Origin of the sequence: Vibrio maritimus (assembly GCF_021441885.1) — a bacterium.
Classification (GTDB): Bacteria; Pseudomonadota; Gammaproteobacteria; order Enterobacterales; family Vibrionaceae; genus Vibrio; species Vibrio maritimus_B.
Genome location: NZ_CP090439.1, coordinates 1,557,130 through 1,614,800, shown reverse-complemented (window position 1 = coordinate 1,614,800; position 57,671 = coordinate 1,557,130). Strand labels below are relative to the sequence as shown.

General features: G+C 45.5%; 56 protein-coding genes (1 of these 56 running past the window's edge). 25 read left to right on the top strand and 31 right to left on the bottom strand.

Features of this window, described 5'->3' with window-relative positions:
• Positions 1–2: 2 nt before the first annotated feature.
• Entirely contained in the window at positions 3–1,295 is a 1,293-nt protein-coding gene (locus LY387_RS23655; RefSeq protein ID WP_234496616.1) for a DEAD/DEAH box helicase, read from the bottom strand.
• Between the two features lie 80 nt (positions 1,296–1,375).
• Positions 1,376–1,957, bottom strand: a complete 582-nt coding sequence (locus tag LY387_RS23650) for an ACP phosphodiesterase (protein ID WP_234496615.1) — start codon at positions 1,955–1,957, stop codon at positions 1,376–1,378.
• A 360-nt stretch (positions 1,958–2,317) separates the two neighbouring features.
• On the opposite strand from LY387_RS23650, the gene LY387_RS23645 reads away from it, so the two are divergent.
• The 3 genes from LY387_RS23645 (at position 2,318) to LY387_RS23635 (ending at position 5,473) form a co-directional block, all read left to right on the top strand.
• Positions 2,318–3,847 carry a hypothetical protein gene (locus LY387_RS23645; RefSeq protein ID WP_042470296.1) on the top strand — a complete coding sequence of 510 codons (1,530 nt, stop codon included), beginning with the start codon at positions 2,318–2,320 and terminating at the stop codon, positions 3,845–3,847.
• A 111-nt stretch (positions 3,848–3,958) separates the two neighbouring features.
• Positions 3,959–4,702, top strand: a complete 744-nt coding sequence (locus LY387_RS23640) for a hypothetical protein (protein WP_234497840.1) — start codon at positions 3,959–3,961, stop codon at positions 4,700–4,702.
• A gap of 162 nt (positions 4,703–4,864) precedes the next feature.
• The gene (locus tag LY387_RS23635; protein ID WP_234496614.1) at positions 4,865–5,473 is read left to right on the top strand and encodes a YitT family protein; all 609 of its coding nucleotides are present in this window, start codon (positions 4,865–4,867) and stop codon (positions 5,471–5,473) included.
• 21 nt (positions 5,474–5,494) lie between these two features.
• On the opposite strand, the gene LY387_RS23630 is transcribed toward LY387_RS23635, so the two are convergent.
• Positions 5,495–6,067 carry a protocatechuate 3,4-dioxygenase gene (locus LY387_RS23630; protein ID WP_234496613.1) on the bottom strand — a complete coding sequence of 191 codons (573 nt, stop codon included), beginning with the start codon at positions 6,065–6,067 and terminating at the stop codon, positions 5,495–5,497.
• A gap of 272 nt (positions 6,068–6,339) precedes the next feature.
• Between LY387_RS23630 and LY387_RS23625 the strand changes: the two genes are divergently transcribed.
• Together LY387_RS23625 and LY387_RS23620 are read left to right on the top strand one after the other, a co-directional pair.
• On the top strand, positions 6,340–6,714 hold the full coding sequence (locus LY387_RS23625) for a hypothetical protein (protein WP_234497839.1): 375 nt from the start codon (positions 6,340–6,342) through the stop codon (positions 6,712–6,714).
• Between the two features lie 163 nt (positions 6,715–6,877).
• On the top strand, positions 6,878–8,866 hold the full coding sequence (locus tag LY387_RS23620; protein WP_234496612.1) for a U32 family peptidase: 1,989 nt from the start codon (positions 6,878–6,880) through the stop codon (positions 8,864–8,866).
• A 43-nt stretch (positions 8,867–8,909) separates the two neighbouring features.
• Here the strand turns inward: LY387_RS23620 and LY387_RS23615 are convergent, their stop codons facing one another.
• Entirely contained in the window at positions 8,910–9,089 is a 180-nt protein-coding gene (locus LY387_RS23615) for a DUF6435 family protein (protein ID WP_234496611.1), read from the bottom strand.
• 242 nt (positions 9,090–9,331) lie between these two features.
• On the opposite strand from LY387_RS23615, the gene LY387_RS23610 reads away from it, so the two are divergent.
• The 3 genes from LY387_RS23610 (at position 9,332) to LY387_RS23600 (ending at position 12,754) form a co-directional block, all read left to right on the top strand.
• Complete coding sequence (locus LY387_RS23610) at positions 9,332–9,961, top strand: DUF1349 domain-containing protein (RefSeq protein WP_234496610.1); 630 nt, start codon at positions 9,332–9,334, stop codon at positions 9,959–9,961.
• A 64-nt stretch (positions 9,962–10,025) separates the two neighbouring features.
• Positions 10,026–11,411 (top strand): TldD/PmbA family protein, encoded by a 1,386-nt coding sequence (locus LY387_RS23605; protein WP_234496609.1) that lies wholly within the window; start codon positions 10,026–10,028, stop codon positions 11,409–11,411.
• A complete protein-coding gene (locus LY387_RS23600) occupies positions 11,411–12,754 on the top strand; it encodes a TldD/PmbA family protein (protein WP_234496608.1) in 1,344 nt (447 codons plus the stop codon). The genes LY387_RS23605 and LY387_RS23600 overlap by 1 nt, the downstream gene beginning before the upstream one ends.
• 62 nt (positions 12,755–12,816) lie before the next feature.
• Here LY387_RS23600 and LY387_RS23595 read toward each other — a convergent pair whose 3' ends face one another.
• Positions 12,817–13,287, bottom strand: a complete 471-nt coding sequence (locus LY387_RS23595; RefSeq protein WP_234496607.1) for a TetR/AcrR family transcriptional regulator — start codon at positions 13,285–13,287, stop codon at positions 12,817–12,819.
• 202 nt (positions 13,288–13,489) lie between these two features.
• Here LY387_RS23595 and LY387_RS23590 point away from each other — a divergent pair, with 202 nt between their 5' ends.
• Positions 13,490–14,929 carry a hypothetical protein gene (locus tag LY387_RS23590; RefSeq protein WP_234496606.1) on the top strand — a complete coding sequence of 480 codons (1,440 nt, stop codon included), beginning with the start codon at positions 13,490–13,492 and terminating at the stop codon, positions 14,927–14,929.
• An 87-nt stretch (positions 14,930–15,016) separates the two neighbouring features.
• On the opposite strand, the gene LY387_RS23585 is transcribed toward LY387_RS23590, so the two are convergent.
• On the bottom strand, positions 15,017–16,720 hold the full coding sequence (locus tag LY387_RS23585) for a protein adenylyltransferase SelO (protein WP_234496605.1): 1,704 nt from the start codon (positions 16,718–16,720) through the stop codon (positions 15,017–15,019).
• 166 nt (positions 16,721–16,886) lie between these two features.
• On the opposite strand from LY387_RS23585, the gene LY387_RS23580 reads away from it, so the two are divergent.
• Positions 16,887–18,065, top strand: coding sequence for a multidrug effflux MFS transporter (locus tag LY387_RS23580; protein ID WP_234496604.1), 1,179 nt, complete (start codon positions 16,887–16,889; stop codon positions 18,063–18,065).
• A 19-nt stretch (positions 18,066–18,084) separates the two neighbouring features.
• Here the strand turns inward: LY387_RS23580 and LY387_RS23575 are convergent, their stop codons facing one another.
• From LY387_RS23575 to LY387_RS23530, 10 genes are all read right to left on the bottom strand, one after another.
• Positions 18,085–19,086, bottom strand: a complete 1,002-nt coding sequence (locus LY387_RS23575) for a substrate-binding domain-containing protein (protein WP_234496603.1) — start codon at positions 19,084–19,086, stop codon at positions 18,085–18,087.
• A 53-nt stretch (positions 19,087–19,139) separates the two neighbouring features.
• On the bottom strand, positions 19,140–20,060 hold the full coding sequence (rbsK, locus tag LY387_RS23570) for a ribokinase (RefSeq protein ID WP_234496602.1): 921 nt from the start codon (positions 20,058–20,060) through the stop codon (positions 19,140–19,142).
• Between the two features lie 436 nt (positions 20,061–20,496).
• Entirely contained in the window at positions 20,497–21,375 is an 879-nt protein-coding gene (gene rbsB, locus LY387_RS23565; RefSeq protein WP_042470265.1) for a ribose ABC transporter substrate-binding protein RbsB, read from the bottom strand.
• Positions 21,376–21,453: 78 nt separating this feature from the next.
• Positions 21,454–22,446, bottom strand: a complete 993-nt coding sequence (gene rbsC / locus LY387_RS23560) for a ribose ABC transporter permease (protein WP_042470263.1) — start codon at positions 22,444–22,446, stop codon at positions 21,454–21,456.
• Complete coding sequence (rbsA, locus tag LY387_RS23555) at positions 22,443–23,948, bottom strand: ribose ABC transporter ATP-binding protein RbsA (protein ID WP_234496601.1); 1,506 nt, start codon at positions 23,946–23,948, stop codon at positions 22,443–22,445. Before rbsA ends, rbsC begins: the two co-directional genes overlap by 4 nt.
• A gap of 49 nt (positions 23,949–23,997) precedes the next feature.
• Entirely contained in the window at positions 23,998–24,417 is a 420-nt protein-coding gene (gene rbsD, locus LY387_RS23550) for a D-ribose pyranase (RefSeq protein WP_234496600.1), read from the bottom strand.
• Between the two features lie 293 nt (positions 24,418–24,710).
• Positions 24,711–26,333: a putative bifunctional diguanylate cyclase/phosphodiesterase gene (locus tag LY387_RS23545; protein ID WP_234496599.1), complete on the bottom strand. Its 1,623-nt coding sequence runs from the start codon at positions 26,331–26,333 to the stop codon at positions 24,711–24,713.
• Positions 26,334–26,576: 243 nt separating this feature from the next.
• Positions 26,577–27,146, bottom strand: a complete 570-nt coding sequence (locus LY387_RS23540) for a sugar O-acetyltransferase (protein ID WP_042470253.1) — start codon at positions 27,144–27,146, stop codon at positions 26,577–26,579.
• A gap of 130 nt (positions 27,147–27,276) precedes the next feature.
• Positions 27,277–27,948, bottom strand: coding sequence for a type 1 glutamine amidotransferase domain-containing protein (locus LY387_RS23535; RefSeq protein WP_234497838.1), 672 nt, complete (start codon positions 27,946–27,948; stop codon positions 27,277–27,279).
• Positions 27,949–28,074: 126 nt separating this feature from the next.
• Positions 28,075–28,692 (bottom strand): glutathione binding-like protein, encoded by a 618-nt coding sequence (locus LY387_RS23530; protein ID WP_234496598.1) that lies wholly within the window; start codon positions 28,690–28,692, stop codon positions 28,075–28,077.
• Between the two features lie 154 nt (positions 28,693–28,846).
• On the opposite strand from LY387_RS23530, the gene LY387_RS23525 reads away from it, so the two are divergent.
• Positions 28,847–29,425 (top strand): TetR/AcrR family transcriptional regulator, encoded by a 579-nt coding sequence (locus tag LY387_RS23525; RefSeq protein ID WP_234496597.1) that lies wholly within the window; start codon positions 28,847–28,849, stop codon positions 29,423–29,425.
• Positions 29,426–29,474: 49 nt separating this feature from the next.
• Here LY387_RS23525 and gltS read toward each other — a convergent pair whose 3' ends face one another.
• The 3 genes from gltS to LY387_RS23510 all read right to left on the bottom strand — a co-directional run bounded on the left by gltS (position 29,475) and on the right by LY387_RS23510 (position 33,173).
• Complete coding sequence (gene gltS, locus LY387_RS23520; protein ID WP_234496596.1) at positions 29,475–30,701, bottom strand: sodium/glutamate symporter; 1,227 nt, start codon at positions 30,699–30,701, stop codon at positions 29,475–29,477.
• 117 nt (positions 30,702–30,818) lie between these two features.
• Positions 30,819–31,838: a tetratricopeptide repeat protein gene (locus tag LY387_RS23515; RefSeq protein WP_234496595.1), complete on the bottom strand. Its 1,020-nt coding sequence runs from the start codon at positions 31,836–31,838 to the stop codon at positions 30,819–30,821.
• Between the two features lie 9 nt (positions 31,839–31,847).
• A complete protein-coding gene (locus LY387_RS23510; protein ID WP_234497837.1) occupies positions 31,848–33,173 on the bottom strand; it encodes an anaerobic sulfatase maturase in 1,326 nt (441 codons plus the stop codon).
• A gap of 215 nt (positions 33,174–33,388) precedes the next feature.
• On the opposite strand from LY387_RS23510, the gene LY387_RS23505 reads away from it, so the two are divergent.
• The 6 genes from LY387_RS23505 to LY387_RS23480 all read left to right on the top strand — a co-directional run bounded on the left by LY387_RS23505 (position 33,389) and on the right by LY387_RS23480 (position 40,621).
• Positions 33,389–34,198: a formylglycine-generating enzyme family protein gene (locus LY387_RS23505; protein WP_234496594.1), complete on the top strand. Its 810-nt coding sequence runs from the start codon at positions 33,389–33,391 to the stop codon at positions 34,196–34,198.
• Positions 34,199–34,320: 122 nt separating this feature from the next.
• Positions 34,321–35,967 (top strand): alkaline phosphatase family protein, encoded by a 1,647-nt coding sequence (locus LY387_RS23500; RefSeq protein ID WP_234497836.1) that lies wholly within the window; start codon positions 34,321–34,323, stop codon positions 35,965–35,967.
• 135 nt (positions 35,968–36,102) lie between these two features.
• On the top strand, positions 36,103–37,050 hold the full coding sequence (locus tag LY387_RS23495; RefSeq protein WP_234496593.1) for a LysR family transcriptional regulator: 948 nt from the start codon (positions 36,103–36,105) through the stop codon (positions 37,048–37,050).
• 434 nt (positions 37,051–37,484) lie between these two features.
• Positions 37,485–38,951, top strand: a complete 1,467-nt coding sequence (locus LY387_RS23490) for a methyl-accepting chemotaxis protein (protein ID WP_234497835.1) — start codon at positions 37,485–37,487, stop codon at positions 38,949–38,951.
• A gap of 107 nt (positions 38,952–39,058) precedes the next feature.
• The gene (locus LY387_RS23485; protein WP_234496592.1) at positions 39,059–40,201 is read left to right on the top strand and encodes a porin; all 1,143 of its coding nucleotides are present in this window, start codon (positions 39,059–39,061) and stop codon (positions 40,199–40,201) included.
• Between the two features lie 9 nt (positions 40,202–40,210).
• Entirely contained in the window at positions 40,211–40,621 is a 411-nt protein-coding gene (locus LY387_RS23480) for a phosphate ABC transporter substrate-binding protein (RefSeq protein WP_234496591.1), read from the top strand.
• 58 nt (positions 40,622–40,679) lie between these two features.
• On the opposite strand, the gene LY387_RS23475 is transcribed toward LY387_RS23480, so the two are convergent.
• The 3 genes from LY387_RS23475 to LY387_RS23465 are packed head-to-tail and all read right to left on the bottom strand — an operon-like array spanning position 40,680 to position 44,291.
• Positions 40,680–41,420, bottom strand: coding sequence for a type 1 glutamine amidotransferase (locus tag LY387_RS23475; RefSeq protein WP_234496590.1), 741 nt, complete (start codon positions 41,418–41,420; stop codon positions 40,680–40,682).
• Between the two features lie 7 nt (positions 41,421–41,427).
• A complete protein-coding gene (locus tag LY387_RS23470; RefSeq protein ID WP_234496589.1) occupies positions 41,428–42,924 on the bottom strand; it encodes a CoA-acylating methylmalonate-semialdehyde dehydrogenase in 1,497 nt (498 codons plus the stop codon).
• A gap of 5 nt (positions 42,925–42,929) precedes the next feature.
• Positions 42,930–44,291 (bottom strand): aspartate aminotransferase family protein, encoded by a 1,362-nt coding sequence (locus LY387_RS23465; RefSeq protein WP_234496588.1) that lies wholly within the window; start codon positions 44,289–44,291, stop codon positions 42,930–42,932.
• Between the two features lie 271 nt (positions 44,292–44,562).
• On the opposite strand from LY387_RS23465, the gene LY387_RS23460 reads away from it, so the two are divergent.
• Both LY387_RS23460 and LY387_RS23455 read left to right on the top strand, forming a co-directional pair.
• The gene (locus LY387_RS23460) at positions 44,563–45,105 is read left to right on the top strand and encodes a cupin domain-containing protein (protein WP_326492011.1); all 543 of its coding nucleotides are present in this window, start codon (positions 44,563–44,565) and stop codon (positions 45,103–45,105) included.
• Positions 45,106–45,119: 14 nt separating this feature from the next.
• Positions 45,120–46,607 carry an aldehyde dehydrogenase gene (locus LY387_RS23455; protein ID WP_234496586.1) on the top strand — a complete coding sequence of 496 codons (1,488 nt, stop codon included), beginning with the start codon at positions 45,120–45,122 and terminating at the stop codon, positions 46,605–46,607.
• Positions 46,608–46,706: 99 nt separating this feature from the next.
• Here the strand turns inward: LY387_RS23455 and LY387_RS23450 are convergent, their stop codons facing one another.
• From LY387_RS23450 to LY387_RS23420, 7 genes are all read right to left on the bottom strand, one after another.
• Entirely contained in the window at positions 46,707–47,381 is a 675-nt protein-coding gene (locus LY387_RS23450; RefSeq protein WP_234496585.1) for a M15 family metallopeptidase, read from the bottom strand.
• Between the two features lie 48 nt (positions 47,382–47,429).
• Positions 47,430–47,921, bottom strand: coding sequence for an AAA family ATPase (locus LY387_RS23445; protein WP_234496584.1), 492 nt, complete (start codon positions 47,919–47,921; stop codon positions 47,430–47,432).
• A 115-nt stretch (positions 47,922–48,036) separates the two neighbouring features.
• A complete protein-coding gene (locus LY387_RS23440) occupies positions 48,037–48,513 on the bottom strand; it encodes a GNAT family N-acetyltransferase (protein WP_234496583.1) in 477 nt (158 codons plus the stop codon).
• Positions 48,514–48,527: 14 nt separating this feature from the next.
• The gene (locus LY387_RS23435) at positions 48,528–48,806 is read right to left on the bottom strand and encodes a hypothetical protein (RefSeq protein ID WP_042470228.1); all 279 of its coding nucleotides are present in this window, start codon (positions 48,804–48,806) and stop codon (positions 48,528–48,530) included.
• A gap of 618 nt (positions 48,807–49,424) precedes the next feature.
• Positions 49,425–49,640, bottom strand: coding sequence for a DUF3820 family protein (locus tag LY387_RS23430; protein ID WP_234496582.1), 216 nt, complete (start codon positions 49,638–49,640; stop codon positions 49,425–49,427).
• 10 nt (positions 49,641–49,650) lie between these two features.
• Positions 49,651–50,319: a DUF3313 domain-containing protein gene (locus tag LY387_RS23425; protein ID WP_234496581.1), complete on the bottom strand. Its 669-nt coding sequence runs from the start codon at positions 50,317–50,319 to the stop codon at positions 49,651–49,653.
• A gap of 6 nt (positions 50,320–50,325) precedes the next feature.
• Positions 50,326–50,643 carry a cupin domain-containing protein gene (locus LY387_RS23420; RefSeq protein ID WP_234496580.1) on the bottom strand — a complete coding sequence of 106 codons (318 nt, stop codon included), beginning with the start codon at positions 50,641–50,643 and terminating at the stop codon, positions 50,326–50,328.
• Between the two features lie 299 nt (positions 50,644–50,942).
• Between LY387_RS23420 and LY387_RS23415 the strand changes: the two genes are divergently transcribed.
• Positions 50,943–51,560 carry a TfoX/Sxy family DNA transformation protein gene (locus LY387_RS23415; RefSeq protein ID WP_234496579.1) on the top strand — a complete coding sequence of 206 codons (618 nt, stop codon included), beginning with the start codon at positions 50,943–50,945 and terminating at the stop codon, positions 51,558–51,560.
• A gap of 463 nt (positions 51,561–52,023) precedes the next feature.
• Positions 52,024–52,530, top strand: a complete 507-nt coding sequence (locus LY387_RS23410) for a hypothetical protein (RefSeq protein ID WP_234496578.1) — start codon at positions 52,024–52,026, stop codon at positions 52,528–52,530.
• A 72-nt stretch (positions 52,531–52,602) separates the two neighbouring features.
• Here the strand turns inward: LY387_RS23410 and LY387_RS23405 are convergent, their stop codons facing one another.
• Both LY387_RS23405 and amrS read right to left on the bottom strand, forming a co-directional pair.
• Entirely contained in the window at positions 52,603–52,752 is a 150-nt protein-coding gene (locus LY387_RS23405; RefSeq protein ID WP_234496577.1) for a hypothetical protein, read from the bottom strand.
• 137 nt (positions 52,753–52,889) lie between these two features.
• Complete coding sequence (gene amrS / locus LY387_RS23400; RefSeq protein ID WP_234496576.1) at positions 52,890–53,972, bottom strand: AmmeMemoRadiSam system radical SAM enzyme; 1,083 nt, start codon at positions 53,970–53,972, stop codon at positions 52,890–52,892.
• 69 nt (positions 53,973–54,041) lie between these two features.
• On the opposite strand from amrS, the gene amrB reads away from it, so the two are divergent.
• From amrB to glgC, 4 genes are all read left to right on the top strand, one after another.
• Positions 54,042–54,836 (top strand): AmmeMemoRadiSam system protein B, encoded by a 795-nt coding sequence (amrB, locus tag LY387_RS23395; RefSeq protein WP_234496575.1) that lies wholly within the window; start codon positions 54,042–54,044, stop codon positions 54,834–54,836.
• On the top strand, positions 54,811–55,410 hold the full coding sequence (amrA, locus tag LY387_RS23390) for an AmmeMemoRadiSam system protein A (protein WP_234496574.1): 600 nt from the start codon (positions 54,811–54,813) through the stop codon (positions 55,408–55,410). Before amrB ends, amrA begins: the two co-directional genes overlap by 26 nt.
• Positions 55,411–55,562: 152 nt before the next feature.
• Positions 55,563–56,102: an isopentenyl-diphosphate Delta-isomerase gene (idi, locus tag LY387_RS23385; RefSeq protein ID WP_234496573.1), complete on the top strand. Its 540-nt coding sequence runs from the start codon at positions 55,563–55,565 to the stop codon at positions 56,100–56,102.
• 386 nt (positions 56,103–56,488) lie between these two features.
• Positions 56,489–57,671 carry the 5' portion of a glucose-1-phosphate adenylyltransferase gene (gene glgC / locus LY387_RS23380; RefSeq protein WP_234496572.1) on the top strand. 35 nt of this gene lie beyond the right edge of the window, so the window shows 1,183 of its 1,218 coding nt (coding positions 1–1,183); its start codon is at positions 56,489–56,491; its stop codon lies off the right edge, out of view.

Genomic DNA, 57,671 nt, shown 5'->3' with positions numbered 1-57,671 from the left:
TTTTAGCGTTTCTTACCGCGATTAGCGTGTATCTTTAGTTTCGCCTTCATCTTGCGCTTATCTGCACCTCGGCCTTTTCGGCGTGGTGCTCTATCAGGATCTATTTCTGATTCTGGGCTTGGTTCAAACCCTGCCAGCCATTCTTGAGGTAAGCGATTGTCGAGCAAACGCTCTATCGCCTCTAACAAGTATTGCTCATCGTGGCTCATCAGCGAAACGGCAAGACCTGCCTGCCCTGCGCGTCCTGTACGACCGATGCGGTGAATGTAGTCTTCCGCTTTATACGGTAAGTCGTAGTTCACCACTTGCTCTAGCTGTTGGATATCCAAACCACGCGCTGCAACATCGGTCGCGATCAATGCTCTCACTGCGCCCGACTTAAAGTCGTCTAGCGCTTTTTGACGTGCTCCTTGGCTCTTATCGCCATTAATGGACACCGCTTTAATACCGTCTAACTTGAGCTCTTTAGCAAGTGCATCACTGCCTTGCTTGGTTTTAGTGAACACAAGGACCTGCTGCCAGTTACGAGAACCAATCAAGTAGGCAAGCAATTCGTGCTTACGCTTCTTATCAACGGGGTAAACCATCTGTTTTACGGTATCTGCCGTCGAGTTCGCTGGCGTAACTTGGACCTCTACTGGCTGATTCATAATACGATGCGCAAGCGCTTTAATACGCTGCTCAAAGGTCGCCGAAAACATCATGTTTTGACGCTCTTTTGGTAGCCGTTTGAGGATACGGTTAAGATCCGGCATAAAGCCCATGTCTAACATGCGGTCAGCTTCGTCTAGTACGAGGTATTCACACTCGGCGAGCGTCAAGTTACGAGTGTGCTGATGGTCAAGGAGACGACCCGGTGTTGCCACTAGAATGTCGGCACCACCACGAAGATTCTTAGTCTGCACACCGATGCTAGTGCCACCATACGCGACAACCACTTTTAAATCGGTTGATTTGGTGAGCTGCATCAGGCTATCGAAAACCTGTTGAGCCAGTTCACGCGTTGGCGTGAGTATCAATGAACGGATTACCTTACTCTCTGGCTCTCGCGCTTTAGGCTCATCCAGCAACTGCTGAATCAATGGCAATCCAAACGCTGCGGTCTTACCCGTGCCTGTTTGTGCACCTGCAAGTATGTCTTTGCCGTCCAATACAAAGGGAATGGCTTTTTCCTGAATCGGTGTCGGTGACGTGTAGTTTAGGTCAACAAGGTTTTGCTTTAACGTATCGCTAAATGCAAAAGCATCAAAAGAGGACTGCTCACCGGCAGTATCGAGTAAAGTCTTGTCTGTCATAACGTCGCCAACAGGAAGTATTCAAAAGGGTCGCGAGTGTAACAGAAACCAAGCGCTAGGTTAATGCTATTCTCGCTTAACTACTTGCGAGTTTGCTGTTTTGCCTTCTCTAGTACCTCAGGATACAACTGATTGAATAAACCTGAAAATTCTTGATAGTGCATTTCAAGCTGTTCACCACACTCTGCCAATGGTGCCATGCGCATGCTACGCAGGGACATACGCTCCAACGCAAATTTAATGTTATCGAACTCTTGATACGACTCAAGCCAGCGCCCTTGCCACATGTGTGTGCTCATTCGCACAAAACGGTCAGGTAAAGGTGCCGAAGTCTGCTTAATGGTCAGTTCTGCATTATCAACAAACCGAGTGAGTGATTGGTGATGAAACCTAGACCAGTGTTTTGCAAGGCAGTGATCCCAAAACATATCCATCGCAATCGGGGCGAACCGTTTTAAGTCAGAGTCGAACAAGGTTTTACACTGCTTCATTATGAGATGGTTGTCAGTGTATGAATCTACAAATCGATGCAACATGATGCCTTGGGCAATATCGTCTTGATAGTGCTTTGTTGGGTCACCTTTGACAAAGTCTCCCAATAAGTTACCTAGTAAGCTACTACTGCAATGCTCTGCGATGTGTAAGTGGGCGAGAAAGTTCATAGCTCTCCATACATTAATGCTTTACCTCATTGTGAGATGCTAATCTATCGACGTCAAACTAAGCTATGCACTCGACTTCGCATTCAACCGTTATATCGAGCAAAAACCTCGAAAAAACAGAAGTCCCCAAAAACACGAAAATTTACCAACTTCGCTTACCATATGTTTTTTAAGAACTTTCATAGAATATTACAGATAATCACAATCAATAAAAACCGAGCTCACATTCATTTGTATGATTAAATGTTTCAGCCGTTACATTTTTGAAGTACATGGCACCAAAGAATTCTTATAGGATCGCCGCCATAAATTTATGGCTCGCTAGTGCTGCCATTTTCAAAGACTTATCTGGTGTAATTAATGGAACACTTTTCGTATCTGATTTCTTTTAATCATTTATTGTTTTCAATGGTGGCTGTTGTCATCATGGTTCTACTTTCAAGAACCATCGTCGCTAATACTAAGTACTCGGCTGTTTTAGTTATCGTTGTACTTGGTCTACTTATGGGTACCTTGTTTGTAAAAACAGGTCTTGCTACCCCGGGACTTCAAGAGTTCCCTGCTATCGTGCTTTTAAGCCAAACGACCGTCATTGCCTTGATCGCGACGTTCTTTGTCGGTGGACAAGAAATCCGTCGTCTGCTTTCAAAGGAGACAGGTCACGTTGATGTGTTAGCTGTTCCTGCAAAGAATGAAGTTTTCTTTGGCACCACAAGTACTCAATTCGTCTACATCATTCGCGCGTTTGTGTTGCTGATGGGTATCGAGATGATTTCAGCGTTGCTAACAGGTCGTAGTGCTTCTCACCCAATGGGTGAATCCTACCTTGCGATGGCGTACCTGTGTATCGGCGTTGCCATCATCTTCGTCGATAGCAAAAAAGAAGTCGCTAAGATGCGTACCTACCTATTTAAGGGTGTGGTCGAGGTTCTGACGATCGTCATCATTATGATGTTGTCGCTAAGACTCTCTCACCTAGTTGCTAGTGTGATTGGTTTACCGCAAATCTTCTTTGCTATGATCATTTCATCTGGCTTAGGTATGTTGCTTCCACATTGGAAAGCGGGTCCTACACTGAACTCACTACTGTTCGCAGGCATCCCAGTTCTACTAACCGGTACTTTCTTGGTTGGTGGTTCACACATGCTTGAAGCGTTTAGCATTCCGGGTCTACAAAGCGTTATCGTTTATGGCTTTGCTGGTCAAATGTTCTGGATGTTTGGTGGCCTAACTATCCTTATCTTCCTAGCGAAAGCGAACCACGTTCGTAACCTAGCACCAGGTATGGCAGGTGGTTTATCTCACTCTGGCTTAACAGGCGCATGTACTGCGGGTGACTTCGGCTACACGGCAGCAGCGCGCGCTCCAATCATGATCAACATTCCATTCCTTGGTCATATCTTTGTATTTACTATCCTTGCGGCAAGTGCAGAGCGTGGCGCGTTGCTTGTTGGTTGGACACTGCCTCTCGTGCTTGCAGGATTGGCTTGTGTGTACCTTGCAACCAAGAACCTTCGCAAAGCAAATGGTGACCATGCAGTTGAAGTAAAAGGTCTGATGCAGTTCTCGTTTGGCTGGCAAATTGTTGCGGTATTCGGCAGCTTCACGATTCTACACTTCGCAGGTATGCCTATTGAGCACGCATCGATGGCAGCAGCTTCTGGTCTGTCTCACTTCGGCTTGTTCGCAGCAACACAAGGTGGAATGTTTGGCGATAGTGCGGCAAGCATGATCACCTTCATCTTCGCGACACCATTCTTAGTGCATCCGTTGGTATTTGGTCTGTTTGGTAAAGCGACGGAGAACAACGGCGAGATGTCGAGCAAAGCGGTACTGCTTATCTTCACTCTTGGTACGCTTGGTGTGCTTTACTCAGCACTCTCGATCTAACGCTACTTTATGGACCTAACCTTCGGGTTAGGTCCTTGTTTACGTTTCACATTCAAACGAAAAGCTCTGTTTCTGTGACTAAGGATTTCACTTCTTAAATATAAGAGGGTTCTGATGTTTTCTACTTTGCATTTTGTCATCACCACTTTACTCGCCATCACCTGCGCAAAAGCGATTGGTGTGAGTGATGGCGATATCTCTGTTCTCGCATTAGTCATTCCAGCGCTATGGATACTGCCTCGTAAAGGTGCCAGTGGACTTGTACTTCTTGCAGGAATGTTCTGTTACGGACTCACGCTACCTTATCAATCCATCTCTCTATCTGTGACACAATGGACGTTGTTCCCACTGCTCTTCGTCGCATTCTCAAAACGCAGCAATCGCAACGTCAGAATCATTACCGCCGCCATCGTTAGTGCCTTGCAAACAGGAATCATGGTCAGTCAGATACTTGGGACACTCGATGGCTCGCCACTGATTACTCTGGTTCAAATGGTCTCTATTTGTGTCATCTGGTGGGCGGCGAGACGCAAGAACACTTCTCGCAAGCAAAATTGGTGGGTATTGGCACTCATCTTACCCCTATGGTTTACCGATCAGGCTTATACCATCGTCGTCGCTCTTTCCATCACCGGTATTATTGCCTCCCTCGAAAGCCTATCTGACCTCAAAGGTTTTCGCTGGAACAAGCTCATCTACTGGACAGTCCCAGCGGTTGGCTTTGCAACCTTGGTAGTATGGTCAAAAGTCGAAGTGCCCCATCAAGTTGTTGTCGTATGGATGTGTTTATTGGCAACCGCATGGATGACAGATTACATTCTTCGCAGTATGGAAGTAGAAGCTAGACGAGGCTAAAACGGCCTCGTTAGCCACCTTATGTGTAAATCTAACGAAACACTCATTAAAAATCGAAAATTCGCCACGTTATCGACATAAGTATCCATAGAAGGCTAACATCGCCGCCAATCACTTGTAACAACACGCCCATTTTGGCGTCTATAAATTGGAATTTTCTTTATGGATAAAGATCATAGCCTGCGCGAGAATTTGCTCGCCCTAACGCTCGGGAGTGCTTTGGTATCTCTAGGCGTTATCTTCTTTAATCAAGTTGGCTTGTTAACAGGCGGAACTGCCGGCCTTGCCCTGTTTATCACTAAGGTCACCACGCTTAGCTTCGGACAGGTGTTTTTTGCATTAAACCTGCCTTTCTATATTTTGTCAGTCACCCGCATGGGATGGCAGTTCACCATCAACACCTTTATTGCGGTTAGTATCGTCTCTTTCGCTGTGGACCACTTGCACCACGTCATTCAGATCTCGCACATCGAGCCTGTATATGCCGCGTTAATTGGTGGTGGATTGATTGGTATGGGCATGCTTGTCATCTTTCGACATAGGATGAGCCTAGGCGGGTTCAATATTCTGGCGCTGTTCTTGCAAGAGCGATTCGGTATCCGTGCAGGCAAAGTACAAATGGCACTGGATTGCTCCATCGTTGTACTTTCTCTGTTTGTTGTCGATATCTATCTAATCGCACTCTCTGTATTGGGTACTATCGCAACCAATCTGATCTTGGCGATGAACCACAAGCCCGGGCGTTATCAACCCGTACAGAGCAGCGCATAAGTGCTAAATAGATGGGCAACGTCAGACCACGAACTGGAACTGCGTTGTCCACTCTCCTTTGACATCTTTGATTACATCCATTTGCAGTAAATCTCGCTCGCTACCGCCCCACCACTCGTTACCTGTCTTGCCTTTGAGGTAAAGTTGCGTCGTCAACAACTCTCGTTGATTCTGCCAAAGCTTTACATGTATGTGCGGTGGTCTGCCTGTGTAGGGGACTGGAAATAGAGTCCTAAACTGTACCTGCCCTCTTTCATCACTTTGAAGCGCGCCAAAGCCTGCGAAGTTTTTATCGAATCTCTCAACGTTAGGTTGTCGTGGATGGTCATAGACCCCTCTTCCATCACACTGCCAGATTTCAACTCTGATATCAGAGATTGGATTACCTTGAATATCTACCACTCGCCCAACTAAGTTCATGCTTTCACCTTCGACTTCGTCGCTCTCGATAATCAGGTCTGAGCGAACGGGAATAGTTGTCACTGGGTAAAAGGGCCCCTCTGCTTGAGATGGCGTTCTTTGTAGTTTTGTATTTGCCAGTACCGGGCTAACAACAAACACAGAGCACAATGCTAGGAAATCACGTCGTTCCATCTTTCCAAACTCCACATTAACGATAATAAAAGTGTGGTACGGATTTACCCTCTCTGCGAGTTAAAAATTGCTTAAGAATCTATCAAATAGAACGTGAGCCCCGAGTTGCCCTACTATTCGAAATGTTTTTCTGTCATTATGAACAAATGAAAAGCCTGACTAGAAATGGTAAGGCAAACAATGTCACAAGACTGAACATTTTGGCATCGACTCACTTTTCATGCCTAGTCAGTGACGATAAAAACATCCCAGTCGAAGGAGTAGAATCAGCGATGACTTACGAAACAAAAACCATGGAAGTACCTGTTGCTATCGCAGACCGTGTACAAGCGTTGATCGACGGCTACATTGCCAAAGAAAAGTTTAATGCTGAGCGACGCGAGGTCGTAAATAACCTACTCGCTATGGATGGACTGAGCTGCGAGATGGCAGTATACAGCCTACCTCAAGATGAACTGATGGATACGCTTCGTTTTGTGTATGAGTTGTCTGGTACCAACAGTCGATTCGTCAAAAACATCCTAACGCAAACGCGTGAAAACCCAACGAAGAAGCTTTCTGACTCTCAGCGTTCTTCAGCAAAAAGCTTACTGTTCAACCTACTTAACGACCCGTCAGTGGTCTCTGCAATGAAAGAAATGCAGTAATTGAGCTTTACTTTAACGAAAAGGTGGCAGATGCCACCTTTTCTCGTTTTTTACACCTCTTCATGTTCCTTCCTACTTTCGTCCACAACTACCTCTAATTAACTAACGAAATTCGTCACTAATTCCTGTAGACTACGCCCTCACTTTTTTTAGGGGTATGGTCGTGACACGAGATCAGTTTGAGTTATTAGCACCGGGCGGTGATGTAGAATCAATCAAAGCAGCAATAGCAGCAGGGGCTGATGCGGTCTACTGCGGATTGGATCGCTTTAACGCACGTAATCGCGCCGTTAACCTGACGCTAGATAACTTAAATGGCGTTCTCGAACTGGCTCACGCCAATCAATGCCAAGTTTTCCTTACGCTTAACGTCCTCATTCTCGAGAGTGAAGTTGCTGCGGTAATGAGGCTACTCGCCCAGTTAGTCGAAACAGACATCGATGGCGTTATCGTTCAGGATCTTGGCTTAGCCTATCTTCTAAAACATCATTTCCCTACGTTGGATGTTCACGCATCAACTCAGTTAAATACCCACAACACAGGGCAAATTGAGTACCTTAAGAAGATGACCGCGAGTCGCGTCAATCTATCCCGAGAGTTGAACATCGATGAAATTGCTCATCTCGCACACTTTGGTCATCAACATAACGTTTTGATGGAAGTATTCGTTCATGGCTCCTACTGCATCGGTTTTTCTGGTCTTTGCTATATCAGCTCTGCTCGCAATGGCGCCTCAGGCAACCGCGGTCGATGTAGCCAACCATGCCGAGAGCAGTATCAAACCACTAAACAAGGTTATGACTACCCGCTAAACCTCAAAGACAACTCCGCATTTGGCGATCTACAAGCGCTTGCCGATGCTGGCGTGTATTCGCTCAAGGTGGAAGGCCGAATCAAAAAGCCACATTACGTTTACACAGTCGTCGACAACTGGCGTAAGCAGATTGATCGACTGTGTGACGGTGAAACGCTATCGCAAGACACAACTGAACTCTACACAGTGTTTAACCGCGATTTTTCAAACGCGTTTTTGAAAGGGGATTTTGGCAAAAGCATGTACATTGATAATCCAAGAGATAATGCCGTCACACATTTCTCAAAGGTCTATCAATGCACCAGTACTGATGATGTTCAAAGCGTCAAAAAGCGTCTGTACGACAAGAAAACCGATATTATCCAACATGTTGATGCCGAGATCGCGAAGATGGACATCAACTCAGATCGCCCGAAAGCCAGCTTAAAGGGAGCCATCGAAGCGCCAAAACTGGCAACGCTTCCGAATAACCCTGAGCTAACCGAGACCAAGCCTCTCTCTGTATTGATTTCAGAACGGGAGGATGTAGCACTCGCGCTTGAAGACAATGTCGATGTTTACTTTCAGCTCCCTATGGGGCTAAAAGCAGAACTGCCTTCGATGATTGCTCTGTTTGAGAGTAACCCGAAACTAAAACCATGGTTCCCTGCCATTTTGATCGGCGACGATTATGAAGCGGCGAAGGTGTTTCTCGTGACTATCAAACCCTCTTTACTCATCACCAACAACTCTGGTGTGGGCTTCTATGCGCAAAGCAATGGATTGGAGTGGATTGCAGGTCCACAAATGAACACCACGAACTCATACACGCTCAAGTGTCTTGAAGAAGAGTACTCGGCCGCCGGCGCATTTTTATCTAACGAGTTAAGCAACAAACAGCTTCGCTACATTCGCAGACCTAATCAAATGCGTACCTTCTACAGCGTGTACCACCCAAATACGCTTTTGACTAGCCGTCAGTGCTTGTTCCAACAAACTGAAGGCTGTAAGAAGATCAAAGTCAACAAAGGTTGCTTGAGACGCTGTGACAAGCGCACCTCTATCATCAATCTAAAAGACAATCCATACGTCGTTCAAAAACAAAGAGGCTCGCACAACTCTATCTACAGTGATTTGAACACGTTAAACTTAGATGTCCTTAGTGATCATCGTGATCTCATCACGGATGTATTTATTGACCTACGAGACATTCAAACCGAAACCAAGGTATTAGGTAGTAAGCTTGATATCATCAGTGCATTCCAAGCGGAGTTGCTTCGAAACGGTGATGACTCATCGAGCGGTGTCACAGCGCTGATCGCGCCGACAAGAAACCAACAGTATCTGAAAGGCATCTAGTTCGAAGTGTCTAGCTACTAACGGCTAGCGACGAAGCCTTGACTTACTGAGAATCGGAAGCAGAGAGCTTTTTAATATGAACAAAAAGCTCCTCTGCCTCGGCTGTGAGTTTAGAGTACATTCTGATATCGCCATTTCTCTGTGCACGCATCGCCTGCTCTAGCAACATTGAATGTCTTTTCTTTAGTTTTCTCGCGGGATCTCGTTTTAAGAATGAGAACATAGTTAACTCCGTTTAATTGGTTTGTCTGGTTTACGAAGCTTTATCACAAACAGATTCATCTCCAACGCTAATCACGCTACTTTCTTTGTTCTTCGTGCACATTCGTGCTTGATGAATTTATTGCTCTAATCGCTTGAAGGAAGGGGAAAAAGAGACCATCATGGACTCTAGGGAACCAGAAATATCACCAAACACCCCAACCCTACCAATTCAAATTTTTTTCCAAGAGCGAGATACCCTAAATGGTTGATTTCACCAAAGGCACATGGATTTTTGAACCCGAAACCAGTCAAGTGACGGACACGTCTGTATCGATTACCACAGAGCCGGAAACAGACTTTTGGCAGCGCTCATATTATGGCTTTAGAAACGACAACGCCCCAGCATTATTGCTTGAGTCTAGTGATAACTTCTCATTCACCACAAAAGTGAGCTTTCAGTATCAGTCTCAGTTTGATCAATGTGGGCTAATTATCTATTTGGATAGTGAAAATTGGTTCAAAGCATCCATCGAATATGAATACGAGTCATTTTCTCGACTCGGCAGTGTTGTGACCAACCTTGGTTATTCTGACTGGGCGACAACGGATATCCCGCTCCCTAATGAGATCTGGTACCGTTTAAGCCGACGTGGTCCTGATTTTCTAATCGAATCCTCGCTTGATGGCGCACATTTCAAACAAATGCGTATCTTTCATCTTCATAAGCTAGGAGAAACAACGCCGGAAATGGGTAAATGCAACCCACCAATGCCGACGGAGTCATCGGTAAAATTTGGTGTGTATGCGTGCAGCCCGACACCATCTTCGTTTACCGCAACTTTCACTGATTTCACTCTAGAACCAAGTCAGTGGCTTGCTCATCCAGCTTGATATAACATTATGATATTCCTATTTTTTAGGGATTACTTGGACCTTCTATGAACAAGGAGACTTCATGTTAAATTCTGATACAGCGAAAGCAGTCATCGATCACGCCCTCTTTCTCGGCGCTGATTTCGCAGAGCTTTTCGTCGAACACCATCAAACCAATTCCGTCCAGATCGCGTCTGGTGAAGTCGATAAAGTTAACTCAGGTATCGATTTTGGTATTGGTATTCGTCTCTTCTTTGGTCACAAAGTGTTATACGGCTACACCAACAACACTGATGAGGCTGAACTAAAGCGCGTAACGTCACTACTCGCAGCAAAAGACAAGAGAGAGCAAATCGCAACAGCGGGTGCTTTGAATCTAAACCGCTACCCAGTCCAACACGGGTGCCGCTTGCCACTGAGCAAAGACGCCAATTTGGACTCAAAGATTGCGTTTCTTCTAAAAACCGATGCAGCAGTTCGCGCTGAAAGTGAATACATCACACAGTTTATCGGTAGCGTTCTGCAGCGAGAGCAGCAAATATCCATCTTCAACTCAGAGGGCTTGCACGTTGACGATACACGTCATTACATCCGCGTATCGGGTAACTCCGTTGCTCAAAAAGGTAATGAACAATCCTCTGGTATGGAAGGTCCAGGCGCACTAGCAGGCTGGGAGTTTAGTGAGCAGTTAGATGCCAAAGAACTCGGCCAGACCATCGCCCAACAAGCATTAGTCAAACTTGGTGCTGATGCCTGTCCATCTGGTGAAATGCCTGTAATCATTGGTAATGGATTTGGTGGCGTTATCTTCCACGAGGCCTGTGGGCACTTACTCGAGACCACCTCTGTCGCCAAAAAAGCATCCGTCTTTCATGACAAAATGGGAGAAATGATTGCGCATACAGCGGTAAGTGCCGTTGATGATGGCACGATGACCAATGAGTGGGGCTCTATCCATGTCGATGATGAGGGCATGCCAACGCAGCGCACTCAATTAATCAAAGATGGTCAGCTCACTAGCTTTATGGTTGATAAAATGGGCGGCATGAAAACCGGCTTTGAGCCCACTGGCTCTGGACGCCGCCAAAACTACAAATTTGCCCCAACGTCACGCATGAGAAACACCTTTATTGAAGCAGGTGAACACTCACTAGACGACATGCTAGCGGGCGTAGAACGCGGCATTTACGCTAAAAAAATGGGCGGTGGCTCAGTTCAGCCAGGTACAGGAGAGTTCAACTTCGCGGTTCGCGAAGCGTACTTGGTGGAGAACGGCAAAATCACCAAACCGCTTAAAACCGCGACTCTTATTAGCACTGGTCCTAAAGTACTCAAAGAGATTAGCATGGTAGGCAAAGACATGGCGCTGGCACCAGGTATGTGTGGATCTGTTAGTGGCTCAGTACCAACAACGGTTGGCCAGCCTTCGTTAAAAGTGGACAACATTCTAGTGGGAGGCGGAAACTAATGAGCCAAGACAAACAACTTCTCAGCGCTGTTGATTACGTTCTCTCAGAGGCAAAGCGCCAAGGTGCTGAAGCTGACGTTATCGTCAATCGCAGCAATAGTTTTTCACTGAAAGCCAACCAAGGTCAGCTTGATGAATACAAGGTCAGTTCAAGCCAAGTTCTTGGTGTTCGGGTTGTCAAAGACGCACGTATTGCAACTAGCTATTCTGAATCATTAGAGGAATCCAGCCTAGATTTGATGCTCACCAACGCGCTGCAAAGTGCTCGTTTTTCCAAACAAGATGAGCACCAAACGATCAGCTGTGTTGATAGCAAGATCACCACCGATATTGCAGAAATCGCGCAAGAAGACACAACCTCCGCAGATGACAAAATCGCTCTGTCTCTCGCACTTGAAAAAGGCGTTCTCGACCTGCCCCATGCTTCAAGCGCTCCTTATAACGGTTATGCCGATGGCGAGAGCCAACTGATCCTTGCCAACACTCAAGGCACGCTATGCCAACACTTTGAACGTTCGTTTAGCTGCTACGCTTACACCTTGTTCGAAAAAGATGGCAAGCAATCCATGGCGGGTAAAGTGTCAGTTGGCCGACGCTTTGACGAACTAGATCCTAGCTACTGTATCGAAAAAGGCTACAACCTTGCACGTGACCTCCTTGATGGTGCACCTGTTGCTACTGGTGAATATTCAGCAATTTTTGATGTCGGCGCGCTAAGTAGCCTATTCGGTGCATTCGTCAGCGCATTCTCTGGTGTCAGTGCAATGAAAGGCATCACACCACTAGCGAATAAGGTTGGTCAGTCTGTTGCCAGCGAGCTAATCACCCTAACCGACGCAGCGTACATGCCAAACGGCATGGCCATCGCCGCGTTTGATAGCGAAGGTTTTGCGACGCAAGACAACATCCTAATTGCTAACGGGCAGTTAAGTACCCTACTCCACAACAGCCACACTGCCAGCTACCTTGGTGCAGTATCAACGGCTAGCGCAGCGCGCGGTGCAAAATCGAGCTTAGATGTTTCCACAAATCACAAAGTGATTGCTACTGGTCAAAGTAGCGCGTCTGAAGTGAGAGCTGGGGAATACTTAGAACTAGTCGAACTGCAAGGCGTGCACTCTGGTGCTGATGTTGTCAGCGGTGATTTCTCATTTGGCGCTAGCGGCTTTTTATGTCGAGATGGTAAACGAGTACAGCCTGTTCGTGGTATTACTGTAGCGGGTAACTTCTACAAGATGCTGAAAGAAATCGATGCCGTTGGGGATACGCAGCTTGTGAATGATAGCCGCAGTTTCTTTGCACCTGATGTTAGGTTTACAAGGTTGAGTATTGGCGGTAAGTAGGTTGGTAGAATGGCTTAGTGGCACAAGATCGTTTGCCACTGAGCCTAGTTTTTATCAGAGCTCTAAGAAAACATTTTCCGATATATTACTTCTCCAAAAACGGTTTTCATCGCTCTTTTCGCACTGCTCTCATCTGTGTTTTTTGCAAGCATCTCCTCTAGTTTCAAGGCCCCTCCTCGAGAATATGGACTAGTTCCATCTTTCAAAATATTATCTATCAACATTTCAACAACTTCTCTAAACACATGATGCTGTTCATCTTCATAAGCACATATCCAAGATGAAACAAACTTCTCTTCCGATGAAAAGTTCAACAATGGGAGAACCATCGGTAACACCTTGCCCTGCAAGGCCGTTGCGAACATAATACTCGAAGGGTAATAATTCTGGATACTACTTTTGCTTACACCAAACTCTTTAGCCAACCTATCATAGGTTACAGCTCCCCACCCTTCCTCAAGAAAAATTGAAAGAACTAACCCATCCAAGATCAGTTTCTTCTTCGCTCTCTCCTCTGCAGAAATTCTCGCCATCAACACACCATAACTTCTGTCTATAAATCACAGACCGCAGTATAAATACAAAAGTTATATAGTACTAGTATCAAAAAAAATCATTTTTTAAAGTACTAGTATTGAAAAACAAAAAATAACCACTTAGAATACCCCTAACGCTTAATGGATGAGCTGCCATTTACATGGAATTAGTACTAGTACCAATAAAACAGGTAACAAAATGAAAAAAAACATTCTAAGTACACTTATTGCAGCTACATCTTTAAGTCTTATTGGCTGTAACGCAGATGATGTAAGCAATAATGCAGAACTAACCTCTCGAGCTGTTACTGCTAACTTATCAACTCCAACATCCGTCGACATTAGTTCAGATGAATACTGTGGTGATGCCAATATTCATGAAATCTGTCACTTACAGGGTAAAGTCGTCAAAATCTACTCGAAAGGCAGTTTTAATGATGAATTATTTGCTCACTTCTTGCGTGTAGATGGGTATAGTATTTTTGTAGAGGATAAGATTGACGGTATTGGTGAAAACAAAACCTACACTGTAGCCGAGTTAATAGCTAGTAACGGTGGAACTGAAGATGATATTACGAAACTAAAAAGCTTCACTATTGATGTCATCGGTGACGCAAAAATCACTCTAGTTGCACCGCAACAATACTCTCAAAAAGGAATAGCATACTCGTATACGGCTATTGGAGAAGAGTACATTGACCGTAGCATCAATGATTTCGAATTAGAGGCCGTTAATGACCCTCGCTATTCTTTTGTAACGGTAACTGCAACTGAAGATGTAGACGCTCGAAACACTTTATTAGCTGATGAGACTATGTTCGGTACTTTTAACAAAGATAAAACTAAGGCATATCACAGTGCATATGTGATTCAGGAGGATTCAGTACTTACGATCACTACAACTACTGGTGAATCAATGTACCAAAACCTCTCAGATTACGTGGACCCTGAAACAGGGCTAGCCGATGGATATGACCCTAAAATCGCAAAACACTGGAACTTTATTGTGTCAAAGTCTGAAAATGGAGGCATAATTATTACTCCGCCTGACTTCGCGGATCCCATTGAAATCAGCCCTAAAGAGCCAGTTCTAAGTTCTGAATCATTACACTTTGCCAACATTGTCTCTACAGACTTCAATGGTAGTGTAATTATTAATGTTGATAAGTCAGAGCGTGATGATCGAGAAGATGAAGCCAAAGCCGTTACTAATGTTGCTCCAGGCTACGCTCTGGGATCTTATAACCAAGAGTTTAGCGGTATCATACATGGAGAAGGTGAAACCTCCCATCTATTCGTAAATATCTATCTAGATGGTCTATACCTAATCAATGGAAGTCTACGCGAAGTAAAGGCTATTTCGTTGACCAATGAAACCAAAGATACAGGTATCGTTACCGTCAGTTATGAAGACTATAGTGAGACAAATAGCGCTCCTTTGTCTGACTTCCAAGAGCACAAGGTAATTCTTTGGAATGAGTTAGGAGGCCTTACACTCGGTAACTTTTACCTTAGATTGAATGCAGAAGTGACCAATGCAGAAGGTGAGCTTGAGCCTAATCGTAATGTTGGAAGAAACATAGAAATCAATGAGTACAATTTCGATTTAAAGGATGGTGCTGAGCCAATACTCCCTTAAGCTTTTCAAACTAAAAAAACGCTCGAAGTAATACGACTTCGAGCCTTTTTAAGGCATAAATTTCTATCTACAGATTGTTTTTTCAAGTTACGACGAACAACTATAATGCGTCACCCCACCCACATCAAAAAGTTCCAACGGTCTCAACCGATAAAACTTCCCTTCAACCTCTTTCGATTGCTCCCCATAAGGTTCGCCAAACACATCTTGTAACTCATGAATCAAACCAAACTCCCCTAGCTCTGCTTGTTTATACGCTGGCACAACTAACCACTCACGCCAAGTATACTTAGGGTTCACGCGCTGCATTTGCGTTGATAGTTCCTGCTCACTGATAGAGGTATCAAGCTTTCTTCTCCACTCCGTTAACCAGTCACTCCATTGATTCATCAGTTCCTCATCTGGAGACGTATAGAAACTCGGTTCAAGCTCAGATATGGTTTTAGGTAGGTGGGATAACTGGCGGAAGAAGATCGTGTAATCCACATGAGTCATCATCATGAGTTTAAACAGCTCTTGAAGAAGGTCGCCGTCGAACTCTATAAGACCTAGCTTTGCAGTCCACATTTCGCTCAGTTTATCGTGCATCACTTGTGCGAAATCATCTTGAATCTGGCCCAGCTGTTCTAGCGCTACCGAATCATCACGAATCAAAGGCATTAATGCCGAGCAAAAGCTTTCGAAGTTTTTCTCCGCAGCTTGAGGCTGGTTGAAGAATGAAAAATGACGACCACCGCCAGTCCAAGGCTGGTAATAGGGTTCAAAGCGCTCAACAAAACCAAACGGCCCGAAGTCGAGTGTGAATCCGCCTATCGCACAGTTATCGCTATTGAAGTTCCCTTGGCAGAATCCGACGCGCATCCAGTGGGTCACTAACGTTGTGAGTCTGTCTCGAAAAGCCGCGGCAAAGGTGAGTAGCTTTTCTTTGGCAGAAAGTGTGGGATCGATTTGATCTGAATACTCACGCTCAATAGCGTGATCGACGATCATCTCCAGTTCACGCATCGCTTCGGGGTGAGCGTCGCTGCGTGCTCTGCGTCCAAACAGCTCTAGCTGCCCTACCCTTAGAAATGACGATGCTACACGAGTCGATATCGCCACAGGGTTGGAAACCATGATATCTGGATTCTCAGAATGGGAACCCTCACGATACCAAGGTCTATCAACCGTTTCTGACTGAGAGGCAAACAAGCAAAGCGAGCGCGTTGTGGGAATACCTAAGCTGTACATGAGTTCTTGAGCAAGAAACTCTCTCACGCTAGAGCGAAGTACCGCGCGTCCATCTGCGCCTCGACAATAAGGAGTTGGACCGCCGCCTTTCAGTTGCATCTCCCATCGCTTATTGTTAAAGACGCCTTCAAAGATAGACATGGCGCGTCCGTCACCGTATCCGTTACCCGTTTTGAATGGGCATTGTTCAATGTACTCAGTACCGTAGATAGAAAGCGCGTATCCTGTTGCCCAGCCAAACTTTTCCATTGGTTCAGGTGCTTGGCTTAACTGGCCCGAGAAAACGTTTCGGAACTCATCTGTTAGCGCTAATGCATTTTCTAAACCAAGTTCTTCAAATAGTGATTGGCTGTGAGTAATGTAGATAGGATCGGCAATAGGTGTTGGTTTTACTGGAACAAAATGCCCTGTAAATACTTGCCTTAGATTATGGTCATTTCCAGTGCCATCAGAGTCAGGGTCGCGATTAAGCGACATCATTAATGAGTAGTCTGCGGCTTTGGCAAACTCTTCAATAGTAGTGATTCCTTTGATCGACTTTTTCTCTGCTCGTTCACTCATCCTAACTCTCTAATCCCTTTGATAATTTTCAATCTCTGCCTGCATCATACGGACAATCTATCAATAAGTATGACTTTTATCTTAATAACTAGCCAACACTCAGTCTATTAGCGTAATATGTCATACAAAACTCCCGCTCCTCTCTGCCATTTAATACGGAATCTCAATGACTCAAGGAATTCGCTATAAAGTCATTCTTCTCGCCTGCCTGATCATCAGCGTTGGTCAACTTAGCATGGGCTTAGTCTTTCCCTCTCTGCCTTGGATAGCGAAAGATTTCAATATCACTCTAGATGAAGCACAGTTACTGGTGGGTATTTACCTTCTGGGCTTTGGACCTTCACAATTTTTATATGGCCCCATCTCTGACGCTATCGGTCGAAAAAAGGTATTGTTGACCGGCTTAGTTATCGCTCTCTTGGGTCTAGTGATGATCATCTTGATGCAAAACTCCTTCAAAGGCATGGTGCTTGGTCGATTCTTGCAAGGGGTGGGAACAGGTTGCTGCGCGGTACTTGCTAGGGCATCGACACGTGATCAGTTCAGCGGAGCGGATCTACCACTGGCTATGTCATACATTGCAATGGCAGCGTCGATTACGCCGGTTATTGCGCCTGTGCTTGGTGGATTTATCAACTTCCACTTCGGCTGGAGTATGGTTTTCGTGTCGCTGTTTAGTTATGTGGCACTGGCATGGGTTGCAATCGCAATTCTATTCAAAGAAACAGTGGCAGAGAAGTCATCCATACCCTCTCCTAAAAAGATGATTATTCAGTATGGAGAGCTTCTACGCTCAAGTTACTTTATGAGCTTTGCCAGTATCGGTTGGCTCAATTTTAGCTTGATGATCACTACAGTCTCCGTCATGCCGTTTATCATGCAAAATCAAATTGGAATGAATTCCGATGAGTATGCGCTGTGGGCGCTGATCCCTGCCCTCGGTATGATTTGTGGTACCACGATTTGTAACCGTGTTCGTCCAATCATCGGCAGCAAAAAGATGCTGTTGTGGACACCTGCTTTGCATGCCACCGCAGCCCTGTGGTTACTGTTCTGTCCGCTAGAGCCTATCTACCTCATGCTGGGGCAACTGCTTATGATCTTAGGGAATGGTATTGCGCTGCCTTGTGCACAAGCCATGGTGATGCTGCCTTATAAAAAACAAGCGGGCGCAGCAGCTGCATTATCAGGTGGTGGACAGATGATCGTCTCTTCGATTGTCAGTATGTCGCTGGTACAGCTTGGGTTGAGCCAACCGTGGCACCTGTCTATCGTCATTGCGGTATTCGCGGTGATTACGCTTAGCAATGTTATTAGAGGGTTCAAGGTGGCTCAGCCCGCTTAAGGCTGAGCTTAGACTATAACTAAAGCGTTTTTACGCTGTCGCGTATCACTAATGACGGCTCGAGTTGAACCACATCAGGAGCAAGATCGGTCTTATCGATCTTCGCAAGTAGGGTTTCTACCGCTGCTTTACCTAGTCGATACTTTGGCTGGTGAATGGTTGTAAGTGACGGGGTCATGTACTTCGCGATATGGATATCATCGTAGCCAATGATCGAAAGTTCATTGGGAACGATAATTCCCTTAGCATGAGCAATATTGAGCGCCCCCATCGCCATCATGTCATTACAGACAAATAGTGACGAAGGCAGAGGCCCACGCTCAATCAAGGCTTCCAGCGACTTAGCACCACCATCACACTCAAAGTCTGATTCGATGATCCAGTCTGGATTAATAGCAAGATGATGCTCTTTCAGCGCCTTCTTGTATCCCTCATAACGCATCAAGGCTTGATGACGGTTAAGTGGACCAGTAATACAACCCACTTCTTTATGACCATTCTCGATTAAGTGTTTTGTCGCAAGATATCCACCCAGAAAGGAGTTATCTTGGATCTTGTCACTTTCGAAATGCATTGGCCCCCAGTCCATCACCACAACTGGGACTGACGGATACTGCTCAAAGATATCGAGCTTCTCACCCGCTAGTGTCGCACACATCAAAATCAGTCCATCCACACGCTTTTGAAGCAAAGTGTCGATAGAGGCTTTCATTCGCTCGGTATCACCTTCGGTATTACAAAGGATGAGGTTGTAGTTTTGATGATAACAGCTGCGTTCGACCCCTTTTACTACCTCTCCAAAAAACGGGTTGGTTGAGGTAGTCACTAACATTCCAATTGTTCGTGTACGATTCATTTTGAGGCTACGCGCCAACGCAGATGGTGCGTAGTTGAGCTCTTTCGCTGCGTTGTTCACGCGCTCAGAAATCTCTTCACTCACGAATCGTGTTTTGTTGATGACATGACTCACGGTCGACGTTGAAACGCCCGCGAGCCTTGCTATGTCCTTCATCGTTGCCATTGGGCAAGGGTCTCCACTGCTTCTTGTTATGTTTATACGCTTAGAGTAAGCCGCTAAGCTTGTTGAGCTAGAAACTCTTTTACTTCATTCAAGGTAGGAATGGAAGTCTGAGCGCCAAATCGAGTCACTGAAATCGCTGCCGCTGCGTGGGCGAACACAATCGCTTCTTCGATAGGCTTTCCGTCTATGAGACCAGTGACTAGCGCGCCATTGAAGGTGTCACCTGCCGCTGTAGTATCTGTCGCCTCTACTTTGAAGCCTGGGATACGCTCACCTCGACCATTTTGGCTAAGCCAAACGCCTTTTGAACCAAGGGTGATCATAACGATTTCGATACCCTTGCGGTGAAGCGCGTTTGCAGCTTCTTGTGCAGAATCATCGTCGGTAACGGTAATGCCCGTTAGGACTTCGGCTTCGGTTTCGTTTGGTGTGATGACATCAACGCAAGAGAGTAGAGAATCTGGTAGAGCTCGAGCTGGTGCAGGGTTAAGCACAACGTTGGTCTTTGCTACTTTAGCGACTTGCGCTGCGTATTCAATACCTTCGATTGGCGTTTCTAGCTGCATGAGTAGGTAATTCGCGTTCTCTAGCAGACCTTTATGTGGCTCTACACGAGCTTTTGTTAGCTTGGCATTTGCTTCTGCTGAAATACAGATGCTGTTTTCACCACTGTCGGCTACTTGAATCATGGCAATACCAGTCGGTGTGCCTGGCTCTAATTGAACACCCGCGATGTTGATACCATCAGATTTGAATGCTTCGCGAATATTGATACCAAAAGCGTCATCGCCCACACAAGCAATGAAACCCGTATCGCCGCCGAGTCTTGCAGCAGCAACCGCTTGGTTAGCGCCTTTGCCACCTGGGATGACTTGATAGTTTCCACCATGCAATGTTTCGCCTGGACGAGGGAAAGAAGGAACTTGCAGTACATGGTCTGCATTCACACTACCCAACACGATGAGTTTATTCATACTTTGTTCCTTTTTAACTCTTTTATGTAGATAACTTGGGGTTGCCTTTGGGTGGCAAGCCGAAGGTATCTGGTTGTTTTAAAGCGATGCTTAGGCTGCCTGTTCTCCCCCTGATAAGGGGGAGCTAGAGGGGGTAAAAGCACTAAAGCTTAACTCACACACACCACTTAAATTTGCTTCGCAAATTCAAGTGCACCCCTCCTAACCTCCCCTTATAAAGGGGAGGAACATTAGGCTGGCTCCTATCGTCGCCTCGCCTATTCATTAACAGCTCTTAGCTCTCCCCCTGATAAGGGGGAGTTGGAGGGGGTAAATGCGCAGGAGCTTAACTCACACACACCACTTAAATTTGCTTCGCAAATTCAAGAACACCCCTCCTAACCTTCCCTTAGTAAGGGGAGGAACATTAGGCTTGCTCCTATCGTCGCCTCGCCTATTACTCAGCTACTACTTTAAGTGGTACTGGGATGTACTCTTCTACTTTTTCGCCTTTCAAGACTTTGTCAGCAGTCTCTACACCTAGTGCACCGATCATATCTGGTTGCTGTGCAATCGTTGCTGCTAGCTTGCCGCGTTTAACCGCTGCCATGCCGTCTTCAGTGCCATCGAAGCCAACGATCATCACGTCTTTACCCGCTGCTTGAACCGCACGAAGTGCACCCAGTGCCATTTCGTCGTTTTGTGCGAATACCGCTTGTACATCTGGGTTTGCTGCTAGAAGGTTTTCCATTACGTTCAGACCTTTAGTACGGTCGAAGTCAGCTGGCTGGCTAGCAAGTAGATCCATTTCTGAACCTTTAACTGCGTTCATGAAACCTTCACCACGCTCACGTGCTGCTGACGTACCTGCGATACCTTCTAGTTGAATAACTTTTGCCTTCTCACCAACTTTCTCCATGATGTAGTGACCTGCCATTTCGCCACCAACTACGTTATCTGATGCGATATGACTTACCACGTCACCACGGCTCGCGCCACGGTCAAGCGTCAGTACAGGGATGTTCGAGCGGTTTGCCATGCGGATAGCGTTCGATACTGCGTCTGAATCAGTTGGGTTGATAAGAATTGCTTTAACGCCACGAACCGTCAGATCTTCGATGTTTGATAGCTCTTTGCTTGGGTCATTTTGCGAGTCCAAAACGATTAGGTTGTAACCTAAATCCTTGGCTTTCGCTTCGGCACCTTCTTTCATCGTTACGAAGAACGGGTTGTTAAGCGTAGAGACAACAATCGCCATCGTGTCTTGTGCTGATGCAGCTGTAGACATAGAAGCAGATAGCACGGCAGCAGAGATTAAAGTGGCTAGTTTTTTCATCGTTTTAGTCCTTTGTGTAGGGGGCGGCTCAACTCATTGTCGAGCCTGTTATTGTAAATAATCTAGTGTTAATCGAGGTTACTTGTTTTTGTTGTCCACCAGTACCGCAAGCAAGATAACCACTGCTTTTGCGATCATTTGGTAGTAAGAAGAAACATCCAATAAGTTAAGAGCGTTGTTCAAGAAGCCGATAATCAGGGCACCAATCAGCGTACCCATAATTCGACCCTTACCACCCATCAAGCTGGTACCGCCAAGAACAACCGCGGCAATGGCGTCAAGCTCGTATCCCATACCCGCTGTAGGCTGAGCCGATGACAGACGAGAGGTAACGATAATGCCCGCCAGTGCTGCAAGCAGACCACAGATCGCGTAAACACCAATCTTCACTTTGTCGACGTTAATACCAGACAAGCGAGTCGCTGATTCGTTGCCGCCTAGTGCATAAACGTAGCGACCAAAGCGAGTGTGGTTAAGTAGATACCAAACTGAAGCGAATACGACGACCATAATCCAAACTGGAACTGGAATGCCCAAAGCGTAACCCGTACCAAACCATGCGAACGCGTCAGCCGTGTCGGTAAAGCCTGTAGAGATTGGACGACCGTCGGTGTATACCATGGTCACGCCGCGCAGAAGCGTCATAGTAACCAGAGTGGCGATAAACGCCTGAACCTTACCTTTGGCGATGATAATACCGCTTATTGCGCCAAGAGCTGCACCGGCAAGAAGTGCGGTTGGAACCGCGATCAATACCGGGACTTCCATCGCTATCAAACTGGCCGCAAATGCACCACAAAGTGCGAGTACTGAGCCCACGCTCAAATCGATACCTGCGGTTAAGATGACCAAAGTCATACCCACTGCGATAATGGCATTCACCGAGGTTTGGCGGAGAATATTCAGAATATTATCGACGGTGAAAAAGTTCGGGTTTAGAAAAGACACCACGATAATTAGGAAGATCAGCGCAATCAGTGATTTTTGCTCAATCAACCATTCTTTATTGAAAAGAGGCTTCTTGTTTTCCATCTCGACGCTCATCTCTTTGTTGATGGTTTTGTTGTTCATGCTGCTTCCTCACTTACATTTTTGCCGACAGCGCATGCTAGTAGTTTCTCTTGGTCTGCATCTTGAGCCATAAACTCACCGCTTATATGTCCTTCATGCATCACCAAAATTCGATCGCTCATGCCAAGTACTTCTGGCATTTCAGATGACACCAAAATAATACTCATGCCATCTGCTTTAAACTTGTTGATTAGTTGATAGATTTCTTTCTTGGCGCCAACGTCCACACCGCGAGTTGGCTCGTCCAGAATAAGCACCTTGGGTTTAGTCATAAGCCCTTTGGCAATGGCGACTTTCTGTTGATTACCACCGGAAAGATTTCCAATGATTTGGTCACGAGTTGGCGTTTTGATGTTGAAGAGCTTGATAAAGTCTTCTACTGCAATCACTTCTTCACTGTGCTGGATCTGCATACCTTTTGATAGCTGCTCCAGTGCACAGATCGACATGTTTTCTTTAACGGACAATCCGAGTACTAAGCCATCTCCTTTACGATCCTCTGAGATGTAAGCAATACCGTTTGCCAAGCCTTCTTGAGGGCTATCTGGGTTAATGGTTTTACCATTAAGAATCACATCACCAGACTGGCGTTTCAGCGCGCCATAGATAATTTTCATTAGCTCTGTGCGCCCTGCTCCCATCAAGCCGGATACACCAAGGATCTCTCCTTGATCTAGGGTAAAGCTCACATTATCAACGCCTGGGCCCGAAAGATTTTTTACTTCGAGGCTTGTTTTACCGTGGACGGCATCAATACGAGGGTACTGCTCATCTAGCTTACGACCTACCATCATCTCGATTAGGGTGTCTTCATCAGTTTCGGCAACGGTACGCTGACCGATGAACTTGCCATCACGAAGTACGGTAATGTCATCGCAAATCTCAAAGATCTCTTTGAGGCGGTGAGAAATGTAAACAATGCCGCAGCCTTGTTCACGAAGCTCATTAATGACACTGAAAAGGGATTCGGTCTCTGTATCTGTCAGTGCGTCGGTTGGCTCGTCCATGATGATAACTTTCGACTCAAACGACAGAGCTTTCGCGATCTCAACCATCTGTTGTTCGCCCAAGCTTAATTCACCCAAAGGCGTTTTCGCGCTGTGTTTCACGTTGAGTCTTGCAAGCAATCGGTCTGCTTCGGCGTACATTTCAGACCATAAAATACGTCCAAACGCATTGGTCTTTTCACGACCTAAGAAGATATTCTCGGCGATGGTGAGCTCAGGGATAAGATTGAGCTCTTGGTGAATAATACTGATGCCCGCTTGTTGAGAGTCTCGTGGTCCCTTGAACCCAGTTTCTTCGCCTTGATAGCGAAGCTCTCCGGAGTCTTTCGAGTAAATGCCTGTCAGCACCTTCATCAACGTAGACTTGCCAGCACCGTTTTCGCCAAGCAGTGCCATCACTTTACCTGGGTAGACGTTAAGGCTCGCTTTATCCAAAGCCTTAACACCAGGGAAGGCTTTTTCAATCTCGCTGAGTTGTAAAATTGGTTGCAGCATGAGGATGTCCTGTATATTTCGCTGAACTTAACTCGTATTTCGTGGCGGCTTAAAACACGACGCCAGCTTGGAAAATTACATTGGCATAAGGTGTACACTCACCTGTTCTAACGACTGCTCTTGAATCAACAGTTTTGGCTTTAAACTCTTCATGAGTAACATAACGAACAGTAATCTCTTTCCCCGTATTAGCCTGCTCTTGCTCTATCACTGCGAGCAATGCGTTGTGAAGCTCTGGGCTCACTGCTTTAAATTCTTCAGCTAGAACCACACCTTCGATCTGAGCTTCTGATAGATAGACTTTAACGGTATCGATGAAGGCTGGTACGCCGTGAGTTAGGGCTAAGTCGATACGCTGCACTTCATCGGCAATCGGCAAACCTGCATCGCAGATCGTCACCTCATCGGTGTGCCCCAAGGTTGACACCAAATAGGAAAGTTCTGAGTTAATTAGGGCGCTTTTTTTCATTGTTAGTACCTGCTTCATGCGGCTTTATCGAGACTGTAGGGCTTGATAAAAATTCTTGGTCACTTTGCTGTTATCTTTTGTTGATAAAACAATCATCGAAACGTTTCGATGACAATCCTAGCGTAGTCTGAGTAAAGATCGATGCAAGTTGCATTTAAGTGTGACTCAGATCGCCTCATCGAAACGTTTCGATGCGTTTTTCGTGAAAAGTCTCAAATTGTAAATAGAGTGTCTTGGGGAAGAAATAAAAGAAGAACTAATCAAACGGATTGGCTAGATAAGCATCACGTTGATTAAACGGCGTGTTCCACTTTCATACAAGATGAGATATGCGGTCCTGAAGCAAAATGACAACCAATAAGTTTCAGCGATTCTAGTTGCCCTTCGGTCTCGACGCCTTCAGCAATTGTCTCTATATTCAGTACTTTAGCTAAGCTAACGATGGCTTTTGCAACCTGCTCGACTGATTTGTCTTGCGCGATTTCAGCAACTAGCTGAGCACCAACCTTAAGCTTTTGTATTGGCAGCTCACGTAGCTCGGAAATGGAAATATGCCCCATTCCAAAATCTGCCACGGTTATCTGACAACCTAGTTCGACAAGCTGATAGAGCTCATCGACACAGCGTTTCTTCGAGAGCATGTCTTCAAATACTTCTAGCACTAGGCAGCGAGGTGGTAAGTGATACTTTTCGAGAATATCGGTCACTTCTTGAGTAAAGAGTCCATGTCCGAAGTTCTTCGAGGATACCTTAACCGCGACAGTTTTTAGCTCGCCAACTGAAGCGTACTTACAGGCTTGTTCGATAGTAAATAGATTAAGCTTGCGTATCAGCTGAGTTTCTTCTGCAATAGGAATGAACTCGAATCTATCGACCTCACCAAACATCGCATCACTCCACTCAAGGCGGCTCTTGTACGCAACGACGTTTTTTAGATCCAGATCGATGACGGGCAAAAAGCTCACCTCGAGCTTGTGCGATTCTATGGCTTGAGCAAGACGTTGCGCCATCGCAGTTTTGCGTCCCCACTGCTCACCCATCGCTTCATCGTAACTCATCCAAGTCGTTTGACATTGTTTGGCACGGTACATCGCGAGGTCAGCTTGCTTAAGTAGCAAACTGGTAGGAATCGTCCTACTTACATTCGTTGTAATCCCAACAGAGGCTGAGCCACGCTCGGACTTGTTGCCCACTTCAATAAAGGCAATCGCATCTACAATATGTTGTGCATAGTGTTCTGCGCGCTTTTTTCCACAGTTAGGGAGCAAGGCAACAAACTCATCGCCTCCCAAACGCGCGACCAAACCATTGTCACCAACAGCTGTTTTAAAGCGCTTGGCCACGTTTTGCAGGAACAGATCTCCAAAGTCGTGCCCTTTGCTGTCATTGATAGACTTAAACTCATTAAGGTCGATCAACAGTAGCGAATATGGATGGTTGGTAGATTGCTCATCTACTAAGAAACGTTGCAGGTGCTCAAAGAAAGACGTTCTATTGGGAAGTCTGGTAAGGGCATCAAAATAGGCGAGATCACTGAGTCTATCCGTTAGGTGCTTCTCTGACGTTACATCTCGCTTAACCGCAATGTAATAAGACTGTCCAAGGTAGTCGAAAGGACTGATGTGGGCATGCTCGATAAACAGAGAGCCATTTTTCTTTCTGTTTACCAACTCACCATGCCAATCCTTACCGGTTACAAGCTTAGACCACATATCTTGGTAGGTGGCAGAAGAGGTTTGTCCCGACTTGAGGAGCTTAGGGTTTCTGCCAATGACTTCTTCGCGAGTATAACCAGTCAGTCGAGTGAACTGTTCATTGACGTACTGAATGCATGCAGTGTCATCAGTAATAATGACGGCAACCGAAGCGCTTTTCAGTGCTGATTCCATCAATCCCAACGACAACTCAAATTCCATAAAACGTAACGCCTAGCCTAACTTCTAACAGTCAATATCGATAAGTAAGGAAAACATGATAAAATTTAATGGAACCAACATCAAACAAAACGTCAAAAACTTGCTGTTTTAACAACATTTTTTTGACGCACTAGAAACTAATCGTCTTTGAGACAGTAACTTGGAGAGCATAGTCGCCTAACATTATGACAGTTAGACGAACTATGTATGGAAATGCAGACGTGAAGAAGCGTTTAAAACGCGCTAGTCATTATCAATCTGTTTAATGACGCGACATGGATTACCTACCGCTAAACTATTTGCTGGAATGTCTTTGGTCACCACGCTTCCAGCACCGATCACGGCATTATCGCCAATGGTCACACCAGGACAAACGATCGCGCCACCGCCAATCCAGACGTTATTACCTATCTTAATTGGTAACCCGAACTCAACTTCATCTTCAACTCGACCTTTCACATCGAGTGGATGTCCCGCGGTATAAATCTGCACATTCGGCGCAAACAACACGTTATCACCAATCTCAACCACATTAACGTCTAGGATGACGCAGTTAAAGTTGGCGTAAAAGTTTTCACCAACGTGAATATTCTCACCATAGTCGCAGCGAAATGGCGGCTCTAGATAGAGACTCCCCTTTCTGTTGGGAATCAAGGCTTCTTGCGCTTCTTTCCACTCTGGTGTGTTAGGGATACTATCGTTTAGCTTTTTGAGAGTGTGACGACATTGGACTCGTGAAGCCAGCAACTCCTCATCCCATGCTAGATAAGGTTCGCCAGCAAGCATTTTTTCACGTTCAGTTTTGGTAGACATCTATTTCTTCCACTTATTGTAATTACTGATAGCATTCAATGATTAACAATCTATGACAATGTCAGAAATTTGTCAGATAAGCGCGGTTATTTCATGGTATCGCTAGCGTCGTCACACTATGTGTAGAAGTCTAATTATTGTCTATCAAGCTTAGAATTGCTTGCGCAGCGGCTCTTGAGCTAGCGGGGTTTTGACCAGTGACCAGCTTGTCATCAATCACAACATATTCTGCCCAATCTTCCGCTTTGGAATACGATGCACCGAGTTTTACCAGCTCATCCTCGAGAGAGAATGGAACCACATCAGAAAGACCGACAGCGGCCTCTTCTGAGTTGCTAAACCCGGTTACTTGACGACCTTTAACCATAGGCGTTTCGTCTTCATTAGCGGCATTAATCAACACGCCGGAAGCATGGCATACTGCCCCAATGGGTTTATCATCGCTGTAGAAATCATCAATCAAAGTTACGGAGTCAGGATCGCAGGTAAGATCCCAAAGAGGTCCATGTCCACCAGGGAAGAATATGGCGTCATAATCGCTTGCGCGGACTTCGACTAGCCTCAAGGTGTGCGATAGATGTGTTTTCGCGACATCATCATTTTCAAAGCGTTTTGTCGCTTCTGTTTGATAGTCTTCGTTTTGGCTCTTGGGATCGATGGGAGGGTGACCACCAGCAGGAGAACACAATGTGATATGAAGACCCGCGTCTTTAAAAACATAATACGGGGCGGCAAACTCTTCTAACCAAAATCCTGTTTCTTCGTTGGTATCACCCATACGACGATGCGATGTCAGGACCATTAGGATTTTCTTTTGAGTCACTCGATACTCTCCACTAGATGTATACATTAAACCTAGTGAAAAGCTGAGAAATTTCAAATACAAGGGGAGCCGATAACCGACTCCCCTATCATATAGCTCGACGACTTAACCTTGTAAAGCAGGTCTGGTTGACACTTTATCAAACCAACTTTTGATGTTCTGATTAGATTCAAACACTTCAATCTTCAGTGCATTGACCGCAACTACTACAAGGATATAAGCGCTGATATCAGCGATACTATAATTCTCTGTTGCTACGTAGCTTGACTGCCCGAGTTGCTTGTCTAATTTCGGTAAAAACAGTTCCACTCTGTGCTTCGCTTCTTTACCCCAATCCTCAACACAGTTTTCTCGGTCGCTGTATAAGCCAGTTAAGTTTCTGAATGCTTGAAACGCATTTTGAATACCATCGATTTCAACGATGCGGTTCCACATTTCTACCTTAGCGCGCTCTACCGTATTCTGGCCAAACAGGTTCAAGTCATTCGGTGTGATTTCATCAAAATAGCGACTGATAGCCACGGTTTCACTTAAGTGCGTACCATCATCAAGCTCTAGCAAAGGCACTTTACCGTTCACGCTTTTGTCTTGGTAACCCTGATCTAGGTTATCCCCTTCCCTAACGTTAATTTCGACACGCTCCAAATCCGTAACACCGATTTCACTCAAGAAAAGGTTAAGGCGTTTACAGCTTACCGTCGCCGCTTGTTCGTACAATTTCATGGTTTGTCCCTTTTATCTAACCGATCGTTTAGATATACTCTATGCAATAACTAAACGATCGGTCAAGAATTAATTTCCGTTTCTGCTCAGTATGCTTGTACAATACGAGCTGCAGTTGGGCAGTAATGAAATGAACGTTTTATCTGGGGTTTGTATGGCAAGAAAAGCTAACTTTTGTAAACAAGAAAAGCTTGAGCAGGCGATGGCTCTGTTCTGGAGCAAGGGCTTTGCCAATACCTCCATTAACGACCTAACTGAAACGCTCGAGATCAATCGCTTTAGCTTGTACAACACCTTTGGTGATAAGGAGACTCTGTATTATCAAGCTCTCGACAACTACCTAAGTTCGATCTCCTTTCCTAAATTAGAGCCTTTGCGAGCTAGAGATGCGGGTATAGATACGCTGGAAACCTTCTTAGTAGGCTTTGCTGAAAAGCAAAAAGAGAATACGTGTGGCTGCTTTATTCAGAATGCCGTGGTCGAACATGCCGGCGAGAATCAAGAAGTCTTAAAGCGCAGCGATGCGCTATTCAACACCCTACAAACGGCAATAGTAGAAGCAGTTAAGAGTGCCCAACACCAGTCCCAGATAAGCCTAAAACTAGATGCTGAGTCACTGGGACAGTTCGTTCTCTGCCAGATGCAAGGGATGCGAGTACTTGGCAAAGCAAAACGCTATCAAGAAATTGATACCGCCACACAAGTGCTGCTCCAATACTTAAAAAGCGCATAAAAAAAGACGCCTTTCTAGGCGTCTTTTTCTTTCACAACTCATTCTAGAACTAGGCGAGCACGCCCATAAAGTAAGGGATAATGAACGCGTTAGCCAAATCAATGAAGAATGCGCAAACCAATGGAACCACAATAAAGGCTTGATGCGAGTTACCGTACTTTTGCGCTACTGCTGACATGTTTGCCATCGCCGTTGGTGTCGAGCCCAATGAGATGCCACCAAAACCCGAACAGATAACCGCTGCGTCATAGTTTTTGCCCATCGCAGGGAAGATGATGAACAGGTTCACCAAAATAGCGACGATGAACTGAGCACCCAATATCGCAAAAATCGGTCCAGCCAAATCAACCAACGTCCACAGCTGCATACTCATCAGGGACATGGCCAAGAAAGCACCCAGAGACATATCCGCAATCAAAGCTACCGCTGGCTTATTGGCAGGCCACGTAGTCCCGGTAATGCGCGGATAGTTGTGCGGTACGATGTTAGAAAGAATAATACCTGCGAACAGACACGTTACGAATAGCGGCAATTGAAGCCCAAGGTATTCAACACCCTCATTAAGGAACACACCCACAATGATACAAGTGTGAATCGCCAACATGGCGTCTAGGAAGTCGTAAGAGGTAATTTTCGGCTCGGGTTTATCGTCGGCGACACCAACGTCTAACGCTTGATCCTCAGCGGGCTTCAAATCATGACGTTTAATTAGAAACTTAGCAATTGGACCACCCATGATACTTGCCAGTATCAAACCAAAGGTTGCACTCGCAATACCAATTTCCATCGCAGTATTCAGACCGAACTCTTCTTGGATCCTAGGAGCCCACGCGATTGCTGTACCATGACCGCCGATCAGTGAAACCGTACCACTCAATAGCCCCGCAACCGGCTCTAGACCAAATGCCGTCGCCACCGTAATACCCGTCAGGTTCTGTACAAGCATATAGCCAACCGTGATCACCAATAGAATGATAAGCGGCTTACCCCCCTTCATGAGGTCACCAAGGCTTGCGTTAATACCTATTGTCGTAAAGAAATAGACCAGCAGCACGTCTCGAGCCATTAAATCAAACGACACTTCAAGAGACGTGGCCATGTGGAATAGAGCGAACAGTACCGAGAATACAATACCGCCTGAAACAGGCTCGGGGATACTAAACTCCTTTAGAAACCCCACCACCTGGTTAAGTCTGCGTCCGACAAATAGAACAATAATGCCCATCGTCACCGCTAGAAAAGAATCAATATGAATGACACCGTCTTCAATCAACATAAATCTACATCCTGTAACAAATTTCTAACTACAGGATGCCCTTAATCAGAACGCTATCCAACTCTTTTCTAATTAATTTTTTATTTTGTTACACATCGCTCAAAAAGCATTCGGCAACTAGTTTTGAGCCTTAAGTTGTTCTATGACATACGGAGGCGCAACATTTCCCAACTCCTCTAAACAGACATCTGCTTTAGGATGGTCATGGCGAACGTAAATGTCACACACTGCATAAAGCTGCTCTGGCGCCCCGGAAATTAGATACGCTTTTTCAAAAGAATCCGTTGCTTTTTCTACGTCCAACGGCTCCTGTAATACACCATTTAAATACCAGTAATAGCTGTTACTTGGCGATAGCGTCGTTGCTTTCTCAATCGCCACAGCGGCTTGTGCTTTTTCATCCATGCGGACCAAGGTTAGCGCTTTCGCGTATTGCAACTGCCCCGATTTAGCGTTTTGCGCAATCGCTGTATTAAGCACGTCCAGCGCTTTTTGATCTTGAGACTGAGCTCGATAATTATCTGATAGGCTCAAAGATGCCTGCGTAGATAATGAGGGTTCGACAAGCAGTGTTTGATATAGTGCTTCGGCTTTATCCCATTCTTTGTGCCAACGGTAGACATCAGCTAAAAGCAGCTGGTTGCGCTTTCCTGGCTGCTTTGAAAGGTGCTCAATCGCCGTAGGATAATTCTTATTGATAGCCTCTTGCTGCGACTTCGTCATCGTTGAAAAGTCCGGAATCAAACTTACAACGGCAGCCACTTGTACCGCCTTTTCAGGGTCTGATAACAAAGGCGAGACTAACTTCCAACGGTACTCAAATTGGTAGGGCTTGGCACCAACGATGGCAGCCTCTCTAATATCCGCATTAGTATCCTTAAGCGATCTGGTCACTGCCACCAGCGCGTTTTGATTCGGATACTGGCTAAGCTCATGTAACGCGTCCACGCGCCTCTCTGCACTCTCACTCTGATTTTGTGCTGTGTATGAAAGTCTTTGAATGCGCTGCTCGGTCGATTCAGCCTGATTTTGAGTGGTGGTTGTGATTGGTGCTTGCTGTTGCGTGTCGGTAGCCAATGCAACTTGGCTCATTGAGGCAACAACTATGCCTGCTAGTACTAGTGGTCTCAATTTCATCGTTAGCTCCTAGAATTTTGGATTAAAACCCGCGCCTTGCGCTGAGTTTGCCGTGCGAATCATTTGGTCACTGTATTTCCCATGAGCCACTGGATTTCCCGTCGCACGAAGTATGTAAGCTAACGCCCTGTCAGCGTGAGAGAAGAATTTCTTCCAACCTGCGCAAAGGTAGTTAAGCCCTGGCTCACCACTGCGCGTTTTAATAAATCGGTTCTTTGGACATTCACCATAACAAGCGAACTGATAGTCGCATTGTTGACATTGACTCGTTAGAGTGCGTGATTTAGCAAAACCAAACTCTTGTTGTCGCTTGCTGTACGCCATCTCTTCAAGGCTGTAAGTATCGATGTTACCGATTTTGTATTCTGGGTAGACGTAGTGGTCGCAGCTAAAGACGTCACCATTTGGCTCCATCGCTAAGCCCTTGCCGCATAGCGAGCCTAGAGTACAAAGTGGGTTCTTGCGCCCCATCCATGTTTCGACACTCGCCTCAAAATACTGAACAAAAACTTTGCCTATGTCCTTTTGCACCCACTCATCAAAAATCGCGATAAGAAAGTTGCCCCAGGCTTCGTCCGACACACACCAAGGTTCCATTATTGAGTTTGAGTTGCCTGGAATAAGACGTTTATCGCCTTGTCTTAACTGCTCGCTTGATGATCCTGTCTGCGGCGCATCGGTGCGAAACGTCTTTTGCTCCACAATAGGAATGAACTGCATTTGAGGAGAACGCACCTCATCACGAAGAAATCGATACACTTCTAACGGGTTCTTACTAGTTAGATTGTTCACACAAGTTAACGTCGCAAAACTCACGTTGTATTTATGCAGCAGTTCGACCGCTTTCATCACTTGTTTATGCGTACCACGACCAGCGCGATTGGTTCGATAGGCATCATGCAGCATTTGAGGACCGTCGATGCTCAAGCCTACCAAGAAGTTATGCTCTGCCAAAAACGCGCACCATTTCTCATCAAGTAGCGTGCCATTGGTTTGGAGGTCATTCGAGATTTTCACACCGTGAGGCTGATACTTCGCTTGTAACTCGACAATTTTCTTGAAGTAATCGAGACCAAGCATAGTCGGCTCGCCCCCTTGCCAAGAGAAGATAATCTCAGGGGTGTTTTGTCCCTCAATATAATTCTTGATGTACTTCTCAAGCATCACCTCATCCATTTCAGGAGAGCAGCCTTTTTTGTACTCAAGTAGATCTTGTTTACTCAGGTAATAGCAGTAGTTGCAATCGATGTTGCACACAGCACCAATCGGCTTGGCCATAACATGCATTCGTTTAGATGGTCTTCCTTGAAACTGTGGTCCTTGTGATAGCTGCATAGGTGACGACGTATTAGAAGAAGTTGAGCTCGCAGTAGACGAAGCTGACGATGTCGCATTAGCGCTCGAAACCATAGAAATAGACCTTTAATCGGATGAACAGAACCAGTTTATCTCATGTACAAAGCGTGCTTCGTTATAGTGCATATAACTAAATGGAAAGTGCTCTGCGGTTACTATTCACTCGACTTAATTCATAAATGAGAGCACTGAGTATGAACGATCATCTAGAGGAAAAGCAGGCATGGAACGCGACCAAATTTTTAGCCGCTATCGCCATTATCGCATTGCCTATTTTACTCTCGGGATGCGCGACTCAGCCTGACCACCCTATCGCACTCAAAATAGACAGCGACATGGTGCTCGTAGAGGGTGGTGAATTCATAATGGGCTCAGACGATCCAACGGCAGCTAAATCAGAGCGCCCTGCTCATACTGTAAAGTTAGACAGCTTCTACCTGTCCAAATTTGAAGTCACACAAGAGCTGTTTGAATCCGTGATGGGTTCATCGATGAGTTTCTTCCCCAATCCAAACATTCCAGTAAACAACTTAAGCTGGCAACAAGCCAACTACTTTGTCGAGAAGCTCAACGAGCTCACAGGCGAAAACTACCGTCTACCGACTGAGGCGGAATGGGAGTTTGCAGCCAAAGGGGGCAACCTATCACAAGGCTTCACTTATGCAGGTTCAAACAATATTGATGATGTTGCTTGGTATGCTGGCAATGCAAACAACCAAGCGCACCCCGTGGGTCAAAAGCAGCCTAACGAACTTGGTCTTTATGACATGACAGGCAATGTTGGCGAATTTGTTCAAGACGCCTTTGATGACGGCTTTTATAGACTCTCTCCAGTAGAAAACCCAAACAATGCCAAGCATTCAGATTCTGGGCTATCCCACAAGTCTGTTCGAGGCGGCAGCTTCGCGTATGACGCTGATGAATCAGAAAATTTCCGCCGTGACTTTGCAAGCCAATCTATAATTATGTCGGACATGGGACTACGTCTTGCGAAGGACAAATAACACTAACTAACGATTTAATGTCATGGCAAGGATTCAATATGAAACAAAACTCGCGTCACAACACAACACCTCGACTCTGCACAAGCCTACTGGTGACAGCGTCACTAGCAGGTGCCGTTTTTATGGCGCCGCAGGCATTCGCTGTACAGTCAAAGCCTAAACTCGTGGTACAAATTACCGTCGATGGGCTTCGAGCCGACCTTATTGAACGTTACAAGCACAACTTCTCTGAGGGTGGGTTTCGCTACCTAATGGATGAAGGTGTCTACTACAAAAATGCACACTATCAACACGCAAACACAGAGACGATTGTTGGGCACGTATCCCTCGCTACAGGTGCTCCGCCATCGGTACACGGTATGGTCGGTAATGTATGGTTTGACCGTGGTCTTGATCGTCTTGTCTACAATGTTGAAGACCCTAATTACTCCATGCTAGCCACCGGGGCTGGCGTTGATAAGTCAACTGAAATCGACCCAACCCAGAAGGCTGCGGCAGGCGATGGACGCTCTCCTGAGCCAATCATGTCGACCACATTCAGTGACGAGCTGGTTATTTCAAATAATGGTCAATCGCGTGTATTTTCTGTTTCGGTGAAAGACCGTGGCGCTATCTCACTGGCAGGTCACAGTGGTAAAGCGTTTTGGTTTTCTAAGGCGCAATCTGAGTTTGTGACCAGCAATTACTACTACGATAGCAACCCAATGTGGGTAGACCGCTGGAACGAAAAAGCGATTCCTACTCGCTATTCGGGTCAGCGTTGGGAGCTTACTCTTCCTAAAGAGGAGTATTCTCTGCAAGAGCGAGTACAAGATCAGAAAGTTGACTTAGGTGGGTTTGCTCGTACCTTCCCACACCCTTATGGTCCGGCATCTTACAAATATTACTCAACCATGTTAACGGTCAGCCCTGCTGGTGATGAAATAACTGCGGATTTCGCTAAAACTCTCATGGCACAAGAAAAGCTGGGGACTGGAGAGGCAACGGACTATCTCGCAATCAGCTTCTCTTCAAACGATTATGTGGTTCACTTGTACGGCGCATCGAGTCTAGAAACTGAAGACAACCTGATCAGGCTTGATAAAACGCTGGCTGACTTTTTCAAACACATCGACAACTCCGTTGGGCTTGATAACACCCTCATCGTATTATCTGCCGACCACGGCGTTCCAGAAGCAGCGCCAACTCTCAACACCCTTGGCTTCAGACAGCCGTTTTACTTTAATAAGGATAACCTGCTTACAGAAGCTCTGATGAGCAAGCTCAAATCGCAGTTTGGTCTTGGTGAAGAAGTCATTAAGCTCTATGCCCAGCCCTACATCTACCTAGACCACGAACTCATTGCTGAGAAGAAAGTGTCATTAAGTGATGTGCAAAAACTCATTGCTCAAGAAGTGATGAAGGTTGAAGGCGTTGCGGCGGCGGTCACAAGTGAAGATATTGCCAACAACCGCGTAGCAGACTCTCGCGTCAATCAGCTCATTAGAAACAATTACCACCCTCTGCGCTCGGGCGACGTCTACATGGTGTTTGGGCCACGAACCTATATCAATGATATGGACGGGCTTACCATTGCCTCTACACACGGCTCTCCATGGAGATACGACACTCACGTGCCAATTATCTTTGCGGGCAACAAGCTCGAAGCGAACACCGTGACAAGACCCGTTACGCCTTATGATATCGCTCCGACATTATCTGGCTATTTAAACGTCAGTACACCGAGTGGTGCGACAGGTGACATGCTAGAAGAAGTCGTAAAACACTAAAGTTACGATTGGGCACTCGACACGCAAAGTCGACGTGCCCTCTTTCCTTATCCGTTACCTTTAACTATTATGTAGACGAATCATCAAGTTAAAGCGCTATTACTATTAAGTGCTGTCTGCATAAGGCGTATATCCATGTCTATCACTTCTCAACTAAGACTATTTGTTGATGTCGTACAACAAGGCTCATTCGCCAAAGCTGCCTCGCTGAATAGCATGGACAACTCTTCCCTTTCCAAACAAATAAAGAAGTTGGAAGAAAGCTTGGGGGTGCAGTTACTCAACCGATCGACCCGTTCATTCTCACTTACCTCAGCAGGAGAGGATATTCTGGCAGAGACGTATCAGTTAATTGATACGCTCGATAACATTCAAAACATCGCGGATTCCTATCAATCCGAGCCTAAAGGAATGATTCGCATTGTGTCGGCAGTCTTTCTTGGTCAGCAATATATACAACCTGTCATTACGCGATTTATGCGCAAGTACCCTAACGTTCAAATCGTCTTGCACCTAGATGACAAACGTACTGACATCATAGCCGACCACTATGACGTTGCCATTCGTATGGGCAAACTCAACGACTCCAACCTAATCGCTAAAAAAATCGCCAATACTAACTTTGCAGTCATTGCGTCTAACTCCTTTGTTGAAGAACACGGCAGGCCCCTAACACCAGAGGCATTGGTTAAACTACCTGCAGTGATTTATAACAACGGCAACGTCTGTTTAGATACCTTCAAAATGAGTCATGAGCCCAATAGCAAAGAGCTACGCTCATACAAAATGCAAGGGAACTACAAAGTGAGCGATGTAAGAACCTTAATGGGCGCGGTTCGTGATGGCATTGGTTATTCAGTTATTGATTTATTCAATCTGGAGAAGCCTATCGATGAACTAGGATTGGTTCCATTGCTAACTGACCATACGTTATCTACATTAGATACCGGCATTTACGCTATTTACCCACATAGAAAACAAACACTTCTTGTCTCTGAATTTATTAATGAGGTTAAAGAGTATATTGGCGAACCGGCAATATGGGAAAGCTTTGTACCGGACTATCAATTTATGTACAAATAGTTGTTGGCATGTATCATTCAATAAGAATAGTCTGACAAAAATCCATCATTCAATAAAAACAATTAGTTATAACAACCCTCATTAAAACACTTAATTATCAACATGTTAATCAAGAAGCTCATCTATAAAACTTCTATACCTCCGTCTCATTTTTGAGATATTACATTTTTCCAATAGCATTTTCTTACCGCATGAGAAATGTCATTTCTATTTTTCAACAATTAGATTTTCACCCAATTTTTTTCTGATAAATTACGCTCGATAAGAAAGGACTTTGTCAGAGAATAAATACTATGTTATCTATAAAAAATAAAATTGCTTTACTTGTCGCGCTTGCTGCGACCGGGGCAGTAAGTATATTTACCATTGGTAGCCAATCCCTTAAATCTAATACTACCCTCGTTTCCGACCTCAAGAATAGCTATTACCCTATTATGAGTTCGGCCACACTGAATAATGCCATTTTAAGTCAACTAAGCGAACGATTTAATCTGTCCGTCACACTTGGTGATTCTGAACTTCTACTGCTCAATAAAGAAACGTTTTCACAATTAACGAAAAACTTCGACAAACAAAAGCAGCTTCAGCCTTCACTTGCTCAACCTATTGATAGTCTTCAAACGCTTGCAAAACAGTACTTCGATGCTTCCTACGATATCGCATATCGCATGATTGAAGGCACTATCGACCTTAGCTCAGCTGCCGATCTAGCGGCGAAAAACACCCAGATTCTTGAAACGTTAACCGAGCGTATGGCGCAATTTGAGCAGCAACGTTCAGATGAGTTTGAATCTTTGGTCGTTACTCTAGAAAACGAAAACAATAGCGCTCGTAGCACTATGCTAACTATTGGCAGTGCTGCACTTATTCTTATTGCGTTGTTTGGTTTTGTTGTTGTCCACGGTATTCGTAAAGATCTTGCGAACATCAGCAGCAAGATGAAAGACATTGCCGAAGGCGACGGCGATCTTACGGTTCGTTTAGTGCACAACAAAAAGGATGAGCTCTCTGAACTAGCAGGCTCGTTCAACAACTTTGTGCAGCAGCTACAGATGAACATTAACGCAACGATCGAAAACGTAAACGGTCTAGGTGGCATCGCCTCTACCCTAGTTCAATCGTGCGAAGATTCAAACAAACTCACCACAAAGCAGCATCTAGCGGTGGACGAAGCGACAGAGTCTCTATCGCAAATGTTTGAGGGTGCGCGCCACATTGCAGTCAATGCAAACGACACAGTATCGTCGGTGCAAAGTGCAAGCGTTCAAGCTCAACTCGCTGAAGAACAAGTCAATAGCACCATTCAATCTGTGCACAATCTTACGGAGGATGTTCGCGCCGCTTCAGAAGTGGTTCGCGAACTCGATACCAACGCACAAAGCGCTGGTTCCATTCTTGAATCTATCAGCTCTATCGCCGAACAGACTAACCTACTGGCTCTAAACGCAGCGATTGAAGCGGCGCGTGCTGGTGAACAAGGCCGAGGCTTTGCCGTAGTTGCTGATGAAGTGAGAACTCTAGCATCTCGCACTCAAACCTCAACACAAGAAATCCAGCGCGTTCTATTACAACTTCAAGAACAGACTCGAACTGCGGCGAACATTATTGCTGAGAGTGCAGAGAAAGCAGAAGCCTGCGTAGAACAGTCTTTAGTGGCAGAGCAGTCGCTAAAACAAATCACAGCGGACGTTCTAGACATTAATCAACGCAACGAGACCATCGCGAGTGCAACCGAAGAACAAGAAGCCTCGTCTTCTCGAATTCAGGAAGTGATTGGTGATATTTCTTCTATGGCTCGCGAAACTTCAGATTCAGTCGCCCACGTGAATCAAGTCGCGCTCGAAATAAACACTATCACACATAACCTTAGCCAGCTCACCGGACGCTTTAAGGTTAATTAGCCTAATTTCAACAACTTTTCAGCCTTCTCTTCCCAGCCCTTCATAGGGCATGGGCTAGAGAGGCTTTACCTAAAAAAAGAACAATATTTGTCTTTCTGGAGTTCATAATGAAAAAGACTTTGGTTGCTACTCTGGTTGCGCTTGCTTGCAGCGCAAACGCGGCAAGCTTGGATGACCTAAGAATCAGTGGTTTCGGCTCTGTCGGTATCGGCAAAGCGAACAATGATGCGGGATATGCGGAGTACACAAGCGAGCGTATCGATACTAAACAAGATACGATTGCTGGTATTCAGTTTGACTTCGATATTAACGATAAAGCGAAGTTCACCACTCAGCTAGTAGCGAATGGTCGCTACAACTTTGAGCCTTCAATCGAAGTTGCGTATCTTTCTTATCAGTTTGATGGCTTTACCGCTCGCGCAGGTAAAATGCGTACACCGCTATTCATGTACTCTGATTACCTAGATGTGGGTTACGCTTACCCTATGATTCGTCCTTCGCAAGAAGTGTACGAGCACATCATTATCAATAGCTACACTGGTGCGGATTTATTGATCCCATTCTCTATTGGTGAAACAACGCTTCAAATCCAACCATTCGCTGGCGTATCTCAGGTTGAAGAGCGCGACTCTACTTGGGGTGAAGTGGACCTAAACAACACCTTTGGTTTGACTGCTCACTGGTATGTAAATGACTTTACCTTCCGTGGCTCCTATGTACAGGCTCAAACTAACTACACAGCTTCTGAGTCACTTGGTGATCTCGCGAGCTTCGCTAACCATGTTCTAGACGACAAGAAAGCCACGTTCATTTCGGCAGGTGCTCAATACGATAACGGTAGTTTGCTTGCTGTTATCGAAGGTATGGACATGACACTAGAAGGTCGATTCTCTGATGTACAAGCTGTTTCTGGTTTAGCCGGCTACCGCATTGGTGAATGGACACCATACGTTGCGATGGGCTGGAACAAAACAACAGATAATGACGAACGCACATCGCCAGTCGGATCAACGCCAACGGACATCGCTATCTTCATGGGTGAAAAAGCTCTTAATAACTTCGAGAGACTTTCGTACTCAATCGGTACTCGTTGGGACTTTGCCAAAAATATCGCTTTCAAAGCAGACGTTACCTACGCGGACTACAAAGGTACATCTGGTGGTCTTCCCGGCAACGTGGACCCAATGACAGCGAAGATCAAATACTCAGACTCATTCGTTTATTCAGCATCTATCGACTTTGTATTCTAAGGAGCCACTATGAAAAAGATCGCTACACTGGCTCTAGTAAGCCTAATGTCATTTGCAGCTAACGCAGGTTATGTGGTTATTGGTAATCCCGCGGGCGTCGATGCTATGTCTGATGCGGAAGTTAAGCAGCTGTTTTTGGGTAAGAAAACTCAGCTTGCGAATGGACAACCAGCAAAGATCATCGAGCTAAACGATGGTAACGCAGACCGTATCGCCTTTCATGCGGCGACGACTGGTCGCTCAGAAGCGCAACTACAATCTGCTTGGTCTCGTCTAGTGTTCACAGGCAAAGCTGAGGCACCTACTCAGGTGGCGGACTATACGGCCGTAATCAATGCGGTTGCAGCGGACGCAAACGCTATTGGGTATGTTGATGAAAGCGCCGTCGATGGTTCGGTAAAAGTACTGATCAAATATTAACTGCACCACATACTAAAAAGGCAGGCTTTAACGCCTGCCTTTGTTTAATAGCAATGACCTAGACGGCTTGTTGCAGTCGCTCTGAAGATCTACCTTGCTCCGCCATCACAAACAAATTGTCTATCCAGTGCAAGATTAGTGCAGAGTCCTGAGGCTGGTCTAAATCGACAAACGCTTGCTGATAATGCTGCGGCGTTATCAGATGCTTGCGTTTCTCTACCAACTTGAGAGTAAACGGCACACTAAATTCTGGGTGCCCTTGCACAGTGAACAAGTGATTATCTTTAACCAACATGAAGTTAGGGCAAAAATCATTACCTGCAATGACCTTGACACCTTTCGGTACTATGGTCACTTGGTCTTGGTGACTCACCAACAAACGAGCGCTATCAACCGATAGGTTCATCCATTTCTTTTGAGCACGGACTTGCACCTCATAGCTTCCGAGTCCCCATCCTTTTTCGGACTTTTGAACCTTGCCACCCAATGCCCTTGCGATCAGTTGGTGTCCAAAACAGATACCAACCAAAGGCTTTCTTTGCGCTTCACAGCGAATCACCCAGTCAATCAGCATCAGTATCCACGGGTGGTCATCATAAGCATTATGAACACTACCTGTGATGATAAAACCGTGGCATTCATCTAACCTTGGCAATTCCCCTTTTGTCGCATCGTAGTTTTGAAACGTAAATGCATTGTTTACCTCATACAAAGAGGTTTCGATCATGTCCGCGTACTGACCATGATCATCTGACAAAGGAGAGTCAACGTGACCGCAGGTTAATATCCCTATCTTCATTTATCACCTATTTCATTGTTGGCATAACGAACTCACTCTCACGCTGCCCTTTTGGCCAACGCGCAGTGATGGTCTTCATACGAGTATAAAAACGCACGCCGTCGTTGCCGTGCACATTCAGCGGTCCAAAGATGGAACGCTTCCAACCACCGAAGCTATGAAACGCCATCGGTACAGGAATAGGTACGTTCACACCGACCATACCGATTTGTACTTTTTCAGAGAAGTCACGAGCTGTATCACCATCACGAGTAAAGATAGCCGTTCCGTTGCCAAACTCATGTTGATTAATGAGCTCAAGTGCCTCCTGATAGTCTTTAGCTCGAACCACTGAGAGAACGGGGCCAAAGATCTCTTCCTTATAGATGGTCATATCTGGCTTCACATCATCGAATAACGTACCACCAACAAAATAACCCGGAGCTACCGTATCAATATCTCGACCATCAACCACTAGAGTAGCCCCTTGGTCGACACCGCTTTGGATATACTCTCTAACCTTATTCATATGTGGCTCACTGACTAGCGGTCCCATCTCATTCTCTGGCGACACACCTAAACCAGGGCCAACACGTAGTGCCTCAACCTTCTCTTTTAACGCTGCAACCAACTTATCTGCGGCCTCATCACCGACTGCGACCGCAACAGAAATTGCCATACAGCGCTCACCGGCAGCGCCATATGCCGCGCCCATAATCGCATTAGTTGCACCTTCCAGATCTGCATCAGGCATAACAACAAGATGATTTTTTGCGCCGCCCAAGGCTTGTACGCGTTTGCCATGAGCGCTGCCTTTTGAGTAAATCGCCTCGGCTATTGGGGTTGAACCAACAAAGCTCACCGCCGCGACATCCGGTGCTTCTAGCAGTGCATCCACGACTTCTTTGTCACCTTGTACAACGTTGAACACACCATCAGGTAAACCAGCTTCTTTAAGTAGCTTCGCCAACATAAGCGACGCACTTGGATCTTTCTCGGAAGGTTTTAGAATAAAACTATTACCGCAAGCCAATGCGACAGGAATCATCCATAGTGGCACCATGACTGGAAAGTTGAACGGCGTAATACCAACACACACTCCAACAGGCTGCATCATGGAATAGCTGTCAATTTCACGTCCTACGTTAAGAGAATGCTCGCCTTTTAGCAGGTGTGGAATTCCGCATGCAAACTCAACCACCTCTAGACCACGAGTGAGTTCACCTAATGCGTCACTGTGCACTTTTCCGTGCTCTGTCGAGATCAGCGTTGCCAGTTCATCGGCGTTTTCTTCAAGCAGTGCTTTAAAGCGGAACATCACGCGAGCTCTCTGTAGTGGCGGCGTCGCTTGCCAATCTACCTGAGCTTGTTTTGCTACTTCAACGGCATCGATTGCCTCTTGAGCACTAGATAGCTGAACCTGCCCTCTTAGCTCACCATTTGCTGGGTTAAAAAGGTCTGCACTGCGATTGCTGTTGCTCTCAACAATCTCTCCATTAATAAAGTTTGATACCAAAACTGACATAGGTTTTATTCCTTGTATTCAATATTTTGTAGAACGTCGGCAATAAGTGTAAATAGGTCATCAATATGCTGCTTCTCGATAATCAGCGGTGGTGACAACGCAATAATGTCGCCAGTCACTCGAATCAACGCCCCTTTCTCGAAACATTTGGTGAAGACTTGGTACGCACGAGAGCCTGGTTTGCCTGCGATACCTTCAAGCTCAATACCTGCAATCAGACCGTAGTTGCGCAGATCTTTAACATGTGGCAAGCCCTTCAAGCTGTGTACCGCTTGCTGCCAGTAATCAGCAAGGTCAGCAGCTCTGGAGTAAAGGTTTTCGTTGCGATAGATATCCAGCGTTGCAAGCCCTGCTGCTGCCGCTACAGGGTGACCTGAATAGGTATAGCCATGGAAGAGCTCAATAGCTTGGCTATCAGGCGATACCATAGCTTGATAGATGTCGTCGCTAACAAATACTGCTCCCATAGGAATTGCGCCATTGGTAAGCCCTTTGGCTGTCGTGATGATGTCAGGCTTCACATCAAATTCTTGAGAAGCAAATGGGCTGCCGATACGACCAAATCCTGTGATCACTTCATCGAAGATAAGCAAGATACCGTTTTGAGTACAAATCTCTCGAAGACGCTTCAAGTAACCTTTTGGCGGCAGAATAACGCCTGTAGACCCCGCAATAGGCTCTACGATCACGGCCGCTATATTGCTTGCATCATGCAGCGTGACAATATTATTTAAGCTTTCTGCCCAGCCAGGGTCATAGTCTGGTAGCCCTTTACTAAAGGCGCTGTTTTCTATACTTAATGTATGAGGAAGGTGGTCGACTCCCGTGAGCAGACTACCGAACGTTTTACGATTGTTGACGATCCCGCCTACTGAGATACCACCAAAACCAACGCCATGATAACCACGCTCACGACCAATTAGACGAGTTCGCGTGCCCTGACCGATCGCTCTCTGATAAGCCAGCGCAATTTTTAGCGCAGTATCAACCGATTCAGAACCCGAGTTAGTAAAGAACACTCGATTGAGACCGGAAGGCGCGATCTCAGCCAGCGATTCCGCAAGTTTAAATGGCAATGGATGCCCCATTTGGAATGTCGGTGCAAAATCTAACGTGTGAATTTGACTCGCGACGGCCTCACTGATCTCATGGCGTCCATGCCCTGCATTGCAACACCATAGACCTGCGGTGCCATCTAAGATCTTTCTTTTATCTTCAGAGGTGTAATACATCCCCTCTGCCGACACTAACATCCTCGGTGACGCTTTAAACTGCGAGTTTGCCGTAAACGGCATCCAAAATGCGTCCATATTATTTGCTGACTCGTTACCTAGCGAGTCCATGCTTCTTTCGTTCCCGTTATGCATAGTGCACCCCAACGCTCTTTTTAAAGGCCGTATTCTTCAAGGCAACTACTCAGCCTTGGTCGTTTTTTTTACTAAACACCACTAAACACTCAGACTGCACAATGTAAATATGATGTTATTAAATATTAAACAAAAATGACTATAGAACGTTCTTTTTAGGTGTGCAATGATTAAATTATAAACATTTACTGGTTTTTTGTGTTTAGTGAGCTAGGATTGTGTTTAGTTTAATAATCACTTTTACTTTTCAGGGAGCATTCATTCCATGGAAATGGAGATTGGACCAAGATTTAAAGCTCTGCGAGAACGAGCAGGACTCTCTCAGCGTGAGTTGGCAAAGCGTGCGGGCGTGACGAACGGCTTTATCTCTCAAATTGAGAGCAATGCAGTAAGTCCCTCTGTTGCCTCTCTTAGTAAGCTGCTGAGCAAAATCCCCTCTTCAATGGCAGAGTTTTTCGCTATCGATGAGCCTCAGCCCGAACAATTTTATACTCGTCGCCAAGAACAACCAGAGATTGGCCGAGGTAAAATCAGCTACAGACAAGTAGGTCACTATCATGAAGATCGTCATATCGGCATGTTAAGAGAAACGCTGTCCCCTGGCGCAGATACGGGTAAAGAGATGCTGGTTCACGAGGGACAAGAGTGCGGTGTAATAGTACAAGGCGAACTAGAACTCACCGTCGATGATCAAGTAACCGTATTACTGGAGGGCGACAGCTACTACTTTGACAGTCAGCGCCCTCATCGATTCAGAAACACAACCGATGCTGATTGCGTTATCGTCAGCGCTAACTCCCCGGCAAGCTTTTAAGGAAAGGAAATCACATGGACAATATTACGTGGCACGACAAAGCAGAAGCCTTGAGCTTTCGTACTCAGGCATTTATCAATGGGCATTTTGTCAATTCGGTTTCCGGCGATACATTCGAGATCATTAACCCTGCAACCGGGCACTCGCTTGCACATGTCGCTCGCTGTACCCAAGAAGATGTGGACATTGCAGTCGAAGCGGCTCGAAACGCCTTTGAAAGCCGCGTTTGGTGTGGTCTTCCACCAGCGAAACGCAAAAGTATTCTGCTGAACTACGCTAAGCTCATCGACGAACACAAAGAAGACTTCGCTCTGCTTGAGAGCTTAGACATGGGAAAACCGATTTCAGATGCAATGGGATATGACGCACCAGCTACCGCACGCTGCATACAGTGGAATGCCGAAGCCATAGACAAAGTGTACGACGAAGTCGCCCCTGTCACAGAAGATGCGTTGGCTCTAGTCACCCGCGAAGCACTTGGCGTCGTTGCAGCGATTGTGCCGTGGAACTTTCCGACTGTCATGGCGGCGTGGAAAATTGGCCCTGCTCTAGCAACAGGTAACTCAGTCATCGTAAAACCCTCTGAGAAGTCTCCGTTAACGGCCATCCTTCTTGCCGATCTTGCCAAGCAGGCGGGCATTCCCGATGGTGTATTCCAAGTTCTACCAGGGTTTGGTCATGAGGCAGGACAAGCATTAGCGCTGCATAACGATGTCGACTGCATCACCTTCACCGGCTCTACAGCTGTCGGCAAAAAGCTGCTGTCCTTCGCTGGAGAGTCTAATCTCAAACGTGCCTTTATGGAATGTGGTGGTAAGAGCCCTCACATTGTTCATCATGACGTCAAAGATATGGAAAAGGCAGCCGCAACCGCTGCTTCAGCGATTTGTTACAACCAAGGCGAAGTCTGCACAGCTGGCTCTCGTTTGCTTGTTCACTCTTCAATCAAGGAGGAGTTTACGGCGCTGCTACTTAAATACATGGCGAAATGGCAACCTAACGATCCGCTCCTAGAAGACACTCGTGTTGGTGCTATCGTCGACGCGTCACAGTACGAACGTGTACTTAGTTATATTGATATCGGTAAAAATGAAGGTGCAACACTCGCATTTGGTGGTCAGCCAACAATGACTCAGACCGATGGCTACTTTATTCAGCCAGCGGTATTTACCGACGTCACTCCAGACATGAGAATCTTCCAAGAGGAGATCTTTGGCCCCGTCCTATGTGTAACCACATTTGATTCTATTGAAGAAGCTATCAAGCTTGCTAACGACAGCGACTATGGACTCGCCGCAGGCGTATGGACCTCGGACATTTCAACAGCGGTTCGCTGCTCTAGAGCGCTGAGAGCTGGCACTGTTTTCGTCAATAACTGGGACGGAGGTGACATGACGATGCCGTTTGGGGGCTACAAGCAGAGTGGTAATGGCAGAGATAAATCGCTTCATGCACTGCATAAATACACGGAAGTAAAATCGACTTGGATTGAGCTGGATTAGTGTTGTCATAGGTGACTACTGATAGCTTTAACGCAAAGAGGTGCTCCCATCGAGCACCTCTTTCTTGCCATGTTTTTGGTTGCTGATTGAGGCGTGAGCTTATATAGAGTTACTTGTGCTCGCATACATTGCATAAGCTTTATCTTTAATAAATGCCCAATATTGATCCCCAAAAGAAAAATGCCACCACTCTCTCGAATAATTCACGAATCCCGCTTTGGACATAACAGACACCAACATGGCTCTATTTTTCGCTGCTTGCGAGGATAAATTGGCAGCGTTGGTCTCACACAAAGAGGACGGGACATGTATCCAGTCTTTTATCTCCATGCCAAAGTCTATAACCTTGCCTTCATCATCGACTATCTCCACATCAACTGCACCACCAGTACTATGCGGAGGTGACAGGATTTCACCTTCAAACGTTTTTGTGGGCGCAACCAGACAGGCGGCGGCGTTGTAGGCCTCTCGCTTTGAGTAACCTGGATTGCTCAATCCAACTCTCACTAATTGCTCTTGGAACAGCGTCTCTTGAAACTCTGGCGAACGATAGCCTTCGTAAAGCCTTAATGTCAGACCCGACGGAAGCTCTTTTTGTGCAATGAGAAGCCTTTCTAAAACGCCTCTTCGGACAAAATGGTAGCTGTCTTTCGTTTCATTACACTCAGGTGGCGGACCATAAGCAAGCTGCCCTTTTACTGACACGAGGTCTTCGAGACAGTCTTTAATAGGAATAGCGGTAACAAGGGAAGATGAAATATCTATATGGGTCAAAGTCGGTTGAACTCCATTTTATTGGTCTTCTGAAAGTCCATTCTCAATTTAATTGGCATAGATAATGTTGATACCTTGCTCTTCGCTGGTGGGGACCTCAAAGTACTGTGTCACATGATGAAATACAGCTTCCGTATCGAACTGGGCGCGCTCTGGTTGCTCAACGCTTCTCTTTTTTATCTGCGCTAAACACTTCTCATCGGTAACATCTAGGTAGTGAATCTCATGCTTACTACCCACCTCCTCACTCAGAGCGATAAACCAAGCACGCTGTTTGACCGTGTTTGCTGGGAAGTCCATGACTACGTTTACTCCGAGATTCAGCAGCTTTATCACATGTTTTCTGACGAATGGTTTAATTAGGTTTGAGTGAGCAATATAGTCTTCAAACGAGTTTATTTGCGTAGGATAGTGGGCTGCTAACCATTCATCTTCGGAAAGGTAGATCGCGCCTTCTGTCGCAGCAAGAGATTTAGCTAGGGTGGTTTTTCCTGCTCCCATTTTGCCGCAAAAACAGGTCAAGATGCCTTTGTTTTTCATATCTAACCTCCTGTCAAACTGACACTATATCCTATTGAAACTATGTCAAAGATAAACACAAAACTGAGGTTAGTTCTAGCTGTTGGCAATCTATTGTTATTGTTTGAGTAGAGGGTCAGATCTTGGCCACCATCTCCAAAGCAACCCAATATCGACCAAAGATTTTCTCAGAGCTTTTTTCTGAAGAGGCTACATGAAACCCAAGTGATTGATAGAGAGATTTGGCGGCTTCATTATGGTCGAAAACACATAGGCTGAACTCTGAGCAGTTAGTCACTAACTTCGCTTCTTTGATGAGTAAGCTAACCATCTCTTTTGCCAATCCTCTTCCTTTGAAAGGATCAAGGATCAATACTCGGCAAATCCTGCACAGAGTGTCACTTGCCCGACGAAATTCGATGAAACCAGCAACCTCACCTTCTACAAGAAAGAGAAACGGGAAAATGTCGGGCTTTTCACAATGGTTGGAAATCTGTTCTATAGTCAGCGGAAAATCGTAAACCGGGCCACCCCATTGATAGTTCAATTCAGGTGATGAGATCCAAGCTATCAAATCTTGATAGTTTGTGGGGGTGAAAGGTACAAGTTCCATCTTCGTCCCTATAACTACGCGCCGTTTCTGCGGCGTACTTCTTTCTTATAACTGGACTCTCGGTACAGCCAAAGCGCACAATTCGCTACAAGCATGAGACCTGCAAACAACCCAAAGTTGTTAATCTGACTCAGTAAAAAGACCGCAATGCCGTCTTCTCCAATCGATGAGTATTGGAATACGATGCTAAAAATCATATAAAACAGCACTGCTGCAAACGTACTTTTGGCGATCCACTTTAGAAAACCCTGCTCACGCTTTTGATGCCAAATTTGGAATACTTTGTCGTTCATAGTTCTGCCCTGTTTGGTTAGTCGATACGTGTCGTCGCTGGAACAATTTTTCTACCATAACAGATTTTGTCATACAAATTAACAGAGCAAATTATAAATTGAACGCAGCGCACGTAGTGTGTTCACTTAAAAAATTTTTCAGTCATTTAACGTATTTTCCGCCGTACACCAAAACCGCGTCAATACAACACACTCCAAGAAACAAAATCAAGTAAAGCTGCTTATCGAGATAGATGTACCAACCAATACTCCCCAGTACAAGGAGGAGATTAGAGGCCAATCCTAAATAGCGTTGTAGACCGTTTCTTAAGTAGTTAACACAAGAATGACTCGCTATGTGAAATACCGAAAAACAAAGCAGAATGGGTGCAGCTGTTAAACAAAAGAAAAATGCACGAGAACAAATGAATCCGACGACTGCTACAAGCACAGCAATGGATATAAGGGAGGCTATTACACCATTATGTTTGACTAACAGATCGTCACTCATCCTTTAAACCCGCACAGAACAAACATCCCTAAATTTTAGAACATCACCCAGTATTGACCACGGCAATGCTCAAGCCTTGTTTGCCAACGGTACCTGTACCGCTCAACGCTTGATTCTAATTCGATAAGTTACATCCGTTTTAGAGGTTTCACTACGCTATCAAGTCCCTCTATCTTCAGAGCCAAGCACAACTTCAATAGCTCCCCCAACTCACCATTCGGAAAGCCTTTCTTATCAAACCAAAGTAAATACTCTTCTGGTAGGTCTATTAAAACTCGTCCGGCATACTTACCAAATGGCATTTGCATTCGGGCGAGTTTTACTAAATTTTCTTTTTGCAGCATTGCGTTACCTTTATTCGCCAGCCGTCGCCAGCGTGTGTCCTAGGCGCTCGACCCACCAGTCGATGGCGTCTTTCGCATCATCGAGGGAGTCTATCATAGTGGTAAAGTCTTTGTTTCCAGATCGTGAGTCGATAGCTGCAATAATTGGTTCGTCCGACATGGAATCCGAAACAAGAAGCTCAATGGTAGCTTTTCCCACATTGGTGTGCTCACCTGTCGTGATCTTAGAGATGGTTGATATCCCAAGCCCCACAGGTAATACACTACTCGTAACAGCTAAGATGGGGTTTGGTGTTTCTACGTTACTTATTGCTATGCTCACGCGAAGAGTCCTTGGGGAAGGCTTGTCTACAATCGACTTAAACTCGCCAAGTTTACTTTTAAGCCTTGAGACTAAATGATCTGTCAGCTCATTGATTTCACTATCACTGAGTTCCGTCTCATCAACAACTACGTACACTCTGTCTAACACGACGCTATCGTATTGAGAGAAAATCTCTCGCAACTGCTCTGGCGTCGATACATCTTGTCTTGCCCATACTAGGTCTACACCACCATCGGGACCCGGAGAGAAATCACTGTACGTTTTAAACTGCGAAGTTTGAGTTTTTTCGGAAGAAGAACAGCCCACCAGTATGAATAGAGCAGCAGATAACGCAATAGAAAGAAATCTCATCATTCGTCCTTAATAAAAAATAGCCAACCAAATCGTCGTTGCGCCTGAAACCGTCGATTTTACGCGATGTTTAACGTGAGCTGGGATGTTAACGTAATCGCCGACATCAAGAGTAATGGTCTGTCCATCTTCATACTCAAGAACACCCTGCCCTTGGAGCACGGCAACCCACTCATTTTCAGCTTGGTCATACCATTCACCGTCGGGTGTTGAGTGACCATCGGAGAGAATCCGCTCTACTCGAATGTTTGACGTCTTAACTATATCTTCAAATAGCTCATCAGGTAGTTGGTTCGGAATATTGGTAAATAGATTCCCTAACTGCATTGAAATTCTCCTCGATAATTACGTAGAAGTATACGCTACGAAGAAGCGAAACACCTACTTTCCAACTCTTTCAGATAGGAGCCTTTGTTACTGAATTAAAAACAAATTGTTTGGCCTGAAGACTTCCCAATAATGTGGCAGCGAGTAGAGAAAAACAGCAAAGGTCTGACCCTTAACTGAATTCCATCTCTCATTAATTTGTAACTCATGTTCAAGTTGGAATGATTAATGCTAGGTCTATCACAGATTTGTTTTAAATTTGTCGATTATGGACGCGTTAAGCATTCAAGGAGAGAGATATGATGTTGGAAACTTTTGTAGAGTCTATCGAGGCGCATACGACACTAGACGACATTACCATTCGTTCTGTTTTTGGGGGTAAAGGGGTTCTGTCAGGTGGGGTCATGTTTGCACTAATAAAGGGCGACGAGGTCTACCTTAGGGCAAGCAATGAGAGTTTAAAGCAAGAATTCATCGATTCTGGTTGTACACCTTATGAGTTTAACTGGCGAGCTCACTCCAGAAACTACCCTAGCCTCTCTAACTACTATTCAGTGCCAGACTCTATTAGTCATAGTAAAAAGCAGATCGCTTCTTTGTGTGAAGAAGTATGGACGGCAGGTCTGAAAGAAAAAATTAAGAAAGAGACACCAACTCGTATCAAAGATCTGCCAAACATGCAGTACAAAACCGAACGCATGCTTCGAAAAGCGGGGATCACATCGATTGATGAGCTGCGAGAGCAAGGACCCGTTAACGCATACAAGGCAGTTTGCGTCAGCCAAGAGAAGCATCCTGGCGTCAACCTATTATTTTGTATTGCTGGCGCGCTTGAAGGGATTCACTGGACCATTTTGCCTGAGCTAAAAAGACAATCTCTAACGCATGAAGTCGGCTCAGACTATCTTGCTCATTAAAAAAAAGCCCTGCTGTAATCCACAGCAGGGCAAACATCAATACAATGTTGGATGTGTGTGTTTAATTGAAAGTGGACAGAACAACTAAATCACGAGATTGATTAAACCATGTGAGTGGAGCATGTAATAGCTGAGATGTTTATCATTTCATGATGCTTTGTATCTAAGTGTGGCAATGGGCTAATTTCCCACCAAAATTCGCTACTGAGAAGAAAAATAAAGCCTCGTAACAAGCATGTTAGTAACATTGCTCTAATAGGTAGCCCCTATTCCCAAGTACTGCACCATTAGATCCCATTATGTGCGTCGATTAATTTTTGAACACCAATTGATAATTTACGCACTACCTGCAACCTCCTAAAAGGTAACTCTATGGTTGGCAAAAATGTGGTAGTGACCCACTCATCAACTCTCTATAGACTCCGCGCCCAAACTTCTTACAAACACCCTATGAGAGTTAATCATGAATCAAGTATTCAATTCAGCGCACATGACGAAAACGCTAATGCTAACGATCTGGATCGTAGCAGGCACGGTTATCCTTCAAAAACTTGGCATCCACGATAAGTGGCCTGCGTTTTTGGCGCTAATTTTCTTCTTTGAAGCGAAGTTCGACCTATCAAAGCTCAAAAACATCTTTGCTGCTGGTATTGTTGGTATCGCCATGGGTATGTTGATTCCAGCGACACTGAGCACGCTTGCTCCAATGGTTGGCGGCGAAAACGCGTTCTATATCTATGTTGCGGGCGTTGTACTAATCACTATTGGTATGGGCCCAATTGCCCACTTTGCATTCAGCTACATTACATTTGCCTACGTAGTAATGTGTATCCTTCACAAAGACCACGTTGTTGAGCACGGTTTCTCTTGGATGGCGGTAGCGTTACTGGGTGGTGCTATGTACATCGCAGGTGTAACAGCAATTGCTAAATTCTTAGAAAAGCGCGCATTAACAGCACAGCAAGCTTAAGAAAAATAGAAAGCCCCGTCAGAAGTCGTGCTCTGACGGGGCTTTTTGAATTTCGTTTTGTTCTCAACTTTATTAGAGAACACGCTCCACTTGACCCGTTGCCAGTTCAAATCCTTCTTCTTCCTCAACCCAGCACTCAACCAGCTCACCCTCTAACTCAAGCTTGTCACAGTCTTCAAGTACGCCAAAACGTCCGTTGGTTAGCATTACGACTACGTCCATGTTCATCTCCTGGTTTGGTTCGTCCCTTTGATTTCTAAATTAGTCAGTTCTAGAGTCAGTTTCAACACTTTGCGACCAAAGTATTACTACGAATATCATCCTTGAGACTGATCAGTTCAACATCACAAAAATTCATCTTATTGAGCAACTTGGATGGGTATACGCCGACGCCCAAACGGCTTATCAATGTGGGCGAATCGTCCTGCCAATTGATAACCGCAATGTAGACATTTACCCGCGCTCGACAATGAACACGAACCCAGTTCATACCAATTTCGGCTTAACACGTTTTGTCCGCAATTCGGACAGTACGTACTGCTACATTGCTCATTATGGACATTACCAACATAGACATAATGAAGGCCGTTTCTTTTCGCTATGTGCCGCGCGTTCACCAATGTGTTTGCGGGTGTTCGAACCGTATCCATCATCTTAAAATCTGGATGGAAGGCGCTAAAGTGAAGTGGGACATCTGGCCCCAGATGCTCAAAGATCCATTGAGTCATTGCTTCTAATTCTGCTTCGCTATCGTTCTCCCCAGGAATGAGCAGCGTTGTGATTTCAAACCAAACGTCAGTTTCATGCTTCAAGTACATCAATGTTTCTAGCACTGGTGCCAACTCACCACCGCAGACCTTTTTATAAAAACGTTCGCTGAAGGCTTTTAGGTCAATATTAGCGCCATCAATTACCGAGAAAAACTGCTCTCTAGGTTTCTCATTCATGTACCCCGCCGAAACAGCAACCGTATGGATGTTGGCTTCACGGCAGGCTATCGCGGTATCGACCGCGTATTCCATGAAAATGACAGGATCGTTGTAAGTAAATGCAATACTATCGCAGTGATTTGAGAGTGCAGATTGGGCGATTTGTTCGGGGCTTGCTTGCTGCCCTAGTGTATCTATCTGCCGTGACTTACTAATGCTCCAATTTTGGCAAAACTTACAACCCAAGTTACATCCAGCAGTGCCAAACGACAAAACCGAACTTCCCGGATAGAAATGATTCAATGGTTTTTTCTCTATGGGATCGATGCAAAAACCACTCGAACGGCCATACGTGGTCAGTACAATCTCCCCCTGTTCTGCTTTTCGAACAAAACACGCGCCAAGCTTTCCCTCTCGTAGCGTGCATAAACGGGGACACACAGTGCACTGCACTCTGCCGTCATCCAGCTTCTGCCAATATTTGGTTGGATAATAGGGTTTAAGTTGGCTCATCTCACACCTTAAAAGTGGATAGATTCTATACTTGCTAAGTATAGACAGCATGAAACTTCTGGAGGCGACATGGATGTGCGACCGACTGCCGTCGCTGGGCGATTCTATTACGGTGATCCTAATAAGTTACAGACACATATTTCTCAGTTGATGGCTTCTGCCTCCTCAGAGGGAAACCATCATTCCGAAGAAGCAATAAGCGGACTGATTGTTCCTCACGCTGGTTATGTCTTTTCTGGGCACACTGCAGCCTTTGGTTATCAATTACTCAAAGAACAAAATGCACAATTTTCGCGTGTTGTCATTATTGGCCCTAGTCATAGAGTCGCTTTTTCAGGTTGTGCGATTCCAAGTGTTAGGTACTTCGATACCCCTTTGGGCAAAGTGCCTTTAGATACACAAGCTCTCGATAAACTGTCTGAAAACGACATTTGCACGGTTAACGATCTTGCTCATAAAAATGAGCACTGCTTAGAAGTACAACTGCCCTTTTTGCTCAAGTGTTTGAAGCGCTTTAGCGTCGTTCCGATTCTCACCGGCAATGTCAATATGGTGAGCGTAGCGAAGCTTGTGGAACCTCTCTGGGACACCAATACTCTACTTCTTGTCAGCTCTGATCTAAGTCATTTTCACAACTACGACGACTGCGTTGTTCTAGATAATAAAAGCTGCTCAAAAATCGAAAACGGGCTTCCCCTGACAGGTCACGAGGCATGTGGGCACACAAGTATTAATGCTGCCAATCTAATTATTAATAAACGAAACCGTCGATTGACTCGGTTGTCTCTCACCAACTCGGGAGACAGCCCTCACGGCGATAAACAAAGGGTGGTAGGCTATGTCAGCTACGCAATATCAAGATAAAACGCTAACCAACACTGAACTATCTCGATTACTTGATATGGTAGAAATAACAGTAGGCTGTTATCTAGCAGAAGAGCCTTTACCAAAAGTCAGGCTTGAGGATCATCCAGAAGCTATCAGAGAAAAAGGTGCTTGCTTTGTCACCTTGCACGTCGATGACCAACTCCAAGGGTGCATCGGGACGACAGTCCCGCAAGTGCCTCTCGTTCTTGAGGTCATGCGAAAAGCATGGGCAAGCTGCTGCCAAGACAAACGATTTTTACCCCTGCAGAAGTCTCAAGTAGATGGGCTAGAAATTGAAGTCTCTGTACTGACTGAACCTCAAACACTCGATGTAGCCTCAGAATCTGCTTTAATCGACTATCTCAAACACAACAAATGTGGATTGACGCTTTCTGATGGCAAAAAAGGTGCTCTATTTCTCCCACAAGTATGGGAACAACTCCCAAGCCCGATCCATTTCTTACAACACTTAAAGCAAAAAGCAGGTTGGCACCCTACGTATTGGCCAGAGGATATTTCGGTGAAAGTCTTTGATGTTCAAAAATTAAGCCGAAAGTATCGGAGAATGTAGACGATCTTACTTATTTTCTCGTCAGGGTTTTATTAAACGTGCGAAAAAAAACTTTGGTGGTATGATTCGCGCTCACAACAGGAGTTGAGTGAACCCCTAACATTGGTAAAGCGTACATGGGATGTCGCAAATACCAAAATATGAGAGTACCTATGCTTGAAGATCTCGTTGTTGTTGTAGATAAATTCGGAAACCCTATTGGAACAGAGGATAAACTCGACGCACATAGAATGGGCTTTCGACACCTCGCCTTTTCGGTCATGATTTATCGTTATAACGATGGTCAACTCGAGTTCCTGATGCAAAAGCGCGCAGCAAATAAGTACCATAGCGGTGGACTATGGAGCAACACATGCTGCTCTCACCCGCGCCCAGATGAAAAGATCCTTGCAGCCTCAAAACGTCGTCTAGATGAAGAGCTGGGTATTCGCGACTCACTTGTGCTGGAAGACATCGGCACAATCAGCTACCGCACCAAATTTGATAACGGCTTAACGGAAAACGAGCTAGACCACGTCGTTATTGCAGAGAGCAACACCGTTGAACTAGACGTAAACGACAAAGAAGCTGAAGCATGTGAATGGCAATCTAAACAAGCGATAGCTGAGCACCTAGCGGAAACACCGCAAGCGTACACCGCATGGTTTAAGCTCGTTTTTGATAAAGTTAACCAACACCTCGCAGAGAAATAACTCCTGCGGTTAAAATCTCATTCGATTAAGTTTATCCTCGCACCTATTGACTTCCTATCACTAGGTGCGAGGCTCCAAACTATACGGCATTTACAATGTAAAACGCCTTTATATATAGCCTAAAGAGAAGATTTTGATTACTTTCTGTCCACGCGTGTAACTTTGTGTTTCTAAGCGATGTTTCGTCAACATTGCACCAACATGAATCATAAGCAGTGACTGAGCACAATAAACGTGCGCATGCTCAAACTCTATCACCATTTTGGTGCAATCGTGTTTGTTCCTCCTATCCTCTCCTTTGATATTCAATATGTTAGCGTCTGGCGTGTTTCTTGAAAGGAAATTACCTAGACTATTCAAATTGCACAATTTCAGGGAGAAATAAGATGCAAGACGTTCTTACTATTGTCCTAGCTGGAGGCATGGGCTCTCGGTTAAGCCCCCTAACCGATGACAGAGCTAAGCCAGCGGTTCCATTCGGTGGAAAATACCGGATTATTGATTTCACGCTTACTAACTGTTTGCACTCAGGGCTGAGACAAATTCTGGTACTCACTCAATATAAATCGCACTCGCTTCATAAACATATCCGTGATGGCTGGTCGATCTTTAATCCAGAGCTCAAAGAATTTATCACTGTGGTCCCCCCACAGATGAGAAAAGGCGGCGCTTGGTATGAAGGAACGGCAGATGCGATTTATCACAACATGTGGCTACTCTCCCGCAGCGATGCGAAACATGTCGTTGTGCTGTCTGGCGATCACATTTATCGCATGGACTACGAAGCTATGGTTCAAGAACACAAAGAGTCTGGCGCTAAACTCACTGTAGCGTGCATGGATGTTCCCCGTGAAGAAGCCACAGCTTTTGGTGTCATGGAGATCAATGACAAAAATCAAGTTGTTGATTTTAATGAAAAACCAGAAGACCCTGCTTGTATGCCAACGGATGCGAGTCGCTCTTTGGTGTCAATGGGCATCTATGTTTTCGAAATGGAAGCACTCCAACAAGCGTTAGAACAAGATGCTGAGCTTGATAGCTCTAGTCATGACTTTGGTAAAGATATCATTCCTAAGCTCATTGATAGCCAAGGTGTTTACGCTTACAACTTTGGTGACGAAAAAGGCCGAGTTGCGCGCGATTGTTACTGGCGTGATGTAGGGACTATTGATTCCTTCTATGAAGCCAACATGGATTTGTTGGAACCTGTTCCGCCCATGAACCTCTATCAGGAAAACTGGGGGATACGAACCTATGAGCCTCAACTGCCACCAGCGAGAACCGTACCTTCAGCGACTGGAAATGAGGGTATCTTCATTAACTCGATTATTGCCAACGGTGTCGTGAACTCGGGCGGTTCAGTACACCACTCTATTCTCTCGTCTAATGTACGGATCAATGATGGTGCAACTATTGCGGATAGCATTATTTTTGGCGATGTAACGGTCGGCGAGAACTGCCAACTGGCGAACTGTATCATCGACAAACACGTTGTTATTCCAGATGGCACTATCATTGGTTTGAACCCAACTGAGGATGCGGCTCGATTCCATATCTCAGAAAAAGGTA

Excerpts from the sequence above, each read along its gene's own strand:
- LY387_RS23475 (WP_234496590.1), bottom strand. The coding sequence starts at position 41,420 with ATGAAGATAGGGATATTAACCTGCGGTCACGTTGACTCTCCTTTGTCA.
- LY387_RS23585 (WP_234496605.1), bottom strand. The coding sequence starts at position 16,720 with ATGAGTGAACGAGCAGAGAAAAAGTCGATCAAAGGAATCACTACTATT.
- LY387_RS23635 (WP_234496614.1), top strand. The coding sequence starts at position 4,865 with ATGGATAAAGATCATAGCCTGCGCGAGAATTTGCTCGCCCTAACGCTC.
- LY387_RS23615 (WP_234496611.1), bottom strand. The coding sequence starts at position 9,089 with ATGTTCTCATTCTTAAAACGAGATCCCGCGAGAAAACTAAAGAAAAGA.
- LY387_RS23490 (WP_234497835.1), top strand. The coding sequence starts at position 37,485 with ATGAGTTCGGCCACACTGAATAATGCCATTTTAAGTCAACTAAGCGAA.
- LY387_RS23630 (WP_234496613.1), bottom strand. The coding sequence starts at position 6,067 with ATGGAACGACGTGATTTCCTAGCATTGTGCTCTGTGTTTGTTGTTAGC.
- LY387_RS23575 (WP_234496603.1), bottom strand. The coding sequence starts at position 19,086 with ATGGCAACGATGAAGGACATAGCAAGGCTCGCGGGCGTTTCAACGTCG.
- amrB (WP_234496575.1), top strand. The coding sequence starts at position 54,042 with ATGGATGTGCGACCGACTGCCGTCGCTGGGCGATTCTATTACGGTGAT.
- LY387_RS23500 (WP_234497836.1), top strand. The coding sequence starts at position 34,321 with ATGGCGCCGCAGGCATTCGCTGTACAGTCAAAGCCTAAACTCGTGGTA.
- rbsB (WP_042470265.1), bottom strand. The coding sequence starts at position 21,375 with ATGAAAAAACTAGCCACTTTAATCTCTGCTGCCGTGCTATCTGCTTCT.
- LY387_RS23605 (WP_234496609.1), top strand. The coding sequence starts at position 10,026 with ATGTTAAATTCTGATACAGCGAAAGCAGTCATCGATCACGCCCTCTTT.
- LY387_RS23425 (WP_234496581.1), bottom strand. The coding sequence starts at position 50,319 with ATGATGAGATTTCTTTCTATTGCGTTATCTGCTGCTCTATTCATACTG.
- LY387_RS23415 (WP_234496579.1), top strand. The coding sequence starts at position 50,943 with ATGATGTTGGAAACTTTTGTAGAGTCTATCGAGGCGCATACGACACTA.
- LY387_RS23505 (WP_234496594.1), top strand. The coding sequence starts at position 33,389 with ATGAACGATCATCTAGAGGAAAAGCAGGCATGGAACGCGACCAAATTT.
- LY387_RS23460 (WP_326492011.1), top strand. The coding sequence starts at position 44,563 with ATGGAGATTGGACCAAGATTTAAAGCTCTGCGAGAACGAGCAGGACTC.
- LY387_RS23470 (WP_234496589.1), bottom strand. The coding sequence starts at position 42,924 with ATGTCAGTTTTGGTATCAAACTTTATTAATGGAGAGATTGTTGAGAGC.
- LY387_RS23655 (WP_234496616.1), bottom strand. The coding sequence starts at position 1,295 with ATGACAGACAAGACTTTACTCGATACTGCCGGTGAGCAGTCCTCTTTT.
- LY387_RS23535 (WP_234497838.1), bottom strand. The coding sequence starts at position 27,948 with ATGGTCCTGACATCGCATCGTCGTATGGGTGATACCAACGAAGAAACA.
- LY387_RS23530 (WP_234496598.1), bottom strand. The coding sequence starts at position 28,692 with ATGAAATTGTACGAACAAGCGGCGACGGTAAGCTGTAAACGCCTTAAC.
- LY387_RS23625 (WP_234497839.1), top strand. The coding sequence starts at position 6,340 with ATGACTTACGAAACAAAAACCATGGAAGTACCTGTTGCTATCGCAGAC.
- LY387_RS23485 (WP_234496592.1), top strand. The coding sequence starts at position 39,059 with ATGAAAAAGACTTTGGTTGCTACTCTGGTTGCGCTTGCTTGCAGCGCA.
- LY387_RS23510 (WP_234497837.1), bottom strand. The coding sequence starts at position 33,173 with ATGCAGCTATCACAAGGACCACAGTTTCAAGGAAGACCATCTAAACGA.
- rbsD (WP_234496600.1), bottom strand. The coding sequence starts at position 24,417 with ATGAAAAAAAGCGCCCTAATTAACTCAGAACTTTCCTATTTGGTGTCA.
- rbsK (WP_234496602.1), bottom strand. The coding sequence starts at position 20,060 with ATGAATAAACTCATCGTGTTGGGTAGTGTGAATGCAGACCATGTACTG.
- LY387_RS23435 (WP_042470228.1), bottom strand. The coding sequence starts at position 48,806 with ATGAACGACAAAGTATTCCAAATTTGGCATCAAAAGCGTGAGCAGGGT.
- LY387_RS23420 (WP_234496580.1), bottom strand. The coding sequence starts at position 50,643 with ATGCAGTTAGGGAATCTATTTACCAATATTCCGAACCAACTACCTGAT.
- LY387_RS23590 (WP_234496606.1), top strand. The coding sequence starts at position 13,490 with ATGAAAAAAAACATTCTAAGTACACTTATTGCAGCTACATCTTTAAGT.
- LY387_RS23645 (WP_042470296.1), top strand. The coding sequence starts at position 2,318 with ATGGAACACTTTTCGTATCTGATTTCTTTTAATCATTTATTGTTTTCA.
- LY387_RS23455 (WP_234496586.1), top strand. The coding sequence starts at position 45,120 with ATGGACAATATTACGTGGCACGACAAAGCAGAAGCCTTGAGCTTTCGT.
- LY387_RS23465 (WP_234496588.1), bottom strand. The coding sequence starts at position 44,291 with ATGCATAACGGGAACGAAAGAAGCATGGACTCGCTAGGTAACGAGTCA.
- LY387_RS23445 (WP_234496584.1), bottom strand. The coding sequence starts at position 47,921 with ATGAAAAACAAAGGCATCTTGACCTGTTTTTGCGGCAAAATGGGAGCA.
- LY387_RS23600 (WP_234496608.1), top strand. The coding sequence starts at position 11,411 with ATGAGCCAAGACAAACAACTTCTCAGCGCTGTTGATTACGTTCTCTCA.
- LY387_RS23410 (WP_234496578.1), top strand. The coding sequence starts at position 52,024 with ATGAATCAAGTATTCAATTCAGCGCACATGACGAAAACGCTAATGCTA.
- LY387_RS23580 (WP_234496604.1), top strand. The coding sequence starts at position 16,887 with ATGACTCAAGGAATTCGCTATAAAGTCATTCTTCTCGCCTGCCTGATC.
- LY387_RS23430 (WP_234496582.1), bottom strand. The coding sequence starts at position 49,640 with ATGCTGCAAAAAGAAAATTTAGTAAAACTCGCCCGAATGCAAATGCCA.
- idi (WP_234496573.1), top strand. The coding sequence starts at position 55,563 with ATGCTTGAAGATCTCGTTGTTGTTGTAGATAAATTCGGAAACCCTATT.
- LY387_RS23650 (WP_234496615.1), bottom strand. The coding sequence starts at position 1,957 with ATGAACTTTCTCGCCCACTTACACATCGCAGAGCATTGCAGTAGTAGC.
- LY387_RS23440 (WP_234496583.1), bottom strand. The coding sequence starts at position 48,513 with ATGGAACTTGTACCTTTCACCCCCACAAACTATCAAGATTTGATAGCT.
- rbsC (WP_042470263.1), bottom strand. The coding sequence starts at position 22,446 with ATGAACAACAAAACCATCAACAAAGAGATGAGCGTCGAGATGGAAAAC.
- LY387_RS23515 (WP_234496595.1), bottom strand. The coding sequence starts at position 31,838 with ATGAAATTGAGACCACTAGTACTAGCAGGCATAGTTGTTGCCTCAATG.
- LY387_RS23610 (WP_234496610.1), top strand. The coding sequence starts at position 9,332 with ATGGTTGATTTCACCAAAGGCACATGGATTTTTGAACCCGAAACCAGT.
- LY387_RS23595 (WP_234496607.1), bottom strand. The coding sequence starts at position 13,287 with ATGGCGAGAATTTCTGCAGAGGAGAGAGCGAAGAAGAAACTGATCTTG.
- LY387_RS23540 (WP_042470253.1), bottom strand. The coding sequence starts at position 27,146 with ATGTCTACCAAAACTGAACGTGAAAAAATGCTTGCTGGCGAACCTTAT.
- gltS (WP_234496596.1), bottom strand. The coding sequence starts at position 30,701 with ATGTTGATTGAAGACGGTGTCATTCATATTGATTCTTTTCTAGCGGTG.
- LY387_RS23480 (WP_234496591.1), top strand. The coding sequence starts at position 40,211 with ATGAAAAAGATCGCTACACTGGCTCTAGTAAGCCTAATGTCATTTGCA.
- LY387_RS23405 (WP_234496577.1), bottom strand. The coding sequence starts at position 52,752 with ATGGACGTAGTCGTAATGCTAACCAACGGACGTTTTGGCGTACTTGAA.
- rbsA (WP_234496601.1), bottom strand. The coding sequence starts at position 23,948 with ATGCTGCAACCAATTTTACAACTCAGCGAGATTGAAAAAGCCTTCCCT.
- amrA (WP_234496574.1), top strand. The coding sequence starts at position 54,811 with ATGTCAGCTACGCAATATCAAGATAAAACGCTAACCAACACTGAACTA.
- LY387_RS23545 (WP_234496599.1), bottom strand. The coding sequence starts at position 26,333 with ATGGAATTTGAGTTGTCGTTGGGATTGATGGAATCAGCACTGAAAAGC.
- LY387_RS23495 (WP_234496593.1), top strand. The coding sequence starts at position 36,103 with ATGTCTATCACTTCTCAACTAAGACTATTTGTTGATGTCGTACAACAA.
- LY387_RS23525 (WP_234496597.1), top strand. The coding sequence starts at position 28,847 with ATGGCAAGAAAAGCTAACTTTTGTAAACAAGAAAAGCTTGAGCAGGCG.
- amrS (WP_234496576.1), bottom strand. The coding sequence starts at position 53,972 with ATGAGCCAACTTAAACCCTATTATCCAACCAAATATTGGCAGAAGCTG.